This is a genomic window from uncultured Pseudoteredinibacter sp. (assembly GCF_947500695.1).
GTDB lineage: Bacteria > Pseudomonadota > Gammaproteobacteria > Pseudomonadales > Cellvibrionaceae > Pseudoteredinibacter.
On record NZ_CANMSS010000001.1, the window covers coordinates 115,343 to 173,013 of the forward strand.

The 57,671-nt window shown below is 44.4% G+C and carries 40 protein-coding genes and 1 tRNA gene (2 of these 41 running past the window's edge); 25 read left to right on the plus strand and 16 right to left on the minus strand.

What is annotated here, in order from left to right; all coding sequences use genetic code 11:
- The 3 genes from infC to rplT form a co-directional block, all read left to right on the plus strand.
- On the plus strand, positions 1-37 hold the 3' end of the coding sequence (gene infC / locus Q1A08_RS00445; RefSeq protein ID WP_299769891.1) for a translation initiation factor IF-3. It extends 503 nt beyond the left edge of the window; only the last 37 of its 540 coding nucleotides appear in the window; the start codon falls outside the window, past its left edge; the stop codon is at positions 35-37.
- Between the two features lie 64 nt (positions 38-101).
- Positions 102-296, plus strand: coding sequence for a 50S ribosomal protein L35 (gene rpmI, locus Q1A08_RS00450; RefSeq protein WP_166844586.1), 195 nt, complete (start codon positions 102-104; stop codon positions 294-296).
- A gap of 38 nt (positions 297-334) precedes the next feature.
- Positions 335-691, plus strand: coding sequence for a 50S ribosomal protein L20 (gene rplT / locus Q1A08_RS00455; protein WP_166844588.1), 357 nt, complete (start codon positions 335-337; stop codon positions 689-691).
- Between the two features lie 33 nt (positions 692-724).
- Here the strand turns inward: rplT and Q1A08_RS00460 are convergent, their stop codons facing one another.
- Entirely contained in the window at positions 725-898 is a 174-nt protein-coding gene (locus Q1A08_RS00460; protein WP_299768112.1) for a hypothetical protein, read from the minus strand.
- A gap of 93 nt (positions 899-991) precedes the next feature.
- Here Q1A08_RS00460 and Q1A08_RS00465 point away from each other — a divergent pair, with 93 nt between their 5' ends.
- The 5 genes from Q1A08_RS00465 to Q1A08_RS00485 all read left to right on the plus strand — a co-directional run bounded on the left by Q1A08_RS00465 (position 992) and on the right by Q1A08_RS00485 (position 5,819).
- The gene (locus Q1A08_RS00465) at positions 992-1,411 is read left to right on the plus strand and encodes a hypothetical protein (protein WP_299768115.1); all 420 of its coding nucleotides are present in this window, start codon (positions 992-994) and stop codon (positions 1,409-1,411) included.
- A 214-nt stretch (positions 1,412-1,625) separates the two neighbouring features.
- On the plus strand, positions 1,626-2,639 hold the full coding sequence (gene pheS / locus Q1A08_RS00470) for a phenylalanine--tRNA ligase subunit alpha (RefSeq protein WP_299768118.1): 1,014 nt from the start codon (positions 1,626-1,628) through the stop codon (positions 2,637-2,639).
- 63 nt (positions 2,640-2,702) lie between these two features.
- Complete coding sequence (pheT, locus tag Q1A08_RS00475; protein WP_299768121.1) at positions 2,703-5,066, plus strand: phenylalanine--tRNA ligase subunit beta; 2,364 nt, start codon at positions 2,703-2,705, stop codon at positions 5,064-5,066.
- A gap of 110 nt (positions 5,067-5,176) precedes the next feature.
- The gene (ihfA, locus tag Q1A08_RS00480) at positions 5,177-5,482 is read left to right on the plus strand and encodes an integration host factor subunit alpha (protein ID WP_299768124.1); all 306 of its coding nucleotides are present in this window, start codon (positions 5,177-5,179) and stop codon (positions 5,480-5,482) included.
- Positions 5,460-5,819, plus strand: a complete 360-nt coding sequence (locus Q1A08_RS00485; RefSeq protein ID WP_299768127.1) for a MerR family transcriptional regulator — start codon at positions 5,460-5,462, stop codon at positions 5,817-5,819. Before ihfA ends, Q1A08_RS00485 begins: the two co-directional genes overlap by 23 nt.
- 18 nt (positions 5,820-5,837) lie before the next feature.
- Here Q1A08_RS00485 and Q1A08_RS00490 read toward each other — a convergent pair whose 3' ends face one another.
- The 3 genes from Q1A08_RS00490 to Q1A08_RS00500 form a co-directional block, all read right to left on the minus strand.
- On the minus strand, positions 5,838-7,400 hold the full coding sequence (locus Q1A08_RS00490; protein ID WP_299768130.1) for a PepSY-associated TM helix domain-containing protein: 1,563 nt from the start codon (positions 7,398-7,400) through the stop codon (positions 5,838-5,840).
- Positions 7,397-7,783, minus strand: coding sequence for a hypothetical protein (locus Q1A08_RS00495; protein ID WP_299768133.1), 387 nt, complete (start codon positions 7,781-7,783; stop codon positions 7,397-7,399). Before Q1A08_RS00495 ends, Q1A08_RS00490 begins: the two co-directional genes overlap by 4 nt.
- A 375-nt stretch (positions 7,784-8,158) precedes the next feature.
- Entirely contained in the window at positions 8,159-10,447 is a 2,289-nt protein-coding gene (locus Q1A08_RS00500; protein ID WP_299768136.1) for a TonB-dependent receptor, read from the minus strand.
- 328 nt (positions 10,448-10,775) lie between these two features.
- Between Q1A08_RS00500 and Q1A08_RS00505 the strand changes: the two genes are divergently transcribed.
- A tRNA-Pro gene (locus tag Q1A08_RS00505) sits at positions 10,776-10,852 on the plus strand.
- A gap of 97 nt (positions 10,853-10,949) precedes the next feature.
- On the opposite strand, the gene Q1A08_RS00510 is transcribed toward Q1A08_RS00505, so the two are convergent.
- The 5 genes from Q1A08_RS00510 to Q1A08_RS00530 all read right to left on the minus strand — a co-directional run bounded on the left by Q1A08_RS00510 (position 10,950) and on the right by Q1A08_RS00530 (position 18,702).
- A complete protein-coding gene (locus Q1A08_RS00510) occupies positions 10,950-12,209 on the minus strand; it encodes a hypothetical protein (protein ID WP_299768139.1) in 1,260 nt (419 codons plus the stop codon).
- 43 nt (positions 12,210-12,252) lie between these two features.
- Entirely contained in the window at positions 12,253-14,892 is a 2,640-nt protein-coding gene (locus Q1A08_RS00515) for a hypothetical protein (protein ID WP_299768142.1), read from the minus strand.
- Positions 14,893-14,912: 20 nt separating this feature from the next.
- Entirely contained in the window at positions 14,913-15,677 is a 765-nt protein-coding gene (locus Q1A08_RS00520; RefSeq protein ID WP_299768145.1) for a hypothetical protein, read from the minus strand.
- Positions 15,678-16,224: 547 nt separating this feature from the next.
- The gene (locus Q1A08_RS00525; protein WP_299768147.1) at positions 16,225-17,232 is read right to left on the minus strand and encodes a hypothetical protein; all 1,008 of its coding nucleotides are present in this window, start codon (positions 17,230-17,232) and stop codon (positions 16,225-16,227) included.
- Positions 17,233-17,394: 162 nt separating this feature from the next.
- Positions 17,395-18,702, minus strand: a complete 1,308-nt coding sequence (locus tag Q1A08_RS00530; protein ID WP_299768150.1) for a phytanoyl-CoA dioxygenase family protein — start codon at positions 18,700-18,702, stop codon at positions 17,395-17,397.
- A 265-nt stretch (positions 18,703-18,967) separates the two neighbouring features.
- Between Q1A08_RS00530 and Q1A08_RS00535 the strand changes: the two genes are divergently transcribed.
- Both Q1A08_RS00535 and Q1A08_RS00540 read left to right on the plus strand, forming a co-directional pair.
- Positions 18,968-20,269, plus strand: a complete 1,302-nt coding sequence (locus Q1A08_RS00535) for a serine hydrolase (protein ID WP_299768153.1) — start codon at positions 18,968-18,970, stop codon at positions 20,267-20,269.
- Between the two features lie 224 nt (positions 20,270-20,493).
- On the plus strand, positions 20,494-21,828 hold the full coding sequence (locus Q1A08_RS00540) for a hypothetical protein (protein WP_299768156.1): 1,335 nt from the start codon (positions 20,494-20,496) through the stop codon (positions 21,826-21,828).
- 35 nt (positions 21,829-21,863) lie between these two features.
- On the opposite strand, the gene Q1A08_RS00545 is transcribed toward Q1A08_RS00540, so the two are convergent.
- A complete protein-coding gene (locus tag Q1A08_RS00545; protein ID WP_299768158.1) occupies positions 21,864-22,604 on the minus strand; it encodes an AraC family transcriptional regulator in 741 nt (246 codons plus the stop codon).
- Positions 22,605-22,721: 117 nt separating this feature from the next.
- Between Q1A08_RS00545 and Q1A08_RS00550 the strand changes: the two genes are divergently transcribed.
- The 8 genes from Q1A08_RS00550 (at position 22,722) to Q1A08_RS21455 (ending at position 40,977) form a co-directional block, all read left to right on the plus strand.
- The gene (locus Q1A08_RS00550; protein ID WP_299768160.1) at positions 22,722-23,666 is read left to right on the plus strand and encodes a dihydrodipicolinate synthase family protein; all 945 of its coding nucleotides are present in this window, start codon (positions 22,722-22,724) and stop codon (positions 23,664-23,666) included.
- 384 nt (positions 23,667-24,050) lie between these two features.
- On the plus strand, positions 24,051-33,518 hold the full coding sequence (locus Q1A08_RS00555; protein ID WP_299768163.1) for an RHS repeat-associated core domain-containing protein: 9,468 nt from the start codon (positions 24,051-24,053) through the stop codon (positions 33,516-33,518).
- Entirely contained in the window at positions 33,515-34,123 is a 609-nt protein-coding gene (locus tag Q1A08_RS00560; protein WP_299768165.1) for a hypothetical protein, read from the plus strand. Before Q1A08_RS00555 ends, Q1A08_RS00560 begins: the two co-directional genes overlap by 4 nt.
- Before the next feature lie 1,229 nt (positions 34,124-35,352).
- A complete protein-coding gene (locus Q1A08_RS00565; protein ID WP_299768167.1) occupies positions 35,353-36,345 on the plus strand; it encodes a transposase in 993 nt (330 codons plus the stop codon).
- A gap of 229 nt (positions 36,346-36,574) precedes the next feature.
- A complete protein-coding gene (locus Q1A08_RS00570) occupies positions 36,575-36,955 on the plus strand; it encodes an energy transducer TonB (protein WP_299768170.1) in 381 nt (126 codons plus the stop codon).
- 1,178 nt (positions 36,956-38,133) lie between these two features.
- Complete coding sequence (locus Q1A08_RS00575) at positions 38,134-39,627, plus strand: glucosyltransferase domain-containing protein (protein ID WP_299768173.1); 1,494 nt, start codon at positions 38,134-38,136, stop codon at positions 39,625-39,627.
- A complete protein-coding gene (locus Q1A08_RS00580; protein ID WP_299768176.1) occupies positions 39,624-40,619 on the plus strand; it encodes a glycosyltransferase family 2 protein in 996 nt (331 codons plus the stop codon). The genes Q1A08_RS00575 and Q1A08_RS00580 overlap by 4 nt, the downstream gene beginning before the upstream one ends.
- A complete protein-coding gene (locus Q1A08_RS21455; protein ID WP_363323466.1) occupies positions 40,579-40,977 on the plus strand; it encodes a GtrA family protein in 399 nt (132 codons plus the stop codon). The genes Q1A08_RS00580 and Q1A08_RS21455 overlap by 41 nt, the downstream gene beginning before the upstream one ends.
- A 214-nt stretch (positions 40,978-41,191) precedes the next feature.
- Here the strand turns inward: Q1A08_RS21455 and Q1A08_RS00585 are convergent, their stop codons facing one another.
- Complete coding sequence (locus tag Q1A08_RS00585) at positions 41,192-44,671, minus strand: cadherin domain-containing protein (RefSeq protein WP_299768179.1); 3,480 nt, start codon at positions 44,669-44,671, stop codon at positions 41,192-41,194.
- Positions 44,672-45,239: 568 nt separating this feature from the next.
- Here Q1A08_RS00585 and Q1A08_RS00590 point away from each other — a divergent pair.
- The 4 genes from Q1A08_RS00590 to Q1A08_RS00605 all read left to right on the plus strand — a co-directional run bounded on the left by Q1A08_RS00590 (position 45,240) and on the right by Q1A08_RS00605 (position 50,296).
- On the plus strand, positions 45,240-46,181 hold the full coding sequence (locus tag Q1A08_RS00590; RefSeq protein ID WP_299768182.1) for a sensor domain-containing diguanylate cyclase: 942 nt from the start codon (positions 45,240-45,242) through the stop codon (positions 46,179-46,181).
- A gap of 258 nt (positions 46,182-46,439) precedes the next feature.
- Entirely contained in the window at positions 46,440-48,638 is a 2,199-nt protein-coding gene (locus tag Q1A08_RS00595) for a TonB-dependent receptor (RefSeq protein WP_299768184.1), read from the plus strand.
- 132 nt (positions 48,639-48,770) lie between these two features.
- Positions 48,771-49,691, plus strand: a complete 921-nt coding sequence (locus tag Q1A08_RS00600; RefSeq protein ID WP_299768187.1) for a glycerophosphodiester phosphodiesterase family protein — start codon at positions 48,771-48,773, stop codon at positions 49,689-49,691.
- A 71-nt stretch (positions 49,692-49,762) separates the two neighbouring features.
- The gene (locus tag Q1A08_RS00605) at positions 49,763-50,296 is read left to right on the plus strand and encodes a L,D-transpeptidase (RefSeq protein ID WP_299768190.1); all 534 of its coding nucleotides are present in this window, start codon (positions 49,763-49,765) and stop codon (positions 50,294-50,296) included.
- On the opposite strand, the gene Q1A08_RS00610 is transcribed toward Q1A08_RS00605, so the two are convergent.
- The 5 genes from Q1A08_RS00610 to Q1A08_RS00630 all read right to left on the minus strand — a co-directional run bounded on the left by Q1A08_RS00610 (position 50,264) and on the right by Q1A08_RS00630 (position 56,396).
- Positions 50,264-52,312 carry a pitrilysin family protein gene (locus tag Q1A08_RS00610; protein ID WP_299768192.1) on the minus strand — a complete coding sequence of 683 codons (2,049 nt, stop codon included), beginning with the start codon at positions 52,310-52,312 and terminating at the stop codon, positions 50,264-50,266. The genes Q1A08_RS00605 and Q1A08_RS00610 overlap by 33 nt on opposite strands.
- A 119-nt stretch (positions 52,313-52,431) precedes the next feature.
- A complete protein-coding gene (locus Q1A08_RS00615; protein ID WP_299768195.1) occupies positions 52,432-53,814 on the minus strand; it encodes a hypothetical protein in 1,383 nt (460 codons plus the stop codon).
- Positions 53,811-55,262, minus strand: coding sequence for a rhomboid family intramembrane serine protease (locus tag Q1A08_RS00620; protein WP_299768198.1), 1,452 nt, complete (start codon positions 55,260-55,262; stop codon positions 53,811-53,813). The genes Q1A08_RS00615 and Q1A08_RS00620 overlap by 4 nt, the downstream gene beginning before the upstream one ends.
- 111 nt (positions 55,263-55,373) lie before the next feature.
- Entirely contained in the window at positions 55,374-55,745 is a 372-nt protein-coding gene (locus Q1A08_RS00625) for a hypothetical protein (RefSeq protein ID WP_299768200.1), read from the minus strand.
- A 333-nt stretch (positions 55,746-56,078) separates the two neighbouring features.
- Complete coding sequence (locus tag Q1A08_RS00630) at positions 56,079-56,396, minus strand: DUF6763 family protein (protein ID WP_299768203.1); 318 nt, start codon at positions 56,394-56,396, stop codon at positions 56,079-56,081.
- A gap of 444 nt (positions 56,397-56,840) precedes the next feature.
- Here Q1A08_RS00630 and Q1A08_RS00635 point away from each other — a divergent pair, with 444 nt between their 5' ends.
- Both Q1A08_RS00635 and nagZ read left to right on the plus strand, forming a co-directional pair.
- Positions 56,841-57,512: a TetR/AcrR family transcriptional regulator gene (locus tag Q1A08_RS00635; protein WP_299768206.1), complete on the plus strand. Its 672-nt coding sequence runs from the start codon at positions 56,841-56,843 to the stop codon at positions 57,510-57,512.
- A 24-nt stretch (positions 57,513-57,536) separates the two neighbouring features.
- Positions 57,537-57,671: the 5' end (the start) of a beta-N-acetylhexosaminidase gene (gene nagZ / locus Q1A08_RS00640; protein WP_299768209.1), read on the plus strand. Its footprint extends 903 nt past the window's final position; 135 of the gene's 1,038 nt are visible here — the first part of the coding sequence; its start codon is at positions 57,537-57,539; its stop codon lies off the right edge, out of view.

Below are 57,671 nucleotides of genomic sequence, written 5' to 3' on the forward strand. Positions count from 1 at the left end.
GCTTCTGATGATTATCGCCCCGAAAAAGAAGAAGTGATCGGGCTTTTAGCTGCCTACTTACTTCATTAAAAACCATCAATGCTACATTTGGAGTTATTCTGATGCCAAAAGCTAAAGTACACAGTGGCGCTGCAAAGCGTTTCAAAAAGACGGCTGCGGGCTATAAGCACAAGCACGCTAACAAAAGCCACATCCTAACCAAGATGACCACTAAGCGTAAGCGTCAACTGCGTGGTACCAATATCCTGCATGAAGATAATGTAGGTTTGGTAGATCGCATGATGCGTGCCAAGTAAGCAACACTGGTTTATCAATTTTTTAAGAGGATAGGATTATGGCACGTGTAAAACGTGGTGTGGTGGCGCGTCGCAGTCACAAGAAAGTTTTAAAGCAAGCTAAAGGTTACTACGGAGCGCGTTCACGCATCTTCCGCGTAGCTAAGCAAGCGGTTATCAAAGCTGGTCAATACGCTTATCGCGACCGTCGCGTTAAGAAGCGTAACTTCCGCGCTTTGTGGATCACTCGTATCAATGCGCAATCACGCAATGAAGGTTTGAGCTACAGCCGTTTGATCGCTGGTTTAAAGAAAGCCAACATCGAGTTGGATCGTCGCGTATTGGCTGACCTAGCCGTTCACGACAAGCCTGCTTTTGCGGCCATCGTTGAAAAAGCCAAAGCTGCTCTCGCTTAAGCACAACGATGAAAACACCCCTTGGGGTGTTGCCTAGAAAGATGCGAAAGAAAGGGAGATGGCCTCGGCCTCTCCTTTTTTTTTACCTACTGTTTCACTCAAAACTCCTGTTTTGAGTGAAACGTCGCGAGCTAAAGGCTGGCGCCGTTTGCGAAACGGCTTGCCTTTAGCTCGCTCGCAGAAATGGATGCGCTTAGGCGCATCCATTTCTGGCGACACTCCTGTGTCGCTGGTAGGTTCAGCTTTTAAGGTTGAATTTGAGTAAATAGCTTATTAAAGCTGTGAGTATATTTAGAGGATGTGGTACTGAATAAAACTGCTGTTGAATTGGATCGCTTTTTTGGCCGCTATGCGGAATCTTTTCTGAAAGCTGATGCTGAGTTTATTGCCAGTGTATATGAATTTCCCATGACGTTTTATACCGAAGCTGGTGAGTCGGTTGCGTTTACGGAAGAGGCATTTAATAACAACAGTAAAAACCTTATCGCTCTTTATAAAGAGCTAGGTGTTGCCGCAGTTAATTTTGAGCGGCTTGATCAGTACGAGTTATCTAACTGCCTCAGTATTGTCACGCTTAAATGGTATTTTTGTGATGATGCAGGTGCTGAAATATACAACGCCACTACGCGGTATTTGATGGGCTTAAAAGAAGACGGCTTAAAGATTAAAGCGGTTTTTGTGATTGATGAGACGAGTAAGGTCTCTGAATTAAAAAAATAGAGGGTAATTGAAAAAGAAGATCGAAGTGAAAGCTAATTACTTAAGAGGTCTGTAAAACCTTAGAAGGCCAGGACGGCCTGGAGAGAGCGTCCCAGGGATGGGTTTAAGCGAGTTTTACAGACCTCTTAAGTAATTTGCTTGATGGCTCTGCAAGTAATTTTCTTATAGGGCGCGGCTAAAAATATATTAATGACATTCAACATTGGAGACACCAATGGAAAATCTTGAAGCGCTAAAGCAACAAGCGCTTGAACTTGTAGCAAAAGCCGAAGACATGGCCGCACTGGATGCCGTGCGCGTCGACTACCTTGGCAAAAAAGGTGAAATCACCGCACTACTCAAAGGCCTAGGCAAACTGAGCGCCGAAGAACGCCCAGCCGCCGGTGCCGAAATTAACAAAGCCAAGCAAGAAGTCCAAGATCAAATTACCGCCAAAAAAACCGCCTTCGAACAAGCAGCAATTAACGCAAAGCTGGCCGAAGAAACCGTCGACGTTACCTTACCAGGCCGTCGCGACGAACAAGGTGGCTTACACCCAGTAACCCGCACCTTACAGCGCATCGAAGAAATCTTCGCCGTAGCCGGTTATAGCGTAGAGCAGGGCCCAGAAGTAGAAGACGACTACCACAACTTTGCCGCGCTCAATATTCCCGATCACCACCCAGCGCGCGCCATGCACGATACCTTTTACGTCGATGCAAGCCATGTACTGCGTACCCACACCTCACCCGTGCAAGTGCGTACCATGGAAACCCAAGAGCCGCCGATACGCATCATCTGCCCGGGCCGCGTATATCGCTGTGATTCTGACTTAACCCACACCCCAATGTTCCACCAGGTAGAGGGTTTAGTGGTTGATAAAAATATCAGCTTCGCCGATTTAAAAGGCACCATGGTGCAATTCCTGCGTGCCTTCTTTGAAAAAGATGTCGACGTACGTTTCCGCCCATCTTACTTTCCATTCACCGAGCCTTCGGCCGAAATGGATATCCAGTGCACCGCTTGTGGCGGCGAAGGCTGTCGTATCTGTAGTAAAACCGGCTGGTTAGAAGTGGGTGGTTGCGGCATGGTACACCCCAATGTATTTGAAATGAGCGGCATCGATACCGAAGTGTATTCCGGTTTTGCTTTTGGTATGGGCGTCGATCGCCTAGCCATGTTGCGCTACGGCATTAACGATTTGCGCATGATGTTTGAAAACGATCTGAAGTTCCTAAAGCAGTTTTAACGCTGCCAAAAACGAAAACGATCGAAGACAACAACACAGAATTGAATTGGAAGAAAGACCATCATGAAAGTATCAGAAAGCTGGTTGCGCGAATGGGTTAGTCCAAACATCAGCACCGAAGAGCTGGTAGAGCAGCTAACAATGGCTGGCCTAGAAGTGGATGCCGTAGAAGCCGCTGCTGGCGAATTTAGTAAAGTCGTCGTGGGTGAAATTGTTTCTATTGAACAACACCCAGATGCCGACAAATTGCGCGTTTGCCAAGTGGCTGGCGGTGAAGACGAGCTAACCCAAGTGGTTTGCGGTGCGCCGAATGCACGCGCCGGAATCAAAATTCCATTTGCCTTGGTAGGCGCCAAGCTACCAGGTGACTTCAAAATCAAAAAAGCCAAACTGCGCGGCGTAGAATCAAAGGGCATGTTATGTGCTCAAACCGAATTGCAGTGTGGCGAAGACGACGATGGCATTTGGGAATTGCCAAGCGATGCTCCTGTGGGTACATGCTTGCGTGAATATTTAAACCTAGATGACAGCATTATCGAAGTTGATCTAACACCAAACCGCAGCGACTGCTTAAGCATGCAGGGTATTGCTCGCGATGTGGGTGTATTAAACCGTGCTCCGGTGACGCCGCCACAAATGCCAGTTGTTGAAGCTGACACCAAAGAAACCTTAAAAGTTTCTTTAGAGGCAGAGGGCGCTTGCCCGCGTTACTTAGGTCGCGTCATTCGCGGTGTTGATCTTTCTAAGCCAAGCCCAACCTGGATGCAGGAAAAACTGCGCCGAGCGGGTTTGCGCTCCATCGATGCCGTAGTGGATGTAACCAACTACGTATTGCTTGAATTGGGTCAGCCACTGCACGCTTTTGATATGCAAAAGCTCAGTGGCAGCATTCATGTTCGCCAGTCAAAAGCTGGTGAAAAGCTAACTTTATTAGATGGCCAAGAAGTTGAGCTAAAAGATAACACCTTGCTAATTTGCGACGGTACAGGCCCAGTGGCCATGGCCGGTATTATGGGTGGGGAATCTACCGCTGTAAGCAGCGAGACCACCGACGTCTTTCTAGAGTGCGCCTATTTTGATCCGATTGCGATTGCTGGTCGTGCGCGCAGCTATGGCTTGCACACAGATGCCTCGCATCGCTATGAGCGCGGTGTTGATTATCAGCTGCAAGAAAAAGCCATCGAGCGTGCTACCGAGCTGTTATTGGAGGCTGTGGGCGGCAAGGTTGGCCCTACTGACGTAACCGAACTGACGGACCAGGTGCCGGCTGAGCGTAAAGTAGAGCTGCGTCGTCACAAGATTGAAACTGGCCTTGGCTTTTCAATGGCCGATGAAGAAGTGGTAGATATTCTGACTCGCCTTGGTTTGCACCTCGTTGAGAACACCGACAACGGCTGGGTGTTCACCGTACCTAGCTACCGTTTCGATATCTCTATTGAAGCCGATTTACTAGAAGAGTTGGCCCGTGTGTATGGCTATAACCGCCTGCCAACCACCAATCTAGAAGCTGAAATTAAGATTCTGCCTCGTAATGAGAGCAAAGTAGGGCTATCAGCGCTACGCCAGCAGCTGGTTGCTCAAGGCTTCCAAGAGGCCATCTGCTACAGCTTTATAGATGCTGAGCTGCAAAAGGTATTTAACCCAGAGCAAGCCCCAATTGAACTGCAAAACCCAATTAGCGCCGATATGGCGGTTATGCGTACCTCATTGTGGCCAGGCTTAGTACAGGCCTTGCAGCATAACTTAAAGCGTCAGCAGAGCCGCGCTAAGTTGTTTGAAACCGGTCTGAGCTTTCATTCTATCGAGAAGCAGGTGCCGATGCTGGCCGGCCTAATGTATGGCAACCGCCAGCCAGAAGGCTGGAGCGCCAAAGGCGAGGCGATGGACTTCTTCGACTTGAAGGGTGTTGTAGAAGGTTTATTGGATATCACTGATCAAGACTTCCGCTTTGTGGCTAAAGCGCACTCAGCGCTGCACCCAGGTCAAAGCGCCGCTATCGAGCTAAATGGCGAAATCGTGGGCTATTTGGGCGCCTTACACCCGCAAATTCAGCAGGAGCTGGGCCTAAACCAGTCCGTTTATCTGTTTGAGATAGAGCAGGCGGCACTGGCAGAAGCTAAGCTACCGGCCTTTAATCCGCTATCTAAGTTCCCAGAGGTTCGTCGCGATCTAGCCTTGCTAGTGGCGCGTGAAACCACGGCTGATGCGCTTTTGGACGGGGTTAAGGCGGCTGCAGGTGAGCAGCTCATCGACTTAAAGGTCTTTGACGTATATACCGGCAAAGGCATTGATGCAGAAAGAAAAAGTGTCGCATTGGGCTTGACGTATCAGCATCCTTCACGCACTCTTACAGAGGAAGAAATTAATTCCTCAGTTGACGCGGTGGTCAAGCGTCTAGAGGACGAACTGGGTGCCAGTCTGCGATAAGCTATAACCGGAAAGGGAGGCTCCCTTCCATATATAGCATGGCCAATTTGGTTTTGGGCCAAACTTAGCAGACATGGCAATAAGTTTCAGGAAGGAGCTTTGTCTCAATCATGTCAGCACTGACCAAAGCCGATTTGGCCGAAAAGCTGTACGAAGAACTTGGCTTCAACAAGCGTGAAGCCAAAGAGCTTGTCGAGCTGTTTTTTGAAGAAATTCGCGCCGCCCTAGAAGCCAACGAGCAGGTAAAACTCTCGGGTTTTGGCAACTTCGAGTTGCGCGATAAAAGCCAGCGTCCTGGCCGTAACCCCAAAACCGGTGAAGAAATACCCATCACGGCGCGCCGTGTAGTAACTTTTCGCCCAGGGCAGAAACTTAAGGCACGTGTAGAAGCTTATGCTGGAACCGACGAACAATGACGAACTGCCGGAGATCCCCGGTAAGCGCTATTTCACCATTGGTGAAGTCAGTGAGCTGTGCGCCGTAAAACCCCATGTACTGCGCTATTGGGAACAGGAGTTCCCACAGCTAAAGCCGGTAAAGCGCCGCGGTAACCGCCGCTATTACCAGCGCCAAGATGTACTGACCATTCGCCAAATTAGAGCACTGCTATACGAGCAGGGCTTCACCATCGGCGGTGCTCGTTTGAAAATGACCAACGAGCCTGAAGAGGGTGAAAACAAAGAAGATTTTAAAGCGCTGGTACGTCAGATGATTACTGAGCTAGAAGAGCTGCTGCAAACCTTAAAGGTTTAACAGCAGCCTTAAAGCTCTCTAGAAAGCCGGGTTCACCCGGTTTTTTTGTGCCTGCTTTTCTTGCTTGGCATTCGGTTTATCTTTCGCGAGAGTTGTGGCGACCAGTATGGCCGCTATCGCGCTTAACAACATGCCGATTTGAAAGCCGAGAATATCTTTGAAGCCGTAGCTGATTAATTGGCGTATCTCTGTGCCAAATAAGAACGCGTCAGCCGCTAAGCACAGGGCGATTAAAAGCGCGCATAGGTACAAGCTTGAGCGCAACAGTGCACGTTTATTTTTAATGACGAAAGCCAGTGCGGTAAATACGCTAAGCATGGCCACAAAACTAAAAATAACAAGAGAGTTGCGGTTTGCCCACTCACCTGGGATAAGCCGCTCTAATAAAAACCCTAAAGCGGTAGCACAAAGTAAACCTACACAGCTGCCGAGAGTAAGGTTACTAACAATTGCCTTAGTGCGGCTGTACTGCGTTGCTTCACGACGACGCTTTTCTACCCACAAAATATTACCGGCAATAATCAGCGCACAAATCAGCAAAGCCAACACAAAGTATAAAATCCGTAAATCAGTACCGGCATAATCGCCAAAGTGCAGTTGGTTTAGAAACATTTGGCCTTTAATAAAATTGTTATTATCAACGCTGTTTACATTCAATTGCTCACCGCTACTTATACGATAGTGAGCCTCATAGCGGGTGCTAATATCGCCTGGTAAATCACCGCGAATATAAAGAATGGCATCATCGTGACCGTAGTTAAAAAAGCGTAACTGCCTTACTTCTCCCAATTCGATTTCGCTTTGCTCTACCAATTCGTAGACGCGGCTCATATCGGCCTTTACTTGGCTTTTGGGCTCCTCAGCAGGGCTGAAGAAGCCAACATCGTTCATGAGTTGTTGAGTGTTTCCTTGGTATAGAAAGACCACCATACTGGCTTGGTACACGATAACAAGATTAAAAATAAGTCCGGTGATCGTATACATAATGGTATAAGGCAGGCTTATGACGCCTACCAGGGTATGCAGATCGAGCAGCATGACTCGTTTTTTCTGGGGGCGATAGTGAAACAACTGTGGCACGATTTTCTTAAGGTGAATAACAATGCCAGAAAGAATCGCAAAAAACATAAACAAAGTAGCAATGCCTATAGCGTAAGTGCCAATGGTGCCAAGGTTTAAGTTGTAATGCAGGGCATAAAGAAAGTGCGCATAATCGAATTGTTCACTATCACCTAAAACCTCGCCGGTATCGGGTTTTAACTTTAGGCCATGAAATTTACCTTCCGTATCTCTGTAATACAGTGTGCTGTATGCGCGATACTTACTGGGTGGCACATAAGTTAAGCGGCCGGAAGTATCGGCGTTAGTTTGTGGCAGTACTTTATCGATCTGCTCTAGTACAGGCAGAGGGGCCTTGTTAGGATCGAAAGGGTGGTGCGGCATTTCAGCCCAGCGCCCAATTTCTATCAGAAACAAACTCAGGCCGCCCGCCCAAAATACAATCAGCAACGGCAGTGAAAAGACGATACCTAGCCAGCCATGGGAGCTGATTAGGTTCTTGATAGAGTTAGCTTTGCTCATAGTAGCCCCCACAATACATACATAACGACATTAACAAGCACTGAGATTAGCAACCATAAGCCGCAGGCACGGGCAGCTTGCTTGGCATCGTTTCGACTTAAGCAAAAAGTGATAACCGCCGCCCAGGTGCAGAAGCCGACAAGCAGCCCAACAAATAATCGCGTGTCAGTAGCCAATGGCATAAGTTTATTTAAGTTGAGCATGATGCTGATTGAAAGTAATAGTCCCCAGAAAAATGCAGCAATACTCTGAGTCCATAGAGATTTCGATATCATGATGATGCTCCAAGCAGGGCGATGCCAATAAAAAGTACCGTCATACTGGCGGTTACCGCTAATACGCGGTTGGGCCAGTGCGCTGCGCAAATACTCAAAACGCAGCAAATACTCATTATGATGGTAAGCACTTGAATGCTGGCGACTACCCAGCTGAAGCTAAAGGATAAGCAGTATGCGGCGGCTATTGATAGAACGAAGAAAGCAAGCCAGCAAAGTTTTTTAATGCGCTCGTTTGAATGCCATTTTAATCCCTTGATCAAATTTTGCTGCTTTGAGCAGAGATAGGGCAGAATACAGGCGGCAACGGTTAATAATACAGCGAGCAAGTTCATAGATTACTCATATTGTGTTTTTAGTAAGCCAAATACTTTTACGTTTGGTTTTATTCTGTTTTCACTGTTTTCTAAAGCCTTACGAATAAGCCACAGGCAATTGATATCTGCCTGTGGCTCAAGTGGCTGAAAGATCAGCAAGGTGTATCTATTCGAAGCTATAACTAACTCTTAAGCCATATTCGCGTGGAGCACCAACAATCGCCATGGGTACAAGATCATCGGTATTTAATGCATTTGTTAGAAAGTAAACTTCATCCAATGCATTATTAACGAAGGCTTCTACTCGCAAATTGTTTAGCTCTACACCGCCATGAATATTCACTCGCACACGGTCATCGACTTTCTTGGTGTTAGATTCATTTGCCCACGCTTCAGATTCATAATTAGCGTTTAAGCCAAAGAAGATGCCGTTATCGTGGTTGTAGATAAGACCTGCAGAAGCCGTTCGTTCGGGTGCAAAAGCAAATTCATTGCCGCTAAAATCACCAGCGGAGGACACAAATTTCTTGAATTCGGTTTTACTGACCGCAGCGCTGATATAAGCTTCCAGCTCCGGGGTGATGGAATATTCAAAGCTGCTTTCAATACCATAGATTTCGGATTCACCCGCATTTACAACCATGGTGAGAATGCTACTACCAGTGCCAGGTTCAGGAACGGAGACTTGTTGATCGGTCCAGTCACCATAGTAGATATTGGTGTTGAAAATACCGCGACCATCGGCGATTACCGCACGATGTGCAAACTCATAGTTCCACAGCTCTTCAGAATCAAATTCATTAACACCATTAAGCAGAGTTTTTTCTGAACCGCCTGAGCGATAGCTCTTTTTCACGAAGAATGATGAGGAAACCTTATCGTTCCAGTGGTAGCTAAGACCAAGTTGCGGCAAGATGTTGTCAAACTCTGTGGAGGTGTACTCAAGTGGCGTGACAGTTGATAGCGCTCCTAGTGTTGAGTTAGCAAGACCAATAGCCATATCGACAGTGACTGGCTGTGGCCCAGGAATCAATACAGTATTACCGGTAATGGTGCCAAAGGTATTCGGAAGCCCAGTTGACCCAAAAAAGCTAGGTAAAACAGTGCTGCTTCCACCTACGTTGGAAGAGCCAAAACTTTGTTCTTCTCGATCGTAGCGTAGGCCTGCCGTTAAGGTCCATTGCTCACTGATTTCATATTCCCACTCGGTAAATGCCGCCCAGTTTTTGGTACTGACATCGGTGTAGCCTTTAGAGGTAAGATCGTAAAGCTCTGGGTAGATGCCGGTAGCATCAATAAATAAACCGGCGAGGCCACCACTTGGATCGAAGTCGTTAAAATTATTACGTAAGCGTAGGTGGAAGAGGGTATCGGTTGTTCGGATTGCATCTACTTGGCTGTAATAAACACCAGAGCTGCCACGCAAAGTATCGCCATTATAGTTTACGCGAAACTCTTGAGATTTAGTTTTATCGCTGTCTTTGCGTTGGATTAAACCGCCGCCGTTTTCTGTAGTGAGAGCACTTCGGTCGCCATCATCAATACGGTCTCTATCGGCGTCTTGATAAGCGGTGATGCTGGTTAAGCTCCATTGATCATTAATCTGATAGTTAATGTTGAGTGAGGCTAAATCGGCTTCCAGAGGATGGTCAGAAGGCGCATCGTGCAAACTTATGCGTTGCGAGGCGTTGTAATCGCCAAGAATGGTACGGGTTTCGCCGCTGTTGTTTTCGATATGCTGCAAAGACAATACCATGCGCAGATCATCATTGGGTTCTAACAACCACTTTAAGCGATAGGTTTCGTGGTTATCAAAGCCGTAGCTATCATCATTACGAGTCACGTTATCGATATAACCATCGGAATCGCTTTTCTCGACCGCTAAACGAATCGCTGAAACACCGTCGACAAGATTAACATTGGCCGTGCCCTTATATTCGCGTCGGCCATAATTGCCAGCGCCCAATAGCAGTTTACCGCTGTTTTCATAAAGCGGATCTTGAGTGCTAATAATAACCGCACCAGCAAGCGAGTTAGGGCCTAGGTTAGTGGATTGAGGCCCACGCAAAACTTCGACTTGGCTAATATCCCAAATCTGGGTGGCGCCATCGTTACGCATCCAGCCAGAATAGTTAATTCCATCGACAACAATGGAGGCCAAAGAAGCACGGTTAGGGGTGCTGATAGGGCCATCGGAAATACCGCGAATTCTAAAAGTACCGTTTATATAGGTGGTGCCCGGTGTCTGCAAAAAGACGTCTTCCAGCGAGACGATATTACGTTCTTCAATCATTTGACTAGAGTAAACGGCGACACTTTCTTTGGTGTCTTGCAAGGATCGTTCGATCTTCTGCCCCGTTACAATAATCTCTTCGTCAATGCTTGGCTCCGCGGCCATTAGCATAGGGCTGCAGACAGAGGTGATTGCCGCCGCCAGCGCCGTTTTTTTAGCCATAGCTAAATCCATTTGTTCTCTCCACCTAAAGGTCTTTTATTAGTAGTTGCTCAAATAACAGGCATACAACTTTACCAGATGGGAAAATAAATAAAAATCATTATCATTAATAATCGTAATTAATGATAAGTTCTGCTTAGGATATTTGTGGCTAGCTACTAAATGCTTAAAATCTGCGTAAAGGAGGGGGCTTTAAGTGACTAGCTTCTGCCGAAAAAGCACTTGCAATCAAAGGCTTATCGGTTATGATAGCGAGCTCCCAAATCGGGGGTATCTCAGAATTTAGCCGGCTTAAGTTGTAAAAATTTAGGCGAAGGCTTATCAAAATCGGGGCGTAGCGCAGTCTGGTAGCGCACTACACTGGGGGTGTAGTGGTCGTAGGTTCAAATCCTGCCGTCCCGACCATTTTTTCCTTTAAAATCAATGACTTATGATTTCGTTGCATCTCTAGTCATGGCTGGACTATAAGTTTAAGTCCATATTAAGTCCAGGGTGATTCTATCTATCGTGTGTAAGTCGCTTTAGGTTTATTGTTTTGAGCGATTTCAACTTTAAGGGGGCTCCTGCCAATTTGATCTAATGCGTGTTCAACACAATATATAAAGTTAGTTTTTTTCAAGACGTGTATGGCCTTCTCTATTGGACGATCAGATTTTTTTAAGAGCTCTAGTTCACTTTCATAGAGCGATTCATAATGCTCGCATTCGAGAGCGCCTTGTCCTAGGTAGTATAAGCTGTGGATTCCAGCAATTTCTTCATTTGTTAAAGTCCTGGAGACATTTATAATTACTTCTTCTCTGTTTATATTAGCCTCTATTGCAGCTGTTATCCCTAGTTGTTGGGAAGAGGCAATTCTGTAGTTTGTAGTTCCGTCTCCATTATTTATCTCTGAGATTTTTTTGCATAATCTAATAAGTGTTCTGTCTTGCAGGCCCAACAGAGGATTTTCAATCCCGAGTTTCGAAGCTAGAAATCGATTTCGTTTAATCTTATCAATGGATTTACCTATTTCGTTTGAGCTTATGCCAAATTTTTTTTGTAAAATTGGTTTTAAATCTTTGTAATTACTCCAGTCTTCTAGCTTGGGAAGGGAGTCCGCCAACTCACATAAATCACGTCGTGCCATATGGCGAGTAAACGTGCTTAGCTGATATTCTGCTATTAGAGTCTCTATATAATCCTCTAGTTCCACCAGCCCTCTGTCTAGTCGTTCGAAGTCTTGCTTTAGGACTTCTAAGTTAATTAAGGAAATACTAGAAAGGTGTCGCCTGTTCGCCTGGTTCATTGGGTATCTAAAAACCTGACCTGTTTGATCGACCTGACTAATATTCGATATAAGATAGTCTATAGGATCTAAATAGGAGCAGAACTCATTTCTAAATGCGCCTGCGTGCTTTTTCAGGAATAGCCAGATATTGGATAGGTTATGTGTAGATTCATATTTGAAACCTAGTGTAGGGTCCTTGGTTAAGATAGCCCATAACTGATATAGCTTCTCAAGGCGCTTTATTGCATGTTTAAGTCTTAACTCAACGGAGTGGCGAATACTAAAACAAATTGGATAGACTAAATGATCAATTGAAAGGTGGGGGTCTCGGGTGGCTTGCTCTATCAGGGCTAGCGCGGCAGTCGAATACCCTTTTGAATACTCGTGATAGCCTGGAAGTCCATTCTCCCCTACACATGCATTCAAGTGTGTGTTGTCTCCTCCACGAAATGTACTATTTGGCCCTTTCTTGAGTAGAGAGTTTTTGTTTCCCACGCTACATTCTCCTTAAGTTAAAAGGTAGTTTCCGCTTTATCGGCTACATTACAAATTCAAATTCTTCATCATATAATTTATCAAGTCCTATATGATTCTTAATAATCTCTCTAAGGCCACTCTGCTCGAACGGTGGCCGGCTTTGAATGATTTTAAGGATATTTTCTTGTGAGTTATTGAAAGTGCCGTGCTTGTCGTAAGTTTGTTCTAGCAACGTGTCTAGTTCATTCGAATTTCCATAGAGGTAGAGGGGGCCAACCCACCATTCATCTAATACAAGGTCCGGTAGATTAATATTTCTATTTTTTGCAATTTCTTCACTGGCCAAGAACTCTTGAATTCTAAGGTGAGAAAAGGAGTAGGTATCTGTTTCTGAATAGTGGATCAATATGTTGCAGGTGGTGGTTAAATCGTTGAATATATTATCAATATGAGTATCGTCGCTGTAGGGCATTCTAACTTTTAAGGTGTTGACGAATTCTTCTTCCGATGCATCTCGCAGTTTTCTGCTGTGTAGATAGTAGCCCAGTATTGTACACGCTCGATACAGATCATTTTGATTGCATCTCGCTCTCGATATTCCTTTGTGTTGATCATATGTGCCACATAGCAATTCAATATGCTTTCGGTATATATCTGCTTCATTTTGCGGCACGGAGATTCCCTGAAGATAAAGTGTGCACAATATGGTTGCTAGTAGTGGATTTTTAATTACATCCTTAATTTCACTAGTTTCGATGCTATTCCATATGTGTTTTGCTTCACTTTCGCATGCAATCCAGTTTTGTATAAATTCTTTGAGTTGCATGTCAGTGAACGGTTCTAGGGTGATTCCCAAGAAGTTGATTTCGTGTATCGCGCTCAAGCTAGTCCTTGCTGACGTTAATACTTGAGTTCGATTAACTCGGTGTGGTATCGAGTTGATAGCATCGACTATCCAGGGAAGAGAAGAAATAGCTTCGTCAAGAGCGTCAATAACAAATACGGTTCTTTCTTTCTTGGATATGTGTTTTAAGAAACTGTTGATTTGTTCAGGTGAGGTTTCAATACCTTTATATAGAAAGTAGCTTCTCATTAGAGAGTTGAATTTATCCTTGCTATTATTTATAGGGGATCTCTCTTCTGGGGTTAGTTTTTGAATTGTGTTGACTATCCTGTTAAGTGGCATAAATATCACGTTTGATTGATCATTGGATATTTTTTTGGCGTACGTGTGGAGAGTTGTGGTTTTTCCTGCTCCGGCATGACCAAATATTGCGATGTCACATCCGGAGTCAAATATTTTGTGTATCGGAATGCTTAGTGTATCAGTGTCTATTTCTTTGGGTAGGTCTTCCAGTCCTACCTTTAATGAAAAGGTTACTGATTTTCTAAAAATTAGATCAAATGCTTTTAGGAAGTTGTTTATTTCTCGGAGAAGGTTTCCAACTTCGCTTGTAGATAATGTCTTGTCGTTAAGGTTTTTAATGCCACTCTTGATTGATTTTGATATTTCGTTAAGTTTAGTCTCAATTCGTTTTGAGTTAAGTCGTGCGTTATATTCCGGTTTTGGAATTATTTTATGGCCTAATTTCAAGGATTGGGATTGAAGTATTGTTATAGAGTTTATGGCGTTCGTTTCCCTTTTAAGCTCGTCGGCCAAGTGTTCTGGGTGGTCTTTGATCTGACCTAGTTTTTTTAGATCATGGTTTATGGGTTTGAGTTTTCTTAGTTTTATTAGGATGTCTGATATTATGGTAGAGGTCGGGTTTTTTTTATCATCCTTATATTTATTTGATATGGATCTTGAGATTTTTGTTATTGTGGAGTTAAGTCGCTCTAGTTGAATGGATGTTTTTTTATCAATTTCCTTTTTAGATGAAATGTTGTCTCTATTTTCTTTGGAGTTATATTGGTCTTCTTTTTTTTTGAATTCGTTTTCAGTCTCTTTTTTGTTTTCTATAATTTCTTGACCTATGTATTTTTCCAGTTCTTGATCTAGTTCTTTTAGGTTTTCCCACTTTTCCTGGTCGCACATAAACGATTTTTTCGAGGATATCCTTATGATGCTTCTTAGTAATTTTCTACTTTCAGCCTTTCCGACGAAAAAGTTCAAGTCGGTGTAGTACCTAGAGTAGGCAGTGTTTTCTGGAATTGCTAAGGCGTTTTTAAGTTCTAGGTTAATAAGCTCGTTTTCCCTTGGGGTGGTTGCATCCCAATAGTCCCCCAATATTTCTTTAAATGCTGTTGGCCAGTGGTGTTTGATAGCATCCGAGAGTTTGCATTTGTCAATTGTGCATATTCTTGGATCTTGAAGTATTTCTATTTGTTCCTCGATGTGTCTTGTGTCAACATCGAATGGCGTTATAAGAAATGCTTTGATGGGTAGTCTTTCTATGCCGTCTGAGCAAGGAACTTTTTTTTGTAGGCATTGTCGTAATTGGTAAGTGATGTCGCTAAACAGCCTTCTGCTTTCAGAGCTTTTGTTGGTTTTTATTTTTTTGGATTGAATGGCTGCTATTTCAAGATCACCAAATTCTCCTTTTTTTATAGCTATTATATCCTTTCCTTTTTCGTAAGCCCCTCCATTGAAGTCACAAAAGTCATATCCCATTCTCTTGAATAAGGGTATTACAATTGATCTGCTAAACTCATCCTCGTGAAAACTCTGTATTTTCTGAAAAAAACTATCTTCAATATTCAAGTGCCGTGTCCTTTACTTTTTCAATATTGGGCATGTGTTCTTTTTAAATCTAGTATTTGGGGGATGTTTTCAGTTATTAAGTGGCCAGTATGTACCAGTAAAAAATATGGTAATGGCAGACCAAGCAAGCATGTGTTCATCAGGCGGGAAATCGGTTTGTCGAATCTATTGCCATTGTCTTCTTGCTCGGTTGGATGCGCGTGTGACCCTCCAAACGAATTTGCAACTCTTTTGATTAGATTTGTCCGACTTATTTGTAAGGAATCAAGCTGGCCTGACGGAGCTGAAAATTGCACTCTACATATTTCTGCATTCATCCACTCTCTAAATAAGAGCCTTTTCGATTTTGGTGAATTGAAACTGTGATTTTCTCCTTCACTTAAAGTAGTTCCCATGACCCTATAGTAACTGTGCATATCAGCCCAACCTTCCTTGTCTGATGTGGCGAATTTACCAGATATGCTAAAATCAACTCCGTCAGGTATTGGCTCGTCACTTAAAACTTCTCCTTTGGCGCAGAATACTTTTACACCGCCTTCCATGTAGCACACCACGTGTTCATGGCGCTTGATTGCCTTGCTGAACTTTCTGGCTGGAGATTGGTGCTTGAACGGCTTTTTAAGTTTAACTGGCTCAAAACTAGATTCTAGGTCTTCAATGATCTCTGTCCATATTCTTAATGAGTGAGAGAGGTCCGATAGGGAAACAAGATCATAGGTTTTTCTGGCATGTTGAAGATGTTTATCCAGCCTAGTGAGGTAAAAAAAGAGTTTACGTTGATCCATATCCTATTAACCTTTATCAATCGTACACTTATTGACAGAACTCCAAGGGCGGCGCATTCGCGCCACCAGTGGCAAAACCAGTGTTATTGAGTGGGCTGTTTGAAAATTCGGGTATGAAGTGGACAGTCCATTGTCTAACTCGGGTCTTGATTAATTTTTGGCCAGTGAAGAGTAAGCCAAATATTCTGTTTGTTATTTCGCCATATTTGTTGGGTGTATCTTTGGCGACTAGGTAGGCCCTTAATGGTTGTTCTGTACGCTTACAGTTTGGGCCGCCGCTCAATTCTACAAAGCTTTGCCAGTCGCCGTCATCTGCTGCTTGGATGATTTGATCAAGTAAGTGCGAGTTTATGGCGCTTAAAGTCTCTTTGGCGCTCTCATTGTTGGCAAATCGTCTGGCTTCACACCAAACCGTAACGCTAGGGCCGCCAATAGCCTGGAATTGGCGAATGCGTCAGGTTGAGGCCGGGGCACGAATAGGGGGTCTCCCGGCCTGGATTTCACTTAAATCAAAACATTGAAGAACGTTTATGACCTGCTATAGGTGCTATTCGATCTCGCCGTTTAGCCTTCTAAGGGCGAAATGTCCCCGCTCAGAAACTGCTTTAGATTTATCATTAGCAAAGTTGTGAGCTAAGCTATAGACCTCTTCGCCAAGGCTTTTCATCTCTTTAATGAAAAATTCAGCAGCTACTCGGCGCACGATGGATGATGAGTCATTTGTGGAGTGATTCAGCAAGGTGTTGAATGGTATCTCATGGTCAATTGGCCGTTCTCCTAAAATAGGTTTGACCTTGCCCTTAAGGTATCGAATGTCTGTCCATTCAAATTTTCTCGCTTCTAGCCAAACCGCTCTTTTTTCAAATAGATAGCGGTATGCTCTCGCTCTAACGGATGGCTGAATAGCCGTTTGTGCTATTTCAAACAGTTGATCGTCCAGCACCGTTGTCCGGCTTACTTGGCTCATTAAAAAAGACATTGGGCCAGAGCTTAAAGAGATCAATTGCTGCGTTAGTGGTTTGCTTATGGCTGGGGTTTGAATGATTTCAAACAATACGTCTTTATCGACTTTCTCGATACGGCCCCAAGAGCTTAGGTTTGGAAGTGTTACGCGTATAGCATCTGTTACATGCTCAGGGCTGCTTTGCTTGGCAATTTGGGGGAGTATATCTCTTGCGGCCGCTCGAACCTGAGGAACCCAATCGTTTAGCCGTCTCAAGGCTAGGATAAAGAAGAGGCTATTGGGTGCAGGGGATGAGAGTCTCTTTAGGGCTTTTTCACGCTGGCGGCCATTCCAGCTTATTAGTTCAAGCCAAAGCTGGCCTTGTGGAGGTTTTCCTCCAAAAAAACTACCAAGATTCAATGTAGGGTTTGCAGTATTGCCGTATGTATAACGAATTACGGATTCCCACTCGTCAAAGCTGGCAAGAGGTATCTTGTCCGTAGCCTCGGCTAGCAATCTCAATCCTTGATCCGAACGTACCGAATATAGCGTATTGGCTATCGCCTTAATGTCCGCAATTACGGCTTTTTCTAGCTCTGTTTGCTCTTGCATTGTTAAATTGTGATCTCATTGGTTTATCCACTTTGCCAGTAAAGCAGGCTTTGCGCTAACGACGGCTAAAAGATATTGCCTATCGAATGTTGGGCGCGCGAGCTGAGCGTATAACGTATTCGCATTTGGCCAAAAATTTTATCTATCAATTAGCGCCCAAACTCAATCCAAAACCGCCGGCAAGCCACTTGAATCATAAAACCCCAGAGCCCCCTGGGCAAAGTAGTGGCTAACTATGCTACGGCGGCTTTGATTGTTGTCGATTCTTACGCTGCCGCCGTGCATTAGGTTTTCGTGCCAAATTAGGATGTCACCTTTTTTAGCTAAGTAAGACATCTCTTCAAATTTGTGTTCAGCAATTAGCCTTTGCCATTCTTTGTCGACAGTTTGGGAAAACTCGTCCCATTGATTATCGATAACCTGGGAGCAGTTGCTGGTTTCGCGGTAAATTCTTGGTAGGCGGTGGCTGCCTTTGAGTACTCTTAGCTCGCCAGAACCGGCTTTAATATCTTCCAGCGCTACCCATACGCCGCACATATAGCCAGCGGGGAAGGGGGTGAGGTGCACGGTGTCTTGATGGTAGGATTGTTGGCTGCCGTAAACGTAGGTGAGGGTTTGGCAGGGGCGTACCGCATCTTCAAATATCTGCTCGAGAATTTGAATGACTTTGGCTTGTTTCCAAAGTTGGTGAATGTGCTTATAGCTATTGTGTAAGCCCATGATTCTTTGGCTGCTGCCTTCTTCATAACCTTGTACTTTCTTCTTTACGGCGTCGTCTATATCCCGGTTAATATTCTCGATGAATTTATCGTCCAGTATATTTTCAAGTACCATAAAGCCATGTGTTAAAAAGCTTTCAAACTCGCTTTTATATTGTTTGGCAATTGGGTGTTCTTCGGCCTTTTGTTCTAATCTTTGATGGGCATTGCTTTTGTCGAACCAGGGCTTTAAGTCTTCGTTTTGAAAATCAAATAATCGACTGTTGCAGTCTTTATAAATAATCGTTGGGCTATTACTTTGCTTCAGGCTATTGCTCACTTTATTCGCAAGCGGGCCTTCATTTTTAATGGAGATCGCAAAGCTATTGTAGAGCTGAGGCTCCTTATCTAGCAGCAATTGCAGGGTGAACTTGTGTTTGCCATTGTTCAGCTTGTGAGTATTTATGGCCAGCCAATTTTCCTGGCTAATATTATTATTAGCTATCGAAAACCTGCCCAGTTCATCATCGCCAGATAAAACCTGCATCTCCAGTTGTTGTTGCTCGTTTATGTGGTCGGTATTGAGTGCCAGCTGAAAATAAACTTTGCATAGGCCGGCGACATTTTGTCTTTCTTGTCGAAGCAAAATCGTTATATTGCCTTTTAATTGGCTGTCTGCCGTATTGCTTTTGCTGTTGAATTTGCTGAGATAGGCCGAGGCTAATCGTTTAGCACTGGTACTCTTATGGGCGAATTGTTTTAAAAAACTCACAGTCTGCCGTTTCCTTACACATGCAGTAGATCGCTTAGACCTTGGGCGAATTGGAATGCTTAGGGCACTATTGTAGCGCTGCGGCTTGGTAATGTACTAATTTTGTAGTCTTCAGCGGTATATCCAATTGAGCGCGAGCCATTTTAGGTCTGTTTATCAGCCTCGATTAGCTTATGGTCAATATTGCCAGATTCGGTTTTTTTAGCTCTATTTGAAGTAAGGGTAAATACGTATAGTGTGTTTCCCAAACCTTGGAACTATTGCTATGCGCTTTTTGATTCTCTTCCTACTCTTTTCTTGTTTTTCTTATGCCGATACGGCTACAGAAGCAAAGCCTACTCAAGGCTCTGTGGCCTCCTATTCTGATGTGACTTTGCAAAATTGGCCATTGCCACCTTATAACCGTTGGGCCCTGCGTAATATGGGTATTATGCATACGCTGATGATCCCGAGGGCTGGCGATGTCTTCGAAATACCACGCGCTAAACAGCAGGATCTATCCTCGCTGCAATTTGAGCACCGTGGTAAGCGCTATTCAGTAGCTGAAAGCCTAGCGGCCGATCAAACTGATGGCATTGTGGTGTTAAAAGGTGGCGAGATCGTTTGGGAGGCTTACTACGATGGCTTTGGCCCCCATGATCATCACTTGTGGGCTTCCAGTACCAAATCTTTAATAGGAATGGCGGCTGGAGTTCTAGTTGAGCGTGGGCAAATCGATCTGGAAAAGAAGGTCAGTGATTATTTGCCGGAGCTAAAGTCTTCTGCTTGGGCTAGGGCGAGTGTTCAAGATACGCTGAATATGTCTACGGCTATTGATTACCAAGAGGCTATGATTGATTCGAAACCTGGCTCGATAGCTTTCGAATACTTCAAGCGCATTGGTCTATTGCCAGCTTTTGATTTGATGATGCTAAAGCAAGATAGCTATGAAACGCCTCGAAGCGTTAGGCCTTTGCTTCAGCGTTTTCAAGCCAATACCGAGTTGCCAGCTGCACATACCTTTCAGTATCAATCACCCAATGTTGATGTGATTGGCTGGCTTATTGAGCGCGTGAGCGGCAAAAGTCTTAAGGCCTTTATCACCGAAGAAATTTGGTCGAAGTTAGGTGCCGAGCATGATGCTTTTATCACGGCTGATTCGGGCTTTGTACCGGTGGCTACCGGTGGTATGAATACCACTTTACGGGATTTTGCACGCTTTGGTATTGCGGTGATGAATGACGGACGGATTGCCGGGAAGCAGGTGTTTCCAGAGTCAGCGATTAAATCAATTACTGAGATCCCTGCTCAAAATAAATTAGCCGTTACTCGCAGTGTATATCGTCAACAGGGTAGCCCAGTGTATGACAGTGAGCTGAGTGCATATAAGAATTTTTGGTGGGTGCATGATGAGAATGGTATTTTCACGGCACGCGGTATATATGGTCAAATCCTATATGTTGATAAGCCCAATGATATTCTTATTGCGACTTTTGCCAGTGCAAAAACGCCTTCCAATGCGGCAAGAGAAACCGCTAAACGTAGAATGCAGGCCTTTAAGGAGATAGCCAAAAAGTTGGCACTCTAATTTGTTTTCTACAAAATTTACGTCTATTGAATTTAACTTATAAAAGGGGAGACGGATTTCTCCTTTTGGATGCGTTATAGCGTTTTATGAATAACTCATCCCTTTTGTTCGTTTACATTTTTGAAAATTAAGCTATCACTTAGATATTGGCCTTAGAAATCAATTTGTAAAGTTGTTTGATCAATTTTCTAATCTGCTTATAAATAACCATCACGGATGAAAAAATGCGAACGATCGCTTATGCAGTAACAATTTTTATCGCTTTATTGTCATCAAGCATTAGCAGTGCTCAGGTAGATTTTTTTGGCGATAACATCGATAACGTCAATGATGATGCCACCCTTGCCATTGATGGTGCTGGCTATGTTGTGTCTGCAGTTGTGGGCGGTCGTACCTATATAGTGGCCGCTGGTTATGCAGAAGATGGCATAAGTGTCTTCGAACTTACGCCTGCGGGCTTGTCGCAAGTGGGTATTACTAATGCCAATATCCTTGATGATGCCACTTTAAACCTTAGTTCACCATATTCATTGGTGGTATCTGAGGTGGCTGGGCGTACTTTTGTAACCGCTCTAGGCGATACCGATGCTGGTTTGAGTATTTTTGAGTTAAGCGCTTCAGGCTTGTCACAATCTGGCATCACAAATGCCAATATCAGTGATGATGCCACCTTAAACTTAAGCGACCCTCAGTTTGCCACAGCGGCGACAATTGCAGGTCGCAGCTTTATCGTGGTGTCTAGTAGCACTGATGGTGGCTTAAGTATGTTTGAGGTTACTACCTCTGGTCTTAGTCAGCTGGGGATTGCGAACGCTAATATCAATGATGTAGATAACGCGGCCTATAATCTTGCTGGTATCACCGCACTTACGACGGCAATGGTTGGTGGGCAAACCTATATTGTTGCTGCAAATGATACTGAGCATGGCCTTAGTGTCTTCGAACTTACAACATCGGGATTAAGCCAGGCGGGAATTACCAATGCCAATATAACCGACGATGCTACTTTGAATTTGAACGGGGCCGCTTCGGTTACCTCCTTCCAGTTAGGAGCACAAACTTTTGTGGTTGTCGGTGGTAGTGTCGATTCTGGTCTTAGCATGTTTGAGTTAACGACCTCAGGCTTGACTCAGGCCGGGTTAACCGGGGCGAATATAAGCGATGATGCGACGGTGTTTCTTGATACGGTGCAGCTAGTTACTAGTTTATCGGGAGATGGGCGAACCTTCATTGTTACAGGAACCAGTGGAGACAATGGGCTTAGCGCATTTGAGGTAAGCACATCGGGATTTACTCAAGTAGGCTTGGCAAATGCTAATATTGCTGATGACGCTACTGTGAACCTCAACACTGTTTTTTCGGTGGCTGAGGCGAGAATTGGATCAGAGGTATACCTAGTCGCCACTAGTGAAGTAGATAGTGGCTTAAGTGTTTTTAGAGTAGGAAATTTCCCGCTTGCTCTAGCAAGCCCCCAGCAAATTCCAGTATTCCCGCCATTCTTAATGTTAATGCTTGCTATGACTTTCTTAGTCTTGTCTCGGCGGCAGATTAATAAATAGCAAACGACAGCTTATGATGGGGCAGGTGCGTATTATTACTCCCGCAGTTTTCTAAACGTAGAAGGTGTCTGTCCTGTAGTACGCCTAAACTGCCTTGTAAAAGCACTTTGATCGGCATAGCCGCAATCCATTGCAATATCGGCAATAGAGCGGTCGCTGTTTAGCAGTAATTGGCTGGCATGATCGATTCGAATCTTTAGTAGCCATTGGCCGGTGGGTAGGTCGTAAAGTTTTTTCATACGTCTATCTAACTGGTAAATAGACATGCCCGCTATTTCGGCCATCTCGGCGAGAGTAGGTGGGTTTGCTACCCGCTCTTGGGCGTATTCGATAACCTCTGAAATTCGCTCAAAATCTTCGCTGGTAACATCGGGTAGTTTTAAATCTCGCGATACTCCGACTAAGCCAACAATATCGCCATTTTTCCCTACCAAGGGGCGCTTGGCCGTTAAGCACCAGCCAACTTCGCGATTTTGATAAACATGTAGTTCCAGCTCATCGACTAGCTGTTGGCCAGATTGCAAAACTTTTTGATCTTGCTCTTCATAACCCTTGCCCAAATGGCTGCCTAATATCTCAGAAGGACTGCAGCCAATTAGCTCGCTTTTGCTTTTGCGGCCACTTCGATCGACAAGAGTTTGATTAACGCTGACATAGCAGCCTGCGCTATTTTTGACAAAAAACACAACGTTAGGGATAAGGTCGAACATCTCTTCAGCAGGGAAGGGCTCGGCTAACTGTGCATATAGGCTTGTGGCTGGATTATTATTAGTCATTGTTAAATTATGCCAAAAATCAAGTTTGCATTATAGTCATGGTAAAGACACAATTGCGAGTAATTTATAGCATATGTCCATCTTCTGGCCATAGTGAACAGTGAAAGAGAGAATTCTATGTCTGCAATGCAATCTGTATTTAGCGGCTGTATTCCAGCCTTAATGACCCCTTGTAACGCCGAGGGCACACCGGATTTCGCGGGCTTGGCCCGCAAAGGTAAAGAGCTAATCGAAGCCGGTATGAGCGCGGTGGTGTACTGCGGCTCCATGGGTGATTGGCCTTTGCTAACTGATGAGCAGCGTATGCAAGGTGTAGAAGCCTTGGTTGAAGCTGGCGTTCCAACCATTGTTGGTACCGGTGCCCAAAGCCCAGCTCGTGCTGTGGCTCTAGCTGCTCATGCCGAAAAGGTAGGCGCTGCTGGTTTAATGGTGATTCCTCGTGTGTTATCACGCGGCATTTCAGCAACCGCTCAGCGTGCTCACTTTGCGGCCATCCTGCAGGCGGCACCATCTATTCCTGCGGTAATTTATAACAGCCCGTATTATGGCTATGAAACCAAAGCCGATTTGTTCTTTGCCTTGCGCCAAGAGCACGCCAACCTAGTGGGATTTAAAGAGTTTGGTGGCGCCGAGTCTATGAGCTATGCCGCCGAGCACATTACCAGTGGCGACCCAGATCTTACCTTGATGGTGGGTGTGGATACGCAAGTTGTTCACGGTTTTGTTCGCTGTGGCGCAGGTGGTGCTATCACAGGTGTCGGTAACGCTTTGCCAAAAGAAGTACTTCGCCTAGTTGAGCTATCTGAGCAGGCTGCTAAAGGTGATGCCACTGCATTTCGTTTGGCAAACGAGCTAAACGATGCCATGGCGGTATTATCAAAGATTGACGAAGGCACTGATTTGGTATTGTTCTATAAGCGCCTAATGGTGTTGGAAGGCAACACAGAGTACGAATATCAATTAAACCCAACGGATCGATTGACCAGCAGCCAACAGGCATGGTTGGATGATCAATGGCAGCAGTTCCGCAACTGGTGGGCGAGCTGGCCGGGTGCGAATTAATTTTTGTGTTAGTTGTTTATTAAAAAAGCCAGGCAATCGCCTGGCTTTTTTGTTTTTAATACATTCAAAACGGTATTGAAATATTGAAGTCACTTGTATGTGTTAATCAGCTGATAAAATAAGGAAGAATAATAAAAAATAGAAAAATGAATTAGATGACACAGGGGTTTTTTAGGGTGACGGGTATATCGCAATGTTAGTTTTTACTAAAACAATTCCTGGTAAATAAGTTGGATTTTTGTGAGCGAAATCAAAAAAGCTAATTTTTTTACTGCATATAAAAAATTGCTGGGATAGTATCGACGCGCAAATTTAATTGGTGCTACCTACGCTTGCTGCGTATTTACGCCACTCGCCCCTGCGCTCAACTAAAAGGAACTTAGTGTGTATTTTTTCCGCTTTAGTCTTTTTCTTACTTTACTACTCTCTTTGTCTGGTTTTAGCCAAGCCTATACATTAAAAGGAAACTACGAAGGAATCAGTGGTACGCCTTCTTTGTTTGGTTGGGCATGTCAGGTAGATAAAGAGCAGGCTATTGCTGTGCATTTTTATGTGGGCGGTCGAGGAAACTACAGTACGTTCTTTGGTGGCGTTGTTGCTTCAAGAGGCGGGGAGCGCGGTATCGCAACAACTTGCAGTACCTCCAATAGTAACTTTCGATTTAACTGGACACCCAGTACGTCAAAGGTCCAGCAGTATTGTGGCAATTATATTACCGGCTATGCTTACAATCCAGCAGGCTCAAAGTATATCGGTTCTCACTACCTGGCCTGCCCACCTAAGCCTTCTGCAGTTTCATACTTCAATGGCCCAAGCTCGGCCTACAGTGGTGAAAACGTATATTTGAACTGGGGAAGTGCGAGTGGAAGTGTCGATCGCTACCAAGTAGATTATAAAACCCCAACCGGCAATTGGTTCACCATTCACTACAGTGGCTCACGCTCAAAAACCTACAATGTAAGCGGCGGCGGAACCCATCAATTTCGGGTGATGGCCTGTTACAAAGGCCAGTGTGGCTCTAAAAAATACCATTCGGTAAGTGTTTCTCCCAAACCATCAGCTGTAGGCAATGTTTCTGGGCCTAGTAGTGTCGAAAAAGGTGGAAGTATCACGCTTAATTGGGGGGCAGCACGCGGAACAGTTGATAAATACCAAGTAGACCTTAAAAAGCCAGGGCAATCCCGTTTTACGATTCACTATCACTCTAGCCGCAGTAAAACCTATCAAATGGATACTGTTGGGGCGAATGAGTTTCGTATTATGGCTTGCTATCAAGGCCAGTGCGGCCCTTATAAATACCATACGGTAAACGTTACTCAGCCCCAGCCTCCGGGAAGTGTCTCGAGTTTTCAAGTGAGTCCAACTACCTTGTACAGCGGTCAATCAGTAAGTATGTCTTGGGGGGCGGCGTCATCAGGCACAGTCGATGATTATCAAGTAGACTATAAATCGCCCTCGGCCTCAAGTTGGACCACAATTCATCACAACCCTAGTCGCAGTAAGCAGTATGTCGTCAATGGCGGCGGCACGCATCAATTCAGAGTGAGAGCTTGTAATGGCACTGTTTGCAGTGCTTCTGTTGCTCGTTCTGTCACTGTTTTAAAACCCGGGAACGTCCCAAATTTCACACTAACACCCGGCGATCTACTTAGCACTGAAACCGTACAGCTAAGCTGGGGGCAAGCCAGTGGCGTTGTTGACAAGTATCAAGTTGATTATAAGGCGGCGGGTGCTAGCAGTTGGACGACGATCTTTTCTCAAAACCAGCGAACATGGCAACATCAGGTGCAGGGTGCTGGTGTGCATTATTTCCGAGTTTGGGCTTGTAATAATGGCGTTTGCAGCTCCTCTACAGAAGCATCTGTAAATGTTTCTATGCCTATGCCTCGAGGCAACTTTGAAGGCTTTGTACATCAAGGTGCCCCAGAAAAAATGCAGGGTTGGGCTTGTATGCAATTACATGAAAGCCCAATTCAAGTTCAGTTTTACCAAGGTGAAAAGAATGATTTATCTTCACCTATATTCAATGTAAGCCCCTCGAGTGCGGGTGAAGTCGGTATTGCGAACAGCTGTCACACCCAAAACTCTAATTTCAGATTCACAAAAGTCTTCAGCGCATCTGAAATGCTGCAGTACTGTGGCAAGCCTATTTCGGGTTATGCTCAGCACAATGGTCAGTCGAAGTGGATAGGTACTCATTCAACAGAATGCCCAGAGGTTGAGCTTCGAGGTAGTTTTGAGGGCTTGGTTAACTCTAACCACAAACAACTTCAAGGCTGGGCCTGTCAGCGTGATAACGAAGATCCGATCAGTGTGGATTTTTATGCTGCGGCGAAGGATGACACCTCACCAAATAAACTAATTCACACCTTGCTGCCTAATATTGTCGGTGAGGCTGGTATTGCCACCAGTTGTAATACTCAAAGCACTAGATTCCGCTTCAAATGGCAAATGCCTGATTCAATGCTTAACCAATACTGCTTGAACAAAACCCGTTCAGGTGAAATAAGCGCTTATGCAAAGGTTGCAGGCAAAACAAAATGGATAGGCACCCATCATTTAATATGTCCTGGGCTTGAAGGTAACTTCGAGGGATATAACCCTAATGATTCTCGCGAATTTGTAGGGTGGGCCTGTGATGTTGATAACGAAGAGAGTATTACCGTTCGTTTCTACACGGGTGAGCCAAATGATTTGGGTGAGCTTGTAGGTGGTGCGTCCGCAGATAAGTTGGGCGAAGAAGGGATTGGTCTTCGCTGTGCAACTGAGAACACAAACTTCAGGTTTGCTTGGAAGTTAAGCGAAGAAAAATTTCAGGAGTTTTGTGGTCAGGACATATTAGGCTATGCAATCTCAAATATCGCTACAGGGCAGCCAGAACGCAATAAATTGATTGGTCGCCGTACTTTAACTTGTGATGCGGGTATTCCAACGGGCTTTAAGGTTAATCCAACTACAGTATCCATCAATCAGCCATTCGAATTGTCATGGAATGCTGGGGGCGATAACGTTAGTAGCTATAAATTATACGAGTTGCTACCTGGAACCAGCGAATGGTTGATTCGTTATGAAGGCCCAAATACCAATTTTTCAGTAGGGCAGAAAAGTACCGCTGGTGAATACAAGTATCGTGTACAACAGTGTACAAGTGCAACTAGCTGTAGTGGATTTGCTGTCTTAACAGTTGATATTGGTCAGTCAGCAGGATATTCAGCGATATCTGAATTACTAAACGGTAATCTCGCAAGAGACGACCAGATTCGCAATACCGATAAGGTAGGCACATTGGGTGGTGCATTCCGTGTCAATGAGTCAGGTGCGGCGACTTATAATGTACCGGTAGCTGCCCCAGCCGGAACGGCGGGTGTTGTTCCACAAGTCAGTTTGTCTTATAGCAGTCAGGCAGGTAATGGCTTGATGGGACTTGGTTGGTCTATTAATGGTTTAAGTAGCATTTCCCGTTGTCGTCAAACTTTACATCAAGATCGCCAAGCCTTGGCTATTGAGTGGAATGCAAATGACCGCTTTTGCTTGGATGGTCAACGCTTAGTTGTGGTAAGTGGCAGCTATGGCGAAGCAAATAGCGAATACAAAACAGAAATCGATAGCTTTACGACGGTTACTGCGGTAGGGGGAACAAGTGGAGATCCCGAATACTTCACCGTAGAGCGAAAGGATGGCTCAATTAGCTTTTATGGTAAAGACAACGATACTAGAAAAAGTAAACAGCTAGGGGTTAACAATAAGACACTGTCTTGGGGAATTAGTGAATTCCAAGATAGTTTAGCTAATCCGATTAAGTTCTTTTATGAAAACAACGGCAATGGTCAGGGACAGCGTATTGACCAAATACGCTACGCTTACGGTTCTGGTCATTATCATTCGGCCTATATCGATTTTGAGTACCAGGATCGTGATGACTATATTCGCTCTAATATTGCAGGCGCAACAATAAAGCAAGACAAACGTTTAGCGCGCGTAGTGTCTTATAATGACCATGATTACAATGGCAGCTTTGATATAGTGCGCTCCTACTCGATTGCTTATCAGTTTGCGTCACAAGTGGGTACGGATTCGTTAAGCCGAGTGGCGAAGATAACAGACTGTGTAGATCCAGAGGTTTCAGATACTTGTCTGGCAGCTACAAGTTTCACCTGGGAGTTACCGGTTTCAGGTTTCTCTTCAGCTTCCTCAAGTATCGATCTCAGCGAATACAAACACCGCTACTTGTTCAATTTCAAGCCTGCCGATATTAATGGTGATGGCTATACCGATTTAGTATGGCTAGATATTCATAATAATGTCGCCAAGATGTTATATGCGGTATCAAACCAGCAAGGCGGCTTTGTACAAGGTGCATTTAAGAAGGGCACTGAGGGGCTAGGCGAAATAACAACGGGAAGTTTGCCAAATGATAAGGAATTTCCATTAGAGGTTCTCGATTACAATGCCGATGGCCGAATGGATGTCGCTACTTATAACGGCAGCGAATGGCAGGTGTATCTCTCTGTGCCAGTAGAAACAGCCGTTGGTGTATCCTCATGGCGTTTAAACTACTATGCACTAGACACCGGTCTTACTGAAAAAGAAGCGCAATTTGTTGATGTGAACTCTGATGGCTTGGCTGATGCTGTGTACCTCTCAAAAGTGGGGTCAAACCGTCAATTAAAAGTTCGTTATTTGCAGCGCAGCAGTAGTCAGAGCTTTAGCTCGAGCCAGTTTTATCAATGGGGTGCAGAGTATCATTTAGCCACCTTCGCTGCGGGTAGCGATACTCAAAAGCTGATGGCAGGAGAAGTAAATGGTGACGGTAGAATCGATTTTCTAGTAACAGACCTCGAAAACAAAAATCCGCAAACGGCTAAGGAATTTGTCTTAGCGAGCACTGCTGACGGAAGTTATAGTGTAGAAACTTATACCAGTCCCGTTGCTCAGGGAGTAGAAAGACAATACCGTTTGCAAGATGTAAACAGTGACGGTTTAGCCGATCTTATTGATAACAACTCTTTGTATCTGGCTGATGGAGAGGGAGGGTTTTCTACAGCGGCAATCGCCTTGCATAGCAATGTGGAAATCGATGGTTTGCAACTGGCCGATTATAATCATGATGGTTATACCGATCTAATTTGGCCAAATTATTCGACGAATAAAGTACAGGTAGCCATTTGGAATAATAAACTTCAAAACTTTGTTGCCCCTGCTGGTATTGCTGATATAACAGGCGGCTCAAGTCAAAGCCACTTATTCTTCGATATGAGCGGCGATGGTAGTTTGGATTATATTCGCCTAGCTGATGAAGATTTGATCACGCGTCAAGGCTTAAAAACGTCACCATTCAACCTTGTCAAAAGCATTACAAATGGCCTGGGTGCGAGAACCACCATTAATTATCAAACCATGTCCCAGAGTGACCATTACATTCGTAAGGACCTGTGGGGCATAATCAATGAGCATTATTCTCCAGAGCGCTATATAGATTGGAGTACTGGGAATCGCATTGCTTACCGTAGTAATGTCTTTAATGATGTGAATACCATTCCCGACTTTTATAGTTACTTAAACAAAAGTAGTTGGAATGTTAATAACGACAGTCACAGCTTAGATAAATCTTCGGTTGTGCTAGAGCTGCGAGCACCGATTTCATTGGTTACAACGGTTGCAAGCTCGGCCCCTATTGCTAATTCAAACAATAACAGCAGTTCAATCAACTACTACTATGCAGGGGCAAAATTACAGGCTGCTGGCCGGGGCTTACTTGGTTTTGATCAGCTAATTACTGAGGATATGCAAACGCGGGTTAAAACCCATACTCATTACAGGCAGGATTGGCCATTTATTGGTTACCCGATGCTGACTGAAACTCGCACACAGAATGGCGCCTTATTAAGTCGTGCTGAAAATATTTGGAAGCTTAAGGGTTTTAATAAATCTAGTTGGCAAAATACTATTGCTTCATCGGGTACTGCTTCATTGGGTGCAGTAAAGCCATACATAGCGAAGTCCATTGAAGAAAGCTACAACCTAATGGAAGACCTTAGCACCACTGGCGCGAGACTCTCCAAGGTTGAAACCAATACAAGTTATGATGATTTTGGTAACCCTACTGAGATAAGCGTTGAAACTACCGGAAGACAAGCCTCTGAAGGTTTATTCAGAACAACGACCATAAATGAATACAATGGAAGCCTGACTCTATTAGGAAGATCACAATCGCACAGCTATCGAGAGCTAGGCCGCTTAACGAAAGCGACGGTTACCAAGCAGCGTTATAAAGTGGCCGGCGACAGCACTCCTCAAAGTGAGTCAACGCGTGTTTCCGCTTTTGAATACAGAGACTTAGGCAAATTGTCTGGCTTGTTAGACAAGGAGATTATAGAGCCTGGGCAGCTGGATTTTGAACTGATAACTGAGCATCGTTATGACGACTTCGGCAATAAAATTGGCGCTAAACAAACCGCTGCAGCTGACAATAACACCCGATGCGCACTTGGTAGAACAACATACGACACATACGGTCGTTATATGGTTTCACAGTCGGACTGCCTAGGGAGAAAGGTCCAAAGCATTGATTCGCGTAACAAGTTTGGTGCACCGCTTCGTACATTTAGCTATACCAACGCAAGTAGCTTAAATAGCATTGAAACTGTCTATGCTTATACGCCAAGAGGCTTGCGCTATGGGCAAGCAAGCGAATCTGGTAGTTGGAGTATTGATCTACTAACAAATTTTGCAGGTGAATGTGGCTCTACCGCAGTGTATAGGTCGATTAGCAAAACATCCGGTGGTGCCAAATCGGAAGTTTGTTTTGATTCTTTAGGTAGGCAGGTAGAAGAAAGAGCGCTTGGGTTCGCTGTTGACCAGTGGATCTCAAAGGAAACCCAATACGACAATTTGGGCCGAGTGAAGCGTGTATCAGAACCTAGTTATGAGGTCGCTAAATATTGGACGAGTAATGAGTATGATTTGCTTGGACGCGTTAAGCGAGTGACAGCGCCCAACGGTAGCATTTCAACTATCGGTTACAAGAACTATACGACGACAACTACGGTAACTAGGACAGGAGTAAACGCGGCAGACCTAGTAAAACGTGAAAGGAAGAACGTACTCGGTGAGTTGACGGAAGTATTTGACTACGCTGAAAATAGTGTGGCTACAGACTCTATAGGCACACGTCTAGCCTACGGTTATGATTCACAAGGCAATCTATCGGTTGTTGATAAGCACACTAATCAGGCCACAGTTACAGTAGAAATTTCTTACGATCTTTTAGGTCGTAAGAAGTCAATGAACGATCCAGACAAGGGGCATTGGAAATACGAGTATAATCCGTTTGGTGAGCTGACGAAGCAAACTGATGCTGAAGGCAATGTTAGCCAACAATTCTATGATGGTTTGGGCCGATTAGAGAGTAGGCAGGATTATGATAGTCAAGGTGATTTAGCGTCACAGAGTGAATGGGTGTACGATACCGCAATCAATGGCTTGGGCCAGCTTGACTATGTAACCCATGATAATGTGAAAGATTCGGCTCTAGACAATGGCTCTAGACAGCAGAAAACTTTTTATTATGACGAATATGGGAGGCAAGAGTCTGTAAAAACAGAGATCACTATTGCGAGTCAACAAACCACCCACTATGAGAAGCAAGCTTACGATCAATATGGGCGACTTAAAACCGTTCACGATGCTTCAAGGGTGGGTGATGATTACTCTCTGAATGGCTTACGCTATCACTATAACCAGAACGGTTATCGCTATAAGCTCAGTGGCGATGTTAATGGTGTAAATCAAGATTTCCAAACCATTACTTCAATGGATGCTAGGGGAAATATCACTAATGAATTGCTGGGTGATGGCAATGTAGTAGAAAGAACTTACGAAGAGGATATGGGGCGCCTTAAAACTCTAGAAGCAGGTGGTGCTACTGCTACTACCATTCAAGATTCGGCGTATGCTTGGGACAATATCGGCAATCTGCTCAATCGTGTTGATATATGGGGCGATAAGAAGTTTAAGGAGGAGTTTACTTACGATGCTCTGAATCGTCTAAAGTCTTATAAAATTGAGTCAGGAACTGGAAGTGATGTCTCTGGAGATTATGTCTATTCCAATACTATAAGGTATGACGCTTTTGGCAATATCCTCTACAAGAGTGATGTATGTAGTAGTACCAGCAACTGTTACTACTACGGCCCTGGGGCTAATGGAAACGGTGGGCCTCATGCCTTGCGCCATGTAAACGGCGGTAACTACCATTACGATAAAAATGGCAACAATACCTATTCAGATGGGCGTACTATTAGCTATACCAGCTTTAATAAGGTTAAAACCATTGTTAAGGGAGCTAACAAAATCGGTTTTGACTATGGTGCGGATAGATCCCGTTACGCCCGAATTGATGGAATAGGAGGGGCTCAGCAGAAAATTACACTGTACCTAGGCTCTGTGGAAAAAACCTATGACTCGGCCGGCGTTGTTAGCCACAAGCGTTACATTGGCGGGCTAGCTATTGTGAATTTAAGTGAGTCCAATGGTGTTGTTGATACTGTGCAAAATCAACTGCGGTACATCTACAAGGATCACCTTGGTAGCACCGATGTTATAACCGACGAGAACGGTCACATTCTGCAAGAGTTCAGTTTTGATGCGTTTGGTGCTCGCCGGACCCCTGGCAGCTGGCAGGATATGTTTGATGTGCTGAATGCACTGCATTCGGTGCAATATTCGGTGAATAACTTAATCACAAACCGAGGCTATACCGGTCATGAAATGCTCGACGATGTGGGCATTATTCACATGAACGGGCGGATTTATGATCCGCGTGTAGCGCGCTTTTTGCAGGCGGATCCGTTTGTGCAGGCTGCTAGTGATACTCAGATGTATAACCGTTATAGCTACGTGCGGAATAATCCGTTGAATGCTACGGATCCTAGTGGGTATTTTGTGTTTACTTTAGCGGCAGGAATCTACCTGGCCGCAGCCGAAGTGACGAAACTATGGGTCGTTGGGCTGGTCATGGGAGCCGCTGGTTTTGCTGATGCTTTAGCGCAAGGTGCTAGTTTCGGTGATGCGTTAAAATCTGGCATTATACAGGGTATATCAGCAGCAGCCTTTGGCGCTGTTAGCGAAGGATTTAGCTGGGCGAAAGCGGGTTTTGGGGAAGGTTTTGCGCAGGTCATGAAGTTAGGAACAATTGGGGGGATTACTAGCGTTTTACAGGGAGGTAAATTTGGTCATGGCTTCGCCAGTGCTGGTTTATCTGCTCCTGCTGGGCACGGTTTAAGCAAATTGCTAGGAGCGGGACCTTCCGCTAGGGTGATTTCCCAGATAGTTGTAGGAGGGACGGTATCTAAGGCTACTGGGGGGAAATTTGCGAATGGGGCAACCACCGCAGCGTTCGCTAGTTTATTTAGTGAGTTGGCACAAGGTGGTAGCCCTGCTAAGGAAGGAACGCCTGGCGATCAGTCCTCTCAAGAGCAAAAAAATCTCACAGAAGCTCAAGCAGAATTTAGAAGATTGTATGAAGCTGGCTTACTGCCGGAAGAATTTAATTTCATAAATGATCTTGAGGGAGGTCTTGATAATCCCGCGCTAAGTTTCAAGTATGTCGATAGGGCCGTGCCTGGTCGTGTGGCAGAAATGGATATTTATGATTACACAGGTGCAACTGTCTACAGGGGGGGTGCAAGTAGTTTGACTGTGGCATTGGATACTGTTGCTCACGAAATTTATCATATGCACCCGACCAACCAGAGACTATGGAAAGGAGGGGGCTTCGGTAAGAATATTGCGCAGAGTCAGGCTGTCAGGATGGGCCGTAGAACCGTGGAGGTTTGGAAGGAGAATCCATGATGAAGGCAGTAGCAATATTTATAGTGTCCAGTTTGCTTTTTGTTACGAACACGGTGGCTTATCAACTGGAAAAAAAGACTTTACGCGAAGCTGTTGATAGCTCGGTTAAAGTGGCAAAAATAAAAGTAGTTAAGTCGGAGCTTGTGCTTAATGATGGTTACAACTGTGGCGCTGATTATAGTGTTGATGTCATAACAGGATTTAAAGGTGGCGACTCAGGCTTTGTATTCCGTTCATCTTCTCCGCTTGTTGTTGGTGGTGAGTACTTGGTTTTTGCCAACAGTAAAAACCTTGATGCTTCTACTAACTATTTAGCTATGGGAAAAAATGATATGGCTGGTTATGAGGCTTGCACTGAAAATGAATTGCTTTATGCCAGTAGCCTTCATGGTGAGGTGTTCGAGTTTGACTCATTATGGAAGATAGCTACAGAAAAAGTGGCTGTGAAATCCATTGTTGAGCTTCCATATTTGTCAGAGCTGGAAGCTGAAAAGATAGAATTTAAAAGTGATAAAGCATCGGATATATATCTTGAGGGATTATCTTATTGGCGAGTTTGCTGGTCTTCTTTTAAAGAGAATCTGGTAGCATTAACAGCTAATTAGCTAAACAATAGACAGGACACCCACCCATAGCCACGAGGAAGCCAGATAGCAGAGGTCACTCCAACCTCCTATCTGGCTTATTTGTCTCTACGCTCTCATTGCCTTAAGCATAAATGGGACACCCACCTCTAATAGATAGGAATAAAGACAATAGACGGGACACCCACTTGGAATAGACAGGACACCCACCCATAGCCGCGAAGAAGCCAGATAGCAGAGGTAACTCCAACCTCCTATCTGGTTTATTTGTCTCTACACTCTCATTGCCCTAGGCCTGACGGTTTTCAGATAGGCCAAATCACTGATAATTGGCCAACCTTTAAAAAAGCGCTAACCAAGTTAAAATAAATGGGACACCCACCCGTAGCCACGAGGAAGCCAGATAGCAGTGGTCACTCCAACCTCCTATCTGGCTTATTTGTCTCTACGCTCTCATTGCCTTAGGTCAAATAGACGCGACACCCACCCATAGAACTGGATAGAAATGGATGGGACACTCACGCATAGCCGCGAGGAAATCAGATAGCTGAGGTAACTCCAACCTCCTATCTGGTTTATTTGTCTCTACAATCTCATTGCCTTAGGCCTGACGGTTTTCAGCTGGGCCAAATCACTGATAATTATCCAATCTTTAAAAAAGCGCTAACCAAGACGGTCGAACTGTTGTAGTTTCGACTTTTAAAACTAGACGGGACACCCACCTTTAGCCTGAATAGTATAGACGGGCCCCCCCCACTAAAAATAGATGGCACAGAATAGACGGGACACCCACCCATAGCCGCGAGTAAATAGACGGGACACCCACCCATAGCCGCGAGTAAATAGACGGGACACCCACCCATAACGGAATTAGACGGGACACCCGCCCATAGCCGCGAGGAAGCCAGATAGCGGAATAGGCGGGACACCCACCTGAAAAATAGACGGAAATAGACGGGGAAAATAGATGGGACACCCACCCATAGCCACGAGGAAGCCAGATAGCAGAGGTCACTCCAACCTCCTATCTGGTTTATTTGTCTCTACGCTCTCATAATAGACAGGACACCCACCCATAGCCGCGAAGAAGCCAGATAGCAGAGGTAACTCCAACCTCCTATCTGGTTTATTTGTCTCTACACTCTCATTGCCCTAGGCCTGACGGTTTTCAGCTGGGCCAAATCACTGATAATTATCCAATCTTTAAAAAAGCGCTAACCAAGACGGTCGAACTGTTGTAGTTTCGACTTATGACAGTAGCAAGAAGCCAGCAGATATCTTTAAGCGATACACCTTATTACCACTGTATTAGCCGTTGTGTTCGACGGGCATTTCTGTGTGGTAAAGATCGTTATAGCGGAAGGGACTATGAACATCGTAGAGGATGGCTCGAAGAGCGTATATTGAGCCTGCAATCGATCTTCTGTATAGATGTTTGCGCCTACGCAATAATGAGTAATCACTTTCATATAGTCTTGCATGTTGACTATGACAAGGCTGAAAAGCTAAGCCAAAGAGAGGTAGTTGAGCGCTGGATGGGTTTGTTTAAAGGCAGCACCTTGATGCAGCGTTTTCAAAACTCGGAATCCCTAAGTAAGGCTGAATTGGATGCAGTTGGCTTAGTTGTAGAGCAATGGCGAAGCCGCCTAAGAGATATTAGTTGGTTTATGCGCAGTTGCAACGAGTGGCTAGCGAGAGAGGCCAACAGGGAGGATGAGTGTAGTGGGCGGTTTTGGGAAGGGCGCTTCAAAAGCCAGGCTTTACTGGATGAAAAAGCACTAGCCGCATGCATGGCCTATGTCGATCTGAACCCAGTTAGAGCCAAAATGGCAAAGTTGCCTGAAGACTCTGCGTTTACCTCGATAAAACAACGAGCAGAGAAGGCTAGACGTGCTAGGGTTATGTCCCATAATCCAGATCATATTAAACAACAGCCGATAAATTTATTCCCCTTTTCAGGAAACCCTCGAAAATGCAGGCCAAAAGGCTTACCGTTCAGACTGCGAGACTATTTAGATCTACTGGATTGGACAAGCCGGAAAATTAAAAAGAATAAGAGAGGCTTTGTTGCAGATGACAAGCCGAAAATACTTCAGCGCCTAGGCGTAGAACCAGCTAATTTTTTGGTGGCAGCTACCCAATTCGAATTCCGTTTTAAGTTCATAGCCGGTGCATTGGCGACTCTAAGACAGAAGTCAGCAAATTTTGGTTTGCGCCGGTTGGCTGTAAGTGGTGTTTTTTAGCATGCTCAAATATGAGCGAATGACTCACTAAAAGAATGCTTCCCTCCTGCTAACCACTTTCAAAAAGTCTAAAAGTACTGGCTAGAATCTTACCTCTAACTAATTTCAGTAAGTTGAACCCTTAATGGTGCATTGTGTCAGCTCTTAGCTAAGAGTAGACTTGCATACTGGAATAAGTGGGTGTCCCATAATAACACTTGTGTTTCTATCGATGATCGGTCGGCAAGGTATGAAGATTTTTATTGGTGTTCTATTTCTAATTTTACTGACTGGCTGTACGTCAATATATATTCGTGAAATTCGGCCTAAGCCCGATATATCAGCTCTAAATAACGGTGTAGACTTGGGGTCGGTGGTGAATTCTCCTCAACAGCTTTACCCTAAAAAAGAGCATTCTAGACAGCAAGGGGGATGGGTTCTTCTAGCTGTCGATGTTAATTCTGAAGGGGTATTAAATAACATAAAGCCCATTGATTATAGCCCGACTAAAAACTTTGTTCCTTATGCTGTCAAGTACGCTAGAGAAGCCAAGTTGAATAAGCCGGAAGAGGGTGAGGTAATCAAGAATTACTACTTTTTGGTGGTTTTTGAAATTTGGAAACATGAATAGACAGGACAATTGGTAGTAAAACATAAGATTGACTGCTCGGAATATGAAGGAGAGGTAAACCCAATATTACATGAGTTGGGTGTCATTGAAGGCTTTCAGTGTCAATAGTATTTATGACTTTGAGTGTTGCGCGTTAGAGTGCTTGAAAACTAATTAAAGCAAGAATTGAGGGGGAGCCAACGTTTGATGAGTGGCCTATTAAGCGAGAAATATGCTTTTACTTTATTGTTTTTGCTGGAGGTAATGGCGCTTACTTTTTGCGTAGACATGAATTTGATAGATAAAGCTAAGATTCTAATTCCTTTTTTGGTATCTAATCATTGGGTGTTATCCTTCCTGTACAATTCGGATATGATCTTTGCATATAAAACAGCAAAGCCAGATGAGGTCGAATTGCGTATTTTAGGGTTTGCATTGGGGGCGGCCATATTTATTATTACGTGGTTGTATGTCTTTAAACTCATTTCGGAATCTTTCCCGATTTAGGAAAAATTTTATAGGAGCAGTTTAAATCCAAGTTGCCCTCTGTCTTGTTTTACTTATGCAGATCTTCCATGCGCATATTCAAGGCTACAGTTACCTAGCTCAATTTCTTTAAACGTAGGCTTAGCATTGCGTTGTCAAGAGTGATAATTTGAGTATTAGGAAAATCTATCACGATCTTTTTAAATGTACGGCTGCTATCGCGCTCTATAGTGGTCCTTTTCCTGACTTGTTAATTCGACTGGATTCGAGTGGCGTGTATCACGTTTCTTATTCCAGTTTGGTAGTATAGCTAACCGTACGTTCTGCTAGGCCAAGTAGGCCAGTGAAAGGCCAGGTATCGAACCTCATGATGTTGTTGGATATTCAATATTGATTGTCGTATTCCCCAATATCTTATTTTCCAGATTTACTTTTTCAATTGCCGCATTGAACAAGGTGGTTTTACGACTGTAGTCCATATCCTAAGGTGATCAGTAGGTTTTAATAAGAAATATCAAATATCTGGCGGTAAAAAGTAAGAGCCCTTACAAAATTGAACAGTAAGTGTGTCATAAAGCTTCGAATTGTATCTATTTGTACGCTACAGGAGGTCAGTAATCCTGGATAAGCTGTCTTAGCCCTCTGTAAATATAATGTCACAATGTGAATGTTAAATATGAACTTTTAGCAGTTGTGGTTTCGGTGGGGCTAAAATGGACAGGGTTATAGACAAGCTTCAGCAATCTTACTCTTTTTCAGGAGTATCTCTGCTAAGCTTGCTGGGAATTATATTTATAGCTTATGTAGGGCAGGCCGCTCTGCCGGCGTTTAATGCCGATGATGTTATTCAAGCTCAATATCCGTCTGATGCATATAACTTTATTGCTCAAGGGCGCTGGGCATATTTTCTAACCTACGCTAAGTTACAGAGCGCCTTACCCTCTCCAATAGTCAGTACCTTGTTGGGTAGTGTGTTTCTCTTGGCCACGGCCTTGCTAGCTTGTTCACTATTCGGTTTTGATCGAAAATATCAGGTCTACAGTTTTGTCTTAATCTCCAGTGTTTCCCTGTACTATGGGATGCTATTCTCTTTCGACAGTACGCGCTTAGCCTACCCCTTAGGAAATTTTGTAGCCATTCTTGGGCTGTTTTACCTAGCTAAGCAAGATTGGCGGCAGAACTTGGTGGGTTTGGCATTTTTGTCGCTCGCTCCGGCTTTCTATCCGGCTTCGACCGAGCTTGCAGCAACTGTATTTTTGAGCTTGTTTCTTTTATCTCTATTGGATAGGTTTGAGCGATATAGTGTTCGCAGAATAATTGTGATGGCGCTTGCTATTGTAGCCTCTTTGCTAGGTTACTTACTGTTAACCAAGATTCTTTATTTCCTCACAGGCTGGCTGATAGGTGCCCGAACAGATATAGATCCCTTAGCGGTTTTCTCAAGATATGGGGAAATAATATGTTTATTTTCAGAGCATTCTCTGCCCGTTTTTAATTTTCAGAGTTGCCAGCGACCAGGGTTTCAGAGCCAGCAAGGTGTTTATATTAATGGTGCTATGGCGATTCTTTTTGTTAGTTTTAATGCGTTTTGTATTCAAAAACTCTGGTGTAAAAGGCAGCTAGCATATATCGCCTTATTTTTGGTGGCGCAAGGCTTGCTTCTGCTGGCGCCATTTGGGTTAATTTTTGCCAGTAAAAACTCGCCTTTTCCACCTAGGTCCCTATATAGCGTTAGTTATATTTATGCTTTTTTCTTAGTCGTGGTTTTGGGGGCCAGCTTGACAAGCAAAGTTAAGATCTTACAGCTATTTTCTAAAGGAATTATGGCTTTGGGAGTACTTTGGGTTGTGGTTTCAATGATTACGTTATCTAACAAGGCATTTAGTGAGTACACACAGAGTCAAAGAAATCTCTATGCAGCTAATCGTATACTTTTGGATATTGAGCGAGTGCTAAGCAGTAGTGATAAGGCCGGCAATCATAGAGTGGATTTAGTGGTCGTTAATGATAAACCAAGAATTGGAGGTGTTCTTCATATTCCTTGGTCCAGAGAACGTGTTTACCATCTGCTAGATCCACGCTATGAGGCGGCTTCGGACACGGAACGCAAGAGAGTAATGGAAGGAGCTCTCGATCGCCCTGTATGGCCAGCAGAAGGTTCCATTTACTTCGATCAAAATACACTGGTAGTGGTATTAAGCCGATGAAAAATGAAAAGCTGATTTCGATTATTGCACCAGCTTACAATGAAGCGGAGGTATTGCCTGAATTTGTAAAGCGATGCGTGACCGTTCTAAAGTCTATGAGTGGGTTTAATTACGAACTTGTTTTGATCAATGACGGAAGCAAAGATAGCACTCTAGCAGTGATGCGAAAGCTAAAAAAGCAATTCCCTGATATCACTATCGTCAACCTGAGCCGAAATTTTGGTAAAGAGATTGCGATGACAGCCGGTTTGTCGGAAGCCTCTGGTGATGCGATGGTAGTGATTGATACCGATTTACAAGATCCGCCTGAGTTAATCCCGAAGCTTGTGGAGAAGTGGCAGGAGGGCTTTGATACTGTTTATGCGAAGCGAAAGTCGCGAGAAGGCGAAACCTGGCTTAAAAAGGTCACTGCAAAGGCGTTTTACAGCTTTATGCAGAATGTAGGTTCAACTCCCATTCCGCCTGATGTCGGAGATTTTAGGTTGATTTCTCGTCGTGTGACTGATGCTTTGTTGCAATTGCCGGAAAAACACCGATTTATGAAAGGCTTGTTTTCTTGGGTTGGCTTTCCTGACGCAGAAGTTGAGTACGAACGCGATGCTAGATTTGCCGGTGAGACAAAGTGGAACTACTGGAAATTGTGGAATTTTGCGATAGAAGGTTTTACATCATTTACTATTGCGCCGCTAAAAATCGCAAGCTATATCGGATTCATTACAGCAATGTCGGCTTTTGTATACGGATTATTTGTTTTGTTTAAAGCGATAATTTGGGGAGATAGTGTTCAAGGATTTCCAACTATCATGGTGTCTATGCTGTTCCTAGGTGGTGTGCAGCTGCTTGTTCTTGGTGTTATTGGGGAATATCTCGGGCGTGCCTTTAATGAGGTAAAGCAACGTCCCCTATACTTACTCGAATCAGTAGATAGGGCGCAATCTGTTGTCAGTGTAAATGCTCAGGAAAAGTCAGATTTTGAAAAAAGAGTTGCTTAAAGTTGGTAAGTTTTCATTGGTTGGTGTAGTTAATACAGTCGTAGATTACATTATCTTTTTATGTGCATTTTATTTGTTATCTCTGTCGATTGCGCTGGCCAACCTTTTGGCTTTTTTGTTCGCGGTATGTTTGAGTTACTACCTGAACTCTAAATTTACTTTTTCTGAGAGTTCGAGTGATCGGTCTTTAACTAAATTACTACGTTTTATTTTGGCTTCCGCCACTGCCTTTGTGCTGGTAACCATTGTGATCTATATTTTGTCAGATTATATGCCAGTCTATTTGGCTAAGATTTTGGCCGCAGGGGTGTCTTTAGTAGTCAACTACAGCTTGGCAAAGCTTCTTGTGTTTCGATAAACTGAGCTTTCCTTGTGCGCAGGCAGCTATGGCAGACATATTGGCGGTCGTTAGTTGTTTGGGCTAACAATTACAGGGGATTGTAGTTTATGGTGTCAGCTAGCGGATTGTTTACTTTAGAGTCGTTGGTGATCCTTCCTTTGCTGGTGTTCACAAATAAAAAAGCCCGGTGAAAGCCAGGCTCTGTTTGTTTTAGATGCTGTGTTAAAGCTTTTTAGCAATGACAGTAGCTTACATCTTCGTTGGCGAGTAGCTCACGTAACATTTGACCGCCATCAAAACTGCCGGTGTCAAAGAGTGTATCAGCTCCAGCTTTGTTACTGCTTGGGGCATTGATGTGGCTACCAGCAGGCTCTGGAAGCACATCTTCATTATCTGCCGTGAGTAAATCAGCTGTATTTACAGCTTCCTCCAGAGGCTTTAATGAAAACCAAACATCATCAATATCATGGCTGTTGCCTTGCTCATCGGTCCAGCCAGAGCGTAAGCCAATATAGTTACCGTTATCTACTTCGTTAATGCTGGTTGCCGCTAGGTCAATCGAGGCTACGCCGGCTTCGTGTAGGCCAATAAGTTCCCCTTCCTCGGATATACCATTTTGGTTTTTATCTTGCCACAGCTGAAGGGCGTCAAAGTATTGGTCTTGCTGGTCAAAAACACCATCATTGTTACTGTCTAAATCAGAGAGTGCTTGAAAACCTTCTTCGGCGGTTTCGCCTGATGTTAGTACGGTGGCTTCACCAAATAGTTCACTGCCGTTATTAATGATACCGTCTTGGTTAATATCAAATACTAAGAGGGCATCTTCTGGGCTTACCCAGCCCACTTGTTCGAGTTGACCGTCATTGTTGATATCAAACTTAATACCTTGATCAATGTTTGTGGTCTCTACGCCATTACCATTCAGGTCCAATACCAAGGGGCTTTGGGCTGGATTGTGGTTTTCTGCAGTATTGGTAATGGTGAGCCTTTCCTCGCCAGTATTTAGGTCACAAATATGTGCACCGCTTGGAAGATCAATATCTGAGATAGAAAAAAGTGAGTTTCCATCGGGCTCAAAGTACTTCACTACATTGCCAAATACTGTATAGAACTTTATTGATGGGGGAGCGTCGGCGAGAGTCACCTCTGTTGAAAAAGTACCATCGGCTTGAACTACCGCAGTGTGGTATTGGGTCTTATTGCGGTCCCAGCTCTCATCGTAGGCTGCCTTTTCATCTCGGAACATTGAGTTAAATTCTTTGATGTGAAGCACGGTGCCAGGAGGTAGGTTTGAGGTGCCCGAAACCGTTACCACTGCTCCAACTGCTGGCCCGCTTTTATAGGAGTTCCAGCCGATACCTAATGCAGGGCCCGCATCATAGGTACCCATTGGGTCGAACTTAACGAACGTTTCTTCGTCGATAACATCGATAGTCATTGTTTCTTGACTGCTACTGCCATCAGGGGAAGTCGCTTTAATTTCAATTGTATGAGATTTATCAGTCTCATAATCTAGGTGTATATCGGTGGTAAAGACTTCACCGGTTTTGCTATCGATACGGAAGCGGCCACCGGCATCATCGAGCAGTTCATACTTAACGTTTCCGGCTGTGTCGGGATCGATGGCTAGTGCTGTAATACCAACATAAGTGTCTTCAAGAGAACATTCTGATACCGCATTATCCATTTTGTCGGTATCTTTAATTGGGCCAATAGGCTTATTTTGCTCTACCTCAATGGTAAAGGTTTCTGCACTCACTGTGCCGTCAGTAGATTCGGCTTTAATTGTGATGTCGTGGCTTGTGGCGACTGAATAATCCAGTTCTTTAGCTAAGGTCACAACACCTGTTTTGCTGTTGATGTTGAATCGACCATCGGCATCATCGAAGAGAGTGTAAGAAACCTTATCACTAGGGTCTGGGTCTTCAGCAAAGCCTGTAACGCCCACTTCACTCCCGGTGCTGGCGGTTTCACTAACGCTATTGGAAGCGCTATCGATATCGCTAACAGGGCCAATAGGGGCGTTGTCATCGAGTACCTGAATGGTGAAGGTCTTAGTGCTAAAGCTACCATCACTGGAATTTGCTCTTACTGTCACCTCATGGGAGCTGTTCAGATCATGATCTAAGCCGCCACTTACTGAAATTACGCCACTGCTTGCATCTATGACAAATCGTCCTTGTGCATCATCTGTCAGCTCATAGCTCACCGTATCGCCGCTGTCTGGATCAATAGCTCGGGCTTGAATACCGACTCCACTGCCTTGGCTAGCATTTTCCTCAATTTCATTGAAGCTTGCGTCAATATCTTTTATTGGGCCGATGGATTTATTGTTTGGTGCATTGGTTTCGCGATAATCTCGCTCGTCAGTACCAAAGGTATCCGCTAAGTCATCGGGTAGATAACCGCCGGTGATATTTTTGTAATCCGTACTGAAGTTATCAAAGGGAACGCCTGATTCGTTGATATCGAGTAATGAATCGTTATCACTATCGAGATCCAGATAGTCGGCTAATCGATCGTTATCAGTATCTTCTGCTGTGATGCCTTTGGAAGCCGCTGCCGTTTGATCACCCACGTTAGCATCATAAAAGTCGTGCAAGCCATCAAAATCCATATCGATAAAGACGATTGGGTCTTTGAAACCATTGGTGGTTTGGGCTTCAATATTATCCGCTATTCCGTCACCGTCGCTGTCTAGATCTAGTGCGTTAATGATACCGTCTTTATCGAGATCACCGCTGCCTTCGACGATATCTAAAATTCCGTCGTTATCATCATCGATATCTATATCATCAGGAACTTCATCACCATCGCTATCTATTCCAGCGAGGCCAATATTCTCTATTTGGTATTTAATTTCTTTATTGGAGTCGTCCTGTAGTGATCCTGTGCTATTACTGACTGTTGCAATTACTTCGTAGTCGCCAGCTGCCCAGGTGCTGGCATCGACGACTAAGCTCCACTTATTGCCTACCACGCTCAAGCCATCTTCGCTGCTATAGCTTTGGCCATTAATTTGTACAGTGAAAGACTCCACGTTTTGAAGGTTGACAGTACCAGTAATAACTAATGTGTGGCCGTCAAATTCACCTGAATCGACAGTCGGCTTTTGAAGATTAGCTGAGCTGTTTGGCTGGCCCATGCTAATGGTCTTGGCTTCGCTGTGTTGCGATATATTCCCGGCAATATCTTGTTGAGTAAGGGTTATCGCATGGTCGCCGTCTGGCATATTGCCATCCATCTCGAAGCGATAAAAACCACGTTTATTGGCTTTTACTTCACCAATTAAATTTCCGTTGTCGTAAATTCGAACGGTAGCAAAGGCCTCCGCTCGACCTTTGATAAGGTAGTTTTCCTTGTCCTCACTGATATCAATATTGTTTAGCTTGTTTGCACTGAGATCCACGAATACTTTATATTTACTGCTCTTGCCAAATACGCTTCCGTCAGCTCTCACAGTTCCAATCACAAAATTATGTTGTCCATGATCGAGCGGCTCAGTTATGAACTTCCATCTGCCATTCTTATTGACAGTAGTGCTGCCAATAAGCTTATTGCCGTCGTAAATATTAATGGTTTTACCTGGGGTACCTTTACCACGCAGGGTTAAGGTTTGGTCGTCACTTCGTCCGTTCTTTCCTACGTTGGATTGCACAGAGCCGAAATTATCAGAAATGCTGGTAATGCTATTGGATTTTTTGCCCGCCATGACAATTGAACCTTGTTTTTATTGGTATTAGGAGTCTATAAATTCAGGTGTAGGTTAGGGGGAGAAAAGTATTGATCAACTGGTGTTCATCATTTTCATAACTACTTACTAGGCAATTAATTAGTAAGTGCTAAATTCAGATGTTTGTCTATAAGGTTATCTTTCGGAGAACTGACACTGGGAATTAGCATGACATAACTACTTTTACTGATGTGTAGAGTGACGTTCAAAGAAGTGGAATGGGCAATTTCTAGCGTTTGCTTGATAACTAGGAGTGTACTTGGGGTTGCCATATAAAATAGGGGTATGGCAATTTATCTTGTCTAGGCAATAATTGCCGCAGGTGCAAGCGCTCAACTGCTTTTCTTGGGTTTTTCCATGGCAAGATCAATAAATCACGTAATTGTTTGTGCTCATACTGTTATTTAAGCTATTTTATTAGCAGATCGTTAATAAACGCTGCCGATTAAATGCCCGCTGCTTGAAAATTGAACAGCTGGCAAGCTTTTGTTCAATATGTATTAAAGTCGCTTAGGCCAACTTTACTTAGAAACACTGTGGAAAGCTTATGTTAAAGCCCGATAGCTGGGTGCTGGAGGATAAAGAGCGCTTAGTTCCTCTAACCAAATGGCAGAAGACTGTCGACGTTATGGCGAGGATCTTTTCTGCGCCCGCTGGTTTTATCGTGCAATACAGCCCAGCAGGCTATCAAGTCGTCATCGCCAGTGATCAAGAAAGCAATATCTATCCTGCCGGTGGGCTGATCCCAAGTGATACAAATATATTTTGCCGAAAAATCGTTGAAACCGGAGAGAGCCTCTACGTTAAAAATGCCGCTCAAGATCCTTCTTGGGATGATAATCCAGAAGTAAGGGATGATGGGTTTTTGTCGTATTGTGGCTTACCCATCAATTGGCCCAACGGTGATCCGTTTGGCACCATATGTGTTATGGATTTTGCAGAAACCGATTATCAAAGTGACTACATAGACTTAATGCATGAGCTTAGAGATTTAGTGGAGGCAGATTTAAATCTCTTAGATCAGTACCACGCAATCGCCAATATGGCGATGAATGACGATCTGACTAAGCTGAATAATCGCCGTGGTTTTTTAATTGCGGCCAAGCATCGTTTGGCTTTGGCCAAACGTCACCATCACAACTTGGGTTTATTGTATCTCGATATGGATGACCTTAAAGTTGTGAACGATAAGTTCGGACATAAATTTGGCGATAACTCCTTAAAGAAGCTAGCGCAATTAATTAAAGAGGCGACTCGAGAAAGTGATGTTTCGGCACGTATTGGTGGTGATGAATTTGTTATCCTGAGTCACTGTAATAGTGATTCTGAATTAAGTGCGCTTCGTGATCGAATTTACGAATGTATCCATGCCTCCGATTTAAGCGTGAGTATTGGTACTGTTTTGATTGATGACCCTGGTATTGCTATTGAATCTTGGATGGATAGAGCGGATAAGGAAATGTATCGCGTTAAGCTTGCCAAGTCCTGAAATCTTTCTCTTTTTCGAGCTTCGCAATTACTAGCTTATTGTTGTTAATTTTTGCGAGTGATACTGATCGATAATGACAAGTCCCGCTTGTCTTTATATGTGAATGGTTAAAAATCCACGTTAAAGCCTCCAAATTAACTTCCAATTAAATTAATTGTCTTATTACTGTCCTTAAACTGTAGTTTTTCACTGTTAGCTTTCCTCTACGTTTTATTACTTACCCAGTAAAGGCTGTTAAAGCCCGTGAAGGAATTCCACATGAAGTCTATAAGCCCGCTAATCTCGTTTCCTGTGTCAGTGCTGTCTTTAGCTGTTTCTTCGGCTTTTGCCCAGGACGCTGTATTGATGGAAGAAATTGTCGTAACCGCTCAAAAGCGTGAGCAGAGTATCCGTGACGTACCGGTAACTGTATCGGCTTTTGATGGTGATTTTCTTAAAGCGCTTGATGTAAGCCGCTATGATGAACTCGCAGATTTGACGCCGGGCCTAACAGTGCAGCAGCAAAGTGTGAATAATAATGGCTATGTGATTCGAGGAATTACTTCTGACGCGGGTGAGGCGACTAGCGCACCAAGAGTATCAGTCTATTTGAATGGCGCTGATGTCTCTCGCTCAAGGGCTTCCTATTTTGAAGTCTACGATATGGAGCGTGTAGAAGTGGTAAAGGGGCCCCAAGCGACTTTGTTTGGCACAGCTTCTTCGGTCGGCGCCATGAGCTTTTTTACAGCTAAACCCGAACAAGACTTCTCGGCAGAGTTAAGCGCTGGGTTTGGTGATTACTCCGCTCGAAAATTCAATGGCTATGTTACGGGTGGCAGTGATATTTTACAGGGGCGTCTTGCTGTATTTTCCAAGCAGCGTGATGGTTATGTTGAGAATAATAGCGCTGAAGATGATCTCAATGGCTATGATAGATTATCTTTTCGTCCGAGTGTTCGCTGGACCCCAAATGATGACCTCACGGTTGATATAGTCTATACCAAGGAGCGCGCTAAGGATCCTGGTACAGCTTTTTTAAATCAGAATCTAGTGTTTAGTGACAATGCCGCTTTATCGGTACCTGATAACAATATTCTAGGTTTGAACGATGTGGGCGTGGATCGCGATACTAAAGATCTCAATGTTCGGGTCAGTTGGGATATAGACGATCAACTGACTTTGAATTATATAGCCTCCAATCGCCGTTATGATTCTCTGGAAGCCTTTGATGCCGACGGTATTCCACAAGAGTTTTTAAATTTCTCTGAAGACGCCCAGGGTGAATTAAACAGCCATGAGTTACGCTTAAATTTTCAAGCTGAGCAATTAAGTGGTTTTGTGGGCTTATCTCAATTTGAAGATGAAGCCGAGCAGCGTGTTGGCTATAGTGGAGATGAATTTCTATTCTTAGCTTGCGCTGGTGTTCTTCCTGGCGGCTGCCAAAGCTCCTCACCTGTAAAGTTAGTGTACGAAGGGGAGTACAAAAACAAAGCAGATAATCGTAGCCGCTCGGTATTCGGTGATATCAGTTATGCGTTTAATGAACGTTTAGAGATCACCGCTGGTTTACGTTGGACGACAGAGGATCGTTGGTCGGCGTATAGTTCGAACCTTCCGGTGTCCGTATTGCTTCAGCAAGCGACAGGCCTACCGTTGGACTTGTTTGCTGGTCGGATTCTTAATACTCAGGGGCAGCAAGTCGAAGGTGAGCTGGATGATAATTCTTTGCTACCAAGATTGGCGATCAACTACGACTTGAGCGATGCTCACAGTGCCTATTTGACCTTATCAAAAGGTCAGCGTTCTAAAGTGCTTCAGATGGATACTGGCTCGGCAGTGACTATTGATCCTGAGGAAGTCCGCAATATCGAAGTTGGTGTAAAAGGCTTTTTAGGAAGCGAGGGCATTAGTTATAGTGCAGCGATCTTCTACCAAGATTATGAAAACTTCCGTGTGCGTGTGCTCAATGATGGCGGTAATTTTATTTCTGCGAGTGCGGGCAATGCTACAAATGTGGGTATTGAGTTAGAAGGGCAGTGGCAGATCAGTGAGGCCTTTCGTCTATTCGGTAATATCGGTTACATCGACGCGAAGGTGGATGATGATAAGGAGAACGGTGAATATGCTGGCAATCGCTTTCGTTTGCAGCCCAAGTTTAGCGGTGCTCTAGGATATTTGGCCCGCTGGCCTATCAGTGATTATCTGTCACTAACTTCATCGGCTACCTTGAGCCATCGCTCATCAGTGTTCTTCGATATTGCTAACACTTATGAAGAAGATGCCATTAGCCTGCTGAAGCTGAAAGTTGGTATCTCTTCAAATGAAGATGACTGGTCCGTTGAGCTTTATGCCGATAATTTATTTGATAAAGAATATCTAATCGATGCGGGTAACACGGGCGCTTCCTTTGGATTGCCAACTTATATTCAAGGCGCTCCAAGGACTTATGGTCTTCAAATGCGAAAGAGCTTTAACTGATTCCCGCAATCGATGATATACAAGGGACGGTATATAAAAGGTGGTAAAGACGGGGCATAAAAAAGCCCACGATACTGGCTGAGTCAGTATCGTGAGTTGTTTTCGGTGTGTAATGTGCTTGGCGACCTTTCAATGCGTATGTTGAAGTTTGTTTCTCTTTTGCTAGTTAGTAGCGTAGGGTTTGCCCTAATCTTACTTTGCTATCTTTTAGACGTAGGAGTAACAAGAGAAGCCGCCGCCGATACCGCGGATAGTCATTTGTTGGCCAAATGGAGCAGGGAGCCTGTCGTAGTTGGTCATCGTGGTGCTGGTAAACATTGCCCAGAGAATACCGCGATATGTTATCAGCAAGCCTTAGATCAAGGGGCACTTGCTTTTGAAGCTGATTTGCAGGTTTTGGGCGATGGCAGCTTGGTGATGTTTCACGATGACAATATCAAGCGGCAGAGCGGTGTTGATCGAGATCTGTCAGCCCTAAACTTAGCTGGCTTTAAACAATACAATATGGCTTGGTATTTTAATCCTGGCGGGCAAGGAGTTTATCCCTACAGAAATCGGCCTGTTTATGGCATGAGCTTCAAAGAGTTTTTATCTCGATTCCCTGATATCCCAATATTATTGGATGTTAAACCAGAAACAGTAGAGATGGCCCAAGCATTATTGGCGTTTATTCCTAAGGAGTTTACATCAGCGGATTATCAAAGGGTTTATATTAAATCGAATAGTCTATGGTTGCCTCGCAAGCTCAGGCAGCTATCACCGCAACCTCGGGTAGCTTTTTCACGCTATGAGCGTGCCTTATTACTCTTGTTTCCATCTCTCCTTAATGAACTGCCTGCTAGCTGGATCGATCTAGAAACACAGTATCAAAGCGCCGAAATAAAGTCTTGGGCAAGTTCAAATCATCATATCTTAAGTGCGAGTACTCTTGATACTGTAGGTGAGCTCGAAGAGTTGAGGAAGAAACTCAACGGACAGTTGCCGGATGCCGTTGTGACCAATCACCCAGCTATTCTGCATGATTATCTCTCCAAGCTAGCCGCAAAGGAATAGGGCTGGTCAGTACATTCAAGTCGCGGTTAGAATAGCTGCTAATAGACTACCTCAAATGCAAATGGCCAGCGATGAACGATGTACTGACTAAATATCTGCAAGATAAGCCCGAGCTAAGCTATGCCTTGCTCGTTAGTGTTGTCGAGCAGAGCTGCTATTTGTTTGATCGTGATGGCAAGCTGCTGCGGTCATACGCCGTATCTACCGCCCAACGGGGAATTAGCTCACAAGAGGGCAGTTTTGGCACACCAACAGGTTTACATTGTATTCGTGAGCGCATTGGTGCTGATATGCCGTTGGGGATGTGCTTTAAGGGGCGTCAGGCCACTGGTGAGATAGCGTGTATTGAGAATCAAGCCCCTCCATGCCGAACAGAGGGGGATTTTATCTTAAGTCGTATCATGTGGTTGGAAGGACTTGAGCCCGGCGTTAATCAAGGGCAAGGTATCGACTCACATGAGCGCTATATTTATATCCATGGCACCAATGAGGAGTACCTTATTGGTCAGGCCGCATCACATGGTTGTATCCGAATGCGCAATCACGATGTGATTGAGCTGTTCGACTTGCTGCTATGCGGCACTCCGGTCTATATCCAGGCCTAGTTCCGTACTTGTGACAGGCCTCGTTGGCCGACGTCTTTTCTCAAACTCTTCAATTAGCTCCAGATTATTGCGGGTTTTTAGTAAATAGCTGCTCCTGCCTACACCAACTAATAAACCCTTGCTAAACGGATTGAAATGAAACAGTCGGCAGGGAAAGGCCTTTCTGCTAAAAATCACTGAAAGCAGATAACGCTCTTCTACAAAATTTATATCACTATAGTTATAGCAACGACTGCGAAAGCTCAAGCATTTAACTCGCCAGTGATCTTCAGCCAATATGATCTTGCGTGGCACCCTAGCAGGAATATTTAAGATCACAATCGTTGCAATACTTATTGTAAAGATTGTCCAAGCGATATTGAGCCAATAGGAATCGACACTTGAGATAACAAAACGCTCAATATATTGAGAGCTGTAGGCGAGCGCTTGCAGCAATAAAAAGGTGACACAGAAAAATAGCAATAGGGCCATTAGGCTAGTCACTGGGCCATACAGAACCTTGCGAATATATAGTTGTTGTCGAAGTTCTAGTGACGTGATTAAAAAGCGGCGCCCAACACTAAAACTGAAAATGATGGCCAGTACAAAAATTGCGATATTGACTAAGGGCCAGGTTGGGTTGGGGCGAATGCTCTGTACTACGCTGTGCTCAGCTTTAATATTAGCTTCCATCCAGTTTGCGAGATCGGCTTGAGTCGCTTGCTTCGCGAATCGGTAGAGATCCGGAAAGCTTTCCCCAATTAGGTTCTTATCGTAAAAAACAGAAGCAACCCAGTTGCTAATGCTCCAAGGGGTTTGATGATCGAGAACAATCGCGTCGAGCACTTTTTTACGTAAGGTTTCAAACTGCTCCTTGGGCATGGTGCCATTTTGCAGTTGCTGGTACACCGAGTTGATATAGGCAAATGCTTCTGCCTCTTGGGCAGGGTCGAAATTACCATTGCTGATCAATCGCCCGTGCCCTTGAATGAGGTTGAAACTAACATTAACTCCGTAGGCCGCTTGACGGTTTTGTCTGAGTTCAGTATTCAGATCGTGATGCAAAATGGTGCGAAGAAACCACAACCACTGCATATCTTGTTTATCGACGTCGCTGATATAGTGACGCCACTCATGTACATGCCCGCGGCGCTCGCTAAAGCTAAAGTGACGACGTTCTCTTGCGACAGGCTTTGCGGCGTGAATGGTTTGAATATACTCCCCGTGGGGCTCGATGTTGGCGAAATGCTCGTCAATATAGGCCTTAACTTCATCCCTAGGAAAGTTGCCAGCAAGCATAATGGTCATATTTTGCGGGCCGTAATAACGGTCGTAGAAAGCTTGAATATCAGTGGCTTGTGTAGCATTTACATCGTTCCAGGTGCCGATCAAGCTCTTATAGGGAATCTCTAAGCCTAAGACCTGAGTCCACTGATCTTCCTCGCGAGCCCAGTCTGGTGAAATAAACCACTTTCTCAATAGGTCAGCGGGTGTTTCTGGCTTAAGGTCCCGTTCTAAAATAACCGCCCGGCGTTCCTCGTCGACATGTTTGCTTTCAAATTGGTGATTAAAGAGCAGTTGCCCAAACCAATCCAGGCCGAAGGCCCACTCGCTCTCTGGTAACTCTAGCCAGTAGTCCGTGCGTTTAACTGTTGTTGAGGCGTTGTTTTGCCCGCCGCGGTCATCGACTAGCTTTTCAAATTCGGCTTTGCTATAGCCTTTAGAGCCGGTAAATAGCATGTGTTCGGTAAAGTGCGCTAGTCCAGTCCGCTTGTCTGGATCCTGCCATCCACCCACTGGAATGCTCATACGAAACGTGACCAGCTCGGCCTTGGGCATCGCCTTGAAATAGACTTGTAGGCCGTTGGGATAGCGCCAGCTCTCAATGTTCGCAAAGGGGCCTTGCTTAGCGTGATGCTGATTGTCTGCGGTGGTCGGTTCGCTAGCTTGCGAAAAGGCTTGTGCGCCGAGTAATTGAGCGCTAAGCAATAGCAGGCATGCGGCGATGATCGTCGCTATAGAAGATTTTAACGGCATTCCTTAGTAAGACCTGTTCGATTCCATTTGGGTGATCATGGTTGCAAATTTAAATGCCAAAAGCTCTAGTACTAAAGTGCCAGAATGACCTGAGGCAAGATTAGCTGCCTAAATAATGATCAACTTCGACTGCGCAAGCTGGCGGGCTTAGATTGCTCTAATTTCTCCAGCTCTTTTTTTAAGCTTGCAACGTATTGCTGGTATGGTTGGGCTTGTGCAGCCCCGTTCGGTAGTTTATTTAAGCAATCCACCATAAGCTCATAGGCCTGCACAATGAGTTTTTTATCTTGGCATTCTTTGTGGAAGTTTTTCAGCAATAGGGCCGCTTGTTTGAAATCCCCGCTGTTATCCATATGTTGTGCTAGTTGAAAACGTAGCCCCATTTTCTGAGGACGATAGTCGGGGATGAGTGCCTTTAACTGTTTAAAGCGACTGCCAATCTTGTAATGTTGTTCGCTTGCAAATAGTTGAGCAAAATAATCTTCAGAGACCTTAGCCAGTGTTTCTTTGTCTTCTAGTTCTATCAGTAAATTGATTAAGCGCTCGGCCGTTTCATTATCCTTGGGAGCGCGCGAGAGCTGATTGCGCATCAATTGAACCGCTGCAGGATAATCTCCATCCTTCAATAGCATACCGAGCTTGGCGTCTAGTTTTTGCTTATCACTGCGTTTACTTTTATTGTCACCTTGTTGCTGGGCCACAATGCCGAGTTTGTCTTGATATTGAAAAACCACGTAACCCATTAAATGGAACATCACTACTGAATAATAGTTGGAGACCAAGGTTGAACTTAATTGTCCTAGGGTTGAGAACTGCTCGCCGATCAACCAATGAAGCAGACCTACAGAACTCATCATAATAAATAGCAGGATGAGCAAGACAAAATAAGATGGGCCTATAGCTCCCATCACTTCAAGTTGACGCTGCGGATTGATCGCTTGGCTGAAATCTTTATTAATCGATAGAATCATAAAGGCAGCGGGGAGGGCCACCGCCATAAAAATCACCCATAGTATGGCTAAAGTTGCCCCGATAAACGCAGAAATTATTATGGTGCTACCTATAGACAACAGCAGCAGTCCAATAATTTGTAATAAAACTTGTAAACCTTCGCTACTCGCTTTTCCCACATCGGGCGCAACCATATTGCCGTGGGCTGTTTGCTCTAAGCAGAAAAAACAATATTTATACAAAAACGCCAAAGCAATTAAACTAACAAAGGGAATATAAATTCCAAGTAGTGTAATAATTGCTGTAATGATAAGTGCTGTTATCGATTCCTTCCCCAGAGCATATTGGAAAGCTTTGCCGATACGGCGCCAAAATGGCTCTGCTGTTAAGCTCGCTCCCAGAGAGGTCAACTCGTGTTTACATAAGAAGCATTGTGCCGATTGCTCATCGAAGCTATCACTGTCATTGCTGCAGTGTTTGCAAGCATGATAGTGACAGTTCTCGCAATAGTAGCTCGCGGCTTCGGCGGGGTGATAGCGACAGTAACTCATAGGCTTTTTTGAAGTTGTAGTTCTAAGGCTTGTTCGAATTGCTGGGCTTTCCCAGGGTTTTCTAGTTGCTTATAAAAAACCGCCAGCTGACCGAGTAATTTAGGTAACATGGCTTCTTTGCTATCGGCTTTAAAAAGCTCAATGGCAATGGCTTCAGCGGCCTCTTGTTTTTCACCGTCCAGTAAGCGCATAGCGAATTGGCAGCGTGTAAGATGATCGATTTTTTCACGTCCTTCAGCAGGAAGCCGTTGCCATAGGGTAAGCTGTCGGGCTAATAGCTCTTGATCACGACTACTGCGTTGTAGGTATTGGATATTGGCTTTAAGCCATTGGCCATCTTTTTTCAAAGCCATAAGGTTAATTGCTATAAAGTCTGATTCTGCACAATGGCCATGTTCTTGCCGATGTTGATTTAGTAGCTGTTGTGCTGATTTGAATTGCACTAGTTCAATTTTCTGCAGAATATTCTGTAAGCTTTCTCGACGCGGGTCGACAGCTTGGTCCTCTTCAATAAACTCTTCGTCGACACTTTCAGGTAGCAGCCACTGCAACAAGGCTAGCAATACCGCGCCTGTTAAAAAGCCGCCAGTATGGGCCATATAGGCAACCTGGCTATCGTCGGAGCTGAAATACAAGACCACTTCTTTGGCGATATACAAGGGCAGAATATAAAGTGCGGCCGCTCGAAAATAACCGACAAATATAAACAACCAGTAAAAAAACTCGATTTTACGGAGTTTGAACAGCATTAAATACATGGCCATAACGCCAGATATCGCGCCCGAAGCCCCTACAAGGGGGACGCCACCGCGGCTAGAGGCTAGCTCGATAGCACTATATAGCAAGCCTGCACCTAAACCGCTGGCTATGTACAGCGCTGAAAATCGCAGTGAACCAAGTGCGGCTTCAACAGCAAAGCCGCAGATAAATAAGAACAGCATATTGCCTAGTAGGTGGAAGATATCACCGTGTAAAAACTGGTGGCTAAACAGAGTGATTAAACTGCCATGTTGTGGAATGAGCCCCAGTTTCACGCTACTTATCGCCGCGATATTGTGTTCGATATTGGGCCTTACTTGCGCCCAGATACCACGCTTTTCTTCGGGTATCCAATTAGTTTGCTGCTTTTCTAAATAAGCGAGAAAGTCACGGTCTAGCAAAATATTTTGACTTATCGCGCTTGGATCAGTTTCGTAACTCGCGACTAAACTTTCATAAAGCTCTGGGTTGCCTTGCAAGATACCATTTTGTTTTCGGTAGTTAAGATAAGCTTCGGCTTCGAAATCTGCAAACTCGTGTTTGTCGTACATTTCAATGGCGCGCTGATACTTGCTGAGATCGCTGTTCTGATAGAAAGAAAAAATGGCAATATTGATCAATATAAGGGTGACCACGGCGATAGGTGGGCGACGCCAATCAATACGTTTCTCGGTTGGTATGATGATCATAGCGCTTTAGCACAGCTTTTTAGGCAAAAGCACTAGCTTAGCAAGTCATTGCTTAAGAAACAAAAGTCAAAGAGAGAAGGGCTTGGCAAACTGCAATATTTAGCAGTGAGTTTATCCGCTTAAACCTGCCATTAAGCCGATGCTCACGATAAACCAACCTATATAGATGTACATGGCCAAAATGGAAACAAAGACCACATTGGCGGGGTGAAGACGGTTTAGCGGTTGATAATGTGAGTCGATCCCCTTTAAGCCGAATTCTGGATAGTAAATTTGCACACCGGGGCGAATGACATGGATGATGGTAAAGATATAAATAAAAAACAGAAGGGTTAAGAAGATAAGGATAAAGGGGATCAATTTATTGATGTCACTTTTAACCTCTGGGCCGCCAAATCGAAAAATAGCACCGATAAATGCGAAATAAGCCAGTGATTGCATAGCGTCCTTGATTAAATCTTTATCTAAAGCGATTTTGTCCATTGTTCTTCCCTAAGATGATAATCCTTGAATGTTTATATTTTTGTTGGGCTACATTAGCACTAAACAATGCAATTAGAGCGGTTATAGGCGTCGTTTTGCAGTCCCACTATTGGTGTATGCGGACTATGAACAGCGCAAAGATACTAGCTGTTAGTCGTTAGCGCTGCAGTCATCAATGAGGGAGAGGGTAGAGTAGGTGTTTGGTCGGTAATCGTGCGAAAATGTAAAGAGGCCTCTTGTAAACAGAGTCGCTTGCTAACCGCCGACAGAAACTACGAGAAGCACTGGCAGATAGAAAAAGGACAGGCGCTAGGCGCCTATCGCAGTAAAATCTTAAAAGTCGTCAAAGCCGGAAAAGCTATCGGGCTCGATCGAGGCAAGCGGATTACCGCCGTCCATGGGGATCATCACTTCATCGCCAACATAGCTGTCTTCCTGGCTCATTTCATAGCCAGCGGATGCATCCTCTGGCGCTTCAGCTGGACCTAAGGTGAGTTGCTGCCAGGAATCCATGTCGTATTCCCCTAAACCGCCATCGGCATATTGAATTTCAATGGTGGCCGCATGCTCATCAATGGCTACCACTTCAAAAATCTGTCCCACAGCTAGATCGTTGTACCAATCACCGATGACTGGGAGTTGATTTGCCATTGTCTATTACCTCCAAACCCGCGAATTAACTTATGGCTTTTGGCGTTGCGGCTACCAACAGTTTTGGTGGTTAAAAGCTGCATTGCTTGATGGGAAAAATAACACGGTGGCAGGGCATGTACAGTGTTTGAGGTCATGACTTTAGGTGCCATTTCTTGATTGTAATCATTGAAAATTTCCTTTGCTTCGCTAATTGATTCATTTTCTTAGAGTTTTAATTCTGGGAAAAAATCGGGCCAATTTTGCTTAAAAATTTATGTTCTATACAGAAATCTGGACATAATAAGATTGTCTAAAAATTGCTCGATAAAACCATCGAAAGTGGTTCCGAGTGGGCTGTTAGTGACGTACTAAGGGCGCTGGAGAGGCAAAATGATGACCTTGACAAGGGCGGTGCAGCTCAGTATTTTCAAGCCCTTATAATGAAACGGTTGGAAAGGCTGAATGGCCCAGAAAGAAACAGTAGAACGCATTCTTGATGCGGCGAGCGTTCTATTTGCTGAGCGAGGTTACGCAGAAACCTCATTGCGCACCATTACTACCGCGGCCGGTGTCAATCTGGCTTCTGTAAACTACCATTTTGGCTCTAAAAAGGCCCTGATTCAGGCGGTATTTGCCAGAACCCTGGACCCTTTTTGCCAGCAGCTCTCAGAAAACCTTAATAAGCTGCAAGGCAGTGATCAGGTGGAGGCCTTGTTTCGCTGCCTGTTTAGCACCTTGATGGAAACGGTTGCTGCGAAGCCTGGCTTGAATCAAGCCGAGCAGGTCATTGAATTACAGCGTTTTATGCGCTTACTAGGCATGGCCTATACCCAATCCCAGGGCCACTTAAGGCGATTTATCGTTAGCCAGTATGGTGATCTGTATCGCCGGTTTTTGAATCTGCTGCGTGATACCTTACCCGGTATAAACCCAGTCGACTTTTACTGGCAGCTGTATTTTCTGCTGGGGGCAACGGTGTTTACCTTATCGAGCATAGATTCTATTCAGGGCATCATTGAAGATAACTTCTCTGAACACAGTGGTGTAGAGCGCGCATTGGAACTATTAATCCCTACCTTAAGTCGTATGATGCAGATACCGGCTGTAGATTCACAAAGCTCTGCGGCCAGTTAAGCCCTATCTATTGAGAGACACAAATTGACGACACAAACTATGGGCCCAGGCCCACTTATGATCGATGTGGATGGGCTTGAGCTCAACCAAGAAGATGAACAGTTGTTACAACAAGCCTGTGTGGGTGGATTGATCCTATTTCAACGCAACTTTTCCAGC

Excerpts from the sequence above, each read along its gene's own strand:
- rpmI (WP_166844586.1), top strand. The coding sequence starts at position 102 with ATGCCAAAAGCTAAAGTACACAGTGGCGCTGCAAAGCGTTTCAAAAAG.
- rplT (WP_166844588.1), top strand. The coding sequence starts at position 335 with ATGGCACGTGTAAAACGTGGTGTGGTGGCGCGTCGCAGTCACAAGAAA.
- Q1A08_RS00460 (WP_299768112.1), bottom strand. The coding sequence starts at position 898 with ATGGATGCGCCTAAGCGCATCCATTTCTGCGAGCGAGCTAAAGGCAAG.
- pheS (WP_299768118.1), top strand. The coding sequence starts at position 1,626 with ATGGAAAATCTTGAAGCGCTAAAGCAACAAGCGCTTGAACTTGTAGCA.
- pheT (WP_299768121.1), top strand. The coding sequence starts at position 2,703 with ATGAAAGTATCAGAAAGCTGGTTGCGCGAATGGGTTAGTCCAAACATC.
- ihfA (WP_299768124.1), top strand. The coding sequence starts at position 5,177 with ATGTCAGCACTGACCAAAGCCGATTTGGCCGAAAAGCTGTACGAAGAA.
- Q1A08_RS00485 (WP_299768127.1), top strand. The coding sequence starts at position 5,460 with ATGCTGGAACCGACGAACAATGACGAACTGCCGGAGATCCCCGGTAAG.
- Q1A08_RS00490 (WP_299768130.1), bottom strand. The coding sequence starts at position 7,400 with ATGAGCAAAGCTAACTCTATCAAGAACCTAATCAGCTCCCATGGCTGG.
- Q1A08_RS00500 (WP_299768136.1), bottom strand. The coding sequence starts at position 10,447 with ATGGCTAAAAAAACGGCGCTGGCGGCGGCAATCACCTCTGTCTGCAGC.
- Q1A08_RS00520 (WP_299768145.1), bottom strand. The coding sequence starts at position 15,677 with ATGGATCAACGTAAACTCTTTTTTTACCTCACTAGGCTGGATAAACAT.
- Q1A08_RS00525 (WP_299768147.1), bottom strand. The coding sequence starts at position 17,232 with ATGCAAGAGCAAACAGAGCTAGAAAAAGCCGTAATTGCGGACATTAAG.
- Q1A08_RS00535 (WP_299768153.1), top strand. The coding sequence starts at position 18,968 with ATGCGCTTTTTGATTCTCTTCCTACTCTTTTCTTGTTTTTCTTATGCC.
- Q1A08_RS00540 (WP_299768156.1), top strand. The coding sequence starts at position 20,494 with ATGCGAACGATCGCTTATGCAGTAACAATTTTTATCGCTTTATTGTCA.
- Q1A08_RS00545 (WP_299768158.1), bottom strand. The coding sequence starts at position 22,604 with ATGACTAATAATAATCCAGCCACAAGCCTATATGCACAGTTAGCCGAG.
- Q1A08_RS00550 (WP_299768160.1), top strand. The coding sequence starts at position 22,722 with ATGTCTGCAATGCAATCTGTATTTAGCGGCTGTATTCCAGCCTTAATG.
- Q1A08_RS00560 (WP_299768165.1), top strand. The coding sequence starts at position 33,515 with ATGATGAAGGCAGTAGCAATATTTATAGTGTCCAGTTTGCTTTTTGTT.
- Q1A08_RS00565 (WP_299768167.1), top strand. The coding sequence starts at position 35,353 with ATGACAGTAGCAAGAAGCCAGCAGATATCTTTAAGCGATACACCTTAT.
- Q1A08_RS00570 (WP_299768170.1), top strand. The coding sequence starts at position 36,575 with ATGAAGATTTTTATTGGTGTTCTATTTCTAATTTTACTGACTGGCTGT.
- Q1A08_RS00575 (WP_299768173.1), top strand. The coding sequence starts at position 38,134 with ATGGACAGGGTTATAGACAAGCTTCAGCAATCTTACTCTTTTTCAGGA.
- Q1A08_RS00580 (WP_299768176.1), top strand. The coding sequence starts at position 39,624 with ATGAAAAATGAAAAGCTGATTTCGATTATTGCACCAGCTTACAATGAA.
- Q1A08_RS21455 (WP_363323466.1), top strand. The coding sequence starts at position 40,579 with ATGCTCAGGAAAAGTCAGATTTTGAAAAAAGAGTTGCTTAAAGTTGGT.
- Q1A08_RS00585 (WP_299768179.1), bottom strand. The coding sequence starts at position 44,671 with ATGGCGGGCAAAAAATCCAATAGCATTACCAGCATTTCTGATAATTTC.
- Q1A08_RS00590 (WP_299768182.1), top strand. The coding sequence starts at position 45,240 with ATGTTAAAGCCCGATAGCTGGGTGCTGGAGGATAAAGAGCGCTTAGTT.
- Q1A08_RS00595 (WP_299768184.1), top strand. The coding sequence starts at position 46,440 with ATGAAGTCTATAAGCCCGCTAATCTCGTTTCCTGTGTCAGTGCTGTCT.
- Q1A08_RS00600 (WP_299768187.1), top strand. The coding sequence starts at position 48,771 with ATGCGTATGTTGAAGTTTGTTTCTCTTTTGCTAGTTAGTAGCGTAGGG.
- Q1A08_RS00605 (WP_299768190.1), top strand. The coding sequence starts at position 49,763 with ATGAACGATGTACTGACTAAATATCTGCAAGATAAGCCCGAGCTAAGC.
- Q1A08_RS00610 (WP_299768192.1), bottom strand. The coding sequence starts at position 52,312 with ATGCCGTTAAAATCTTCTATAGCGACGATCATCGCCGCATGCCTGCTA.
- Q1A08_RS00615 (WP_299768195.1), bottom strand. The coding sequence starts at position 53,814 with ATGAGTTACTGTCGCTATCACCCCGCCGAAGCCGCGAGCTACTATTGC.
- Q1A08_RS00620 (WP_299768198.1), bottom strand. The coding sequence starts at position 55,262 with ATGATCATCATACCAACCGAGAAACGTATTGATTGGCGTCGCCCACCT.
- Q1A08_RS00625 (WP_299768200.1), bottom strand. The coding sequence starts at position 55,745 with ATGGACAAAATCGCTTTAGATAAAGATTTAATCAAGGACGCTATGCAA.
- Q1A08_RS00630 (WP_299768203.1), bottom strand. The coding sequence starts at position 56,396 with ATGGCAAATCAACTCCCAGTCATCGGTGATTGGTACAACGATCTAGCT.
- Q1A08_RS00635 (WP_299768206.1), top strand. The coding sequence starts at position 56,841 with ATGGCCCAGAAAGAAACAGTAGAACGCATTCTTGATGCGGCGAGCGTT.